Origin of the sequence: Aeromonas sp. PI_26, from assembly GCF_027854445.1 — a bacterium.
In the GTDB taxonomy this organism is placed as follows: domain Bacteria; phylum Pseudomonadota; class Gammaproteobacteria; order Enterobacterales; family Aeromonadaceae; genus Aeromonas; species Aeromonas veronii.
Genome location: NZ_JAJNOE010000020.1, coordinates 1 through 57,671, shown reverse-complemented (window position 1 = coordinate 57,671; position 57,671 = coordinate 1). Strand labels below are relative to the sequence as shown.

49 protein-coding genes (1 of these 49 running past the window's edge) are annotated in these 57,671 nt (G+C 60.5%); 18 read left to right on the top strand and 31 right to left on the bottom strand.

What is annotated here, in order from left to right; translation table 11 throughout:
- Positions 1 to 919: the 5' portion of an efflux RND transporter periplasmic adaptor subunit gene (locus LRL22_RS18105; protein WP_270906020.1), read on the bottom strand. Its footprint begins 239 nt before the window's first position; only the first 919 of its 1,158 coding nucleotides appear in the window; it begins with the start codon at positions 917 to 919; its stop codon lies off the left edge, out of view.
- A gap of 157 nt (positions 920 to 1,076) precedes the next feature.
- Between LRL22_RS18105 and LRL22_RS18100 the strand changes: the two genes are divergently transcribed.
- The 3 genes from LRL22_RS18100 (at position 1,077) to LRL22_RS18090 (ending at position 7,196) form a co-directional block, all read left to right on the top strand.
- On the top strand, positions 1,077 to 1,805 hold the full coding sequence (locus LRL22_RS18100) for a response regulator (protein WP_270906019.1): 729 nt from the start codon (positions 1,077 to 1,079) through the stop codon (positions 1,803 to 1,805).
- Positions 1,802 to 2,887, top strand: coding sequence for an ATP-binding protein (locus LRL22_RS18095; protein WP_270906018.1), 1,086 nt, complete (start codon positions 1,802 to 1,804; stop codon positions 2,885 to 2,887). The genes LRL22_RS18100 and LRL22_RS18095 overlap by 4 nt, the downstream gene beginning before the upstream one ends.
- A 433-nt stretch (positions 2,888 to 3,320) precedes the next feature.
- Positions 3,321 to 7,196, top strand: a complete 3,876-nt coding sequence (locus LRL22_RS18090; protein WP_270906017.1) for a DEAD/DEAH box helicase — start codon at positions 3,321 to 3,323, stop codon at positions 7,194 to 7,196.
- Between the two features lie 139 nt (positions 7,197 to 7,335).
- Here the strand turns inward: LRL22_RS18090 and LRL22_RS18085 are convergent, their stop codons facing one another.
- The gene (locus tag LRL22_RS18085; RefSeq protein WP_216978392.1) at positions 7,336 to 8,229 is read right to left on the bottom strand and encodes a DNA replication terminus site-binding protein; all 894 of its coding nucleotides are present in this window, start codon (positions 8,227 to 8,229) and stop codon (positions 7,336 to 7,338) included.
- Between the two features lie 525 nt (positions 8,230 to 8,754).
- Between LRL22_RS18085 and LRL22_RS18080 the strand changes: the two genes are divergently transcribed.
- The gene (locus LRL22_RS18080) at positions 8,755 to 8,964 is read left to right on the top strand and encodes a DUF1127 domain-containing protein (RefSeq protein ID WP_005337823.1); all 210 of its coding nucleotides are present in this window, start codon (positions 8,755 to 8,757) and stop codon (positions 8,962 to 8,964) included.
- 279 nt (positions 8,965 to 9,243) lie between these two features.
- The gene (gene astE / locus LRL22_RS18075; RefSeq protein ID WP_069526733.1) at positions 9,244 to 10,269 is read left to right on the top strand and encodes a succinylglutamate desuccinylase; all 1,026 of its coding nucleotides are present in this window, start codon (positions 9,244 to 9,246) and stop codon (positions 10,267 to 10,269) included.
- Positions 10,270 to 10,429: 160 nt separating this feature from the next.
- Here astE and LRL22_RS18070 read toward each other — a convergent pair whose 3' ends face one another.
- Together LRL22_RS18070 and gloB are read right to left on the bottom strand one after the other, a co-directional pair.
- Positions 10,430 to 11,983: a lytic transglycosylase gene (locus tag LRL22_RS18070; RefSeq protein WP_058055865.1), complete on the bottom strand. Its 1,554-nt coding sequence runs from the start codon at positions 11,981 to 11,983 to the stop codon at positions 10,430 to 10,432.
- A gap of 70 nt (positions 11,984 to 12,053) precedes the next feature.
- Positions 12,054 to 12,818, bottom strand: coding sequence for a hydroxyacylglutathione hydrolase (gene gloB / locus LRL22_RS18065; protein WP_111899478.1), 765 nt, complete (start codon positions 12,816 to 12,818; stop codon positions 12,054 to 12,056).
- A gap of 72 nt (positions 12,819 to 12,890) precedes the next feature.
- On the opposite strand from gloB, the gene LRL22_RS18060 reads away from it, so the two are divergent.
- A complete protein-coding gene (locus LRL22_RS18060; protein ID WP_270906016.1) occupies positions 12,891 to 13,613 on the top strand; it encodes a methyltransferase domain-containing protein in 723 nt (240 codons plus the stop codon).
- Here LRL22_RS18060 and rnhA read toward each other — a convergent pair.
- Entirely contained in the window at positions 13,601 to 14,065 is a 465-nt protein-coding gene (rnhA, locus tag LRL22_RS18055) for a ribonuclease HI (protein ID WP_193859965.1), read from the bottom strand. The two genes, LRL22_RS18060 and rnhA, sit on opposite strands and share 13 nt — an antisense overlap.
- A gap of 79 nt (positions 14,066 to 14,144) precedes the next feature.
- Between rnhA and dnaQ the strand changes: the two genes are divergently transcribed.
- Both dnaQ and LRL22_RS18045 read left to right on the top strand, forming a co-directional pair.
- A complete protein-coding gene (dnaQ, locus tag LRL22_RS18050) occupies positions 14,145 to 14,879 on the top strand; it encodes a DNA polymerase III subunit epsilon (protein ID WP_047439188.1) in 735 nt (244 codons plus the stop codon).
- Complete coding sequence (locus tag LRL22_RS18045; protein WP_265062529.1) at positions 14,876 to 16,141, top strand: TIGR03503 family protein; 1,266 nt, start codon at positions 14,876 to 14,878, stop codon at positions 16,139 to 16,141. Before dnaQ ends, LRL22_RS18045 begins: the two co-directional genes overlap by 4 nt.
- A gap of 91 nt (positions 16,142 to 16,232) precedes the next feature.
- Here LRL22_RS18045 and LRL22_RS18040 read toward each other — a convergent pair whose 3' ends face one another.
- Positions 16,233 to 17,750 carry an HD domain-containing phosphohydrolase gene (locus tag LRL22_RS18040; protein WP_005361714.1) on the bottom strand — a complete coding sequence of 506 codons (1,518 nt, stop codon included), beginning with the start codon at positions 17,748 to 17,750 and terminating at the stop codon, positions 16,233 to 16,235.
- A 324-nt stretch (positions 17,751 to 18,074) separates the two neighbouring features.
- On the opposite strand from LRL22_RS18040, the gene LRL22_RS18035 reads away from it, so the two are divergent.
- From LRL22_RS18035 to LRL22_RS18015, 5 genes are all read left to right on the top strand, one after another.
- On the top strand, positions 18,075 to 18,878 hold the full coding sequence (locus LRL22_RS18035; RefSeq protein WP_270906015.1) for a siderophore-interacting protein: 804 nt from the start codon (positions 18,075 to 18,077) through the stop codon (positions 18,876 to 18,878).
- Between the two features lie 175 nt (positions 18,879 to 19,053).
- Positions 19,054 to 20,070 (top strand): FecCD family ABC transporter permease, encoded by a 1,017-nt coding sequence (locus tag LRL22_RS18030; protein ID WP_158112364.1) that lies wholly within the window; start codon positions 19,054 to 19,056, stop codon positions 20,068 to 20,070.
- Between the two features lie 7 nt (positions 20,071 to 20,077).
- Positions 20,078 to 21,115, top strand: a complete 1,038-nt coding sequence (locus tag LRL22_RS18025; protein WP_158112363.1) for a FecCD family ABC transporter permease — start codon at positions 20,078 to 20,080, stop codon at positions 21,113 to 21,115.
- On the top strand, positions 21,115 to 21,918 hold the full coding sequence (locus LRL22_RS18020) for an ABC transporter ATP-binding protein (protein WP_270906014.1): 804 nt from the start codon (positions 21,115 to 21,117) through the stop codon (positions 21,916 to 21,918). The genes LRL22_RS18025 and LRL22_RS18020 overlap by 1 nt, the downstream gene beginning before the upstream one ends.
- Positions 21,919 to 22,001: 83 nt before the next feature.
- The gene (locus LRL22_RS18015; protein ID WP_336296656.1) at positions 22,002 to 22,919 is read left to right on the top strand and encodes an iron-siderophore ABC transporter substrate-binding protein; all 918 of its coding nucleotides are present in this window, start codon (positions 22,002 to 22,004) and stop codon (positions 22,917 to 22,919) included.
- 119 nt (positions 22,920 to 23,038) lie between these two features.
- On the opposite strand, the gene LRL22_RS18010 is transcribed toward LRL22_RS18015, so the two are convergent.
- The 4 genes from LRL22_RS18010 to LRL22_RS17995 all read right to left on the bottom strand — a co-directional run bounded on the left by LRL22_RS18010 (position 23,039) and on the right by LRL22_RS17995 (position 28,968).
- On the bottom strand, positions 23,039 to 23,392 hold the full coding sequence (locus LRL22_RS18010; RefSeq protein ID WP_113739181.1) for a copper-binding protein: 354 nt from the start codon (positions 23,390 to 23,392) through the stop codon (positions 23,039 to 23,041).
- Between the two features lie 44 nt (positions 23,393 to 23,436).
- Positions 23,437 to 26,565, bottom strand: a complete 3,129-nt coding sequence (locus LRL22_RS18005; protein ID WP_270906012.1) for an efflux RND transporter permease subunit — start codon at positions 26,563 to 26,565, stop codon at positions 23,437 to 23,439.
- 73 nt (positions 26,566 to 26,638) lie between these two features.
- Positions 26,639 to 28,171 carry an efflux RND transporter periplasmic adaptor subunit gene (locus LRL22_RS18000; RefSeq protein ID WP_270906011.1) on the bottom strand — a complete coding sequence of 511 codons (1,533 nt, stop codon included), beginning with the start codon at positions 28,169 to 28,171 and terminating at the stop codon, positions 26,639 to 26,641.
- Between the two features lie 296 nt (positions 28,172 to 28,467).
- Positions 28,468 to 28,968, bottom strand: a complete 501-nt coding sequence (locus tag LRL22_RS17995) for a hypothetical protein (RefSeq protein ID WP_270906010.1) — start codon at positions 28,966 to 28,968, stop codon at positions 28,468 to 28,470.
- A 391-nt stretch (positions 28,969 to 29,359) separates the two neighbouring features.
- Here LRL22_RS17995 and LRL22_RS17990 point away from each other — a divergent pair, with 391 nt between their 5' ends.
- The 3 genes from LRL22_RS17990 (at position 29,360) to LRL22_RS17980 (ending at position 32,216) form a co-directional block, all read left to right on the top strand.
- A complete protein-coding gene (locus LRL22_RS17990; protein ID WP_164536447.1) occupies positions 29,360 to 30,544 on the top strand; it encodes an OmpP1/FadL family transporter in 1,185 nt (394 codons plus the stop codon).
- Positions 30,545 to 30,828: 284 nt separating this feature from the next.
- Entirely contained in the window at positions 30,829 to 31,134 is a 306-nt protein-coding gene (locus tag LRL22_RS17985) for a hypothetical protein (protein WP_021231217.1), read from the top strand.
- Positions 31,131 to 32,216: an HlyD family secretion protein gene (locus tag LRL22_RS17980; protein ID WP_270906009.1), complete on the top strand. Its 1,086-nt coding sequence runs from the start codon at positions 31,131 to 31,133 to the stop codon at positions 32,214 to 32,216. Before LRL22_RS17985 ends, LRL22_RS17980 begins: the two co-directional genes overlap by 4 nt.
- A 60-nt stretch (positions 32,217 to 32,276) precedes the next feature.
- On the opposite strand, the gene LRL22_RS17975 is transcribed toward LRL22_RS17980, so the two are convergent.
- The 6 genes from LRL22_RS17975 to LRL22_RS17950 form a co-directional block, all read right to left on the bottom strand.
- Positions 32,277 to 35,381 (bottom strand): efflux RND transporter permease subunit, encoded by a 3,105-nt coding sequence (locus LRL22_RS17975; protein WP_270906008.1) that lies wholly within the window; start codon positions 35,379 to 35,381, stop codon positions 32,277 to 32,279.
- Positions 35,382 to 35,390: 9 nt separating this feature from the next.
- Positions 35,391 to 36,590, bottom strand: coding sequence for an efflux RND transporter periplasmic adaptor subunit (locus tag LRL22_RS17970; protein WP_005353223.1), 1,200 nt, complete (start codon positions 36,588 to 36,590; stop codon positions 35,391 to 35,393).
- A gap of 397 nt (positions 36,591 to 36,987) precedes the next feature.
- A complete protein-coding gene (xthA, locus tag LRL22_RS17965; protein WP_005337776.1) occupies positions 36,988 to 37,794 on the bottom strand; it encodes an exodeoxyribonuclease III in 807 nt (268 codons plus the stop codon).
- Positions 37,795 to 37,908: 114 nt separating this feature from the next.
- Positions 37,909 to 38,871, bottom strand: coding sequence for an ion channel (locus LRL22_RS17960; protein WP_064339799.1), 963 nt, complete (start codon positions 38,869 to 38,871; stop codon positions 37,909 to 37,911).
- A gap of 66 nt (positions 38,872 to 38,937) precedes the next feature.
- Positions 38,938 to 40,584, bottom strand: a complete 1,647-nt coding sequence (locus LRL22_RS17955) for a tetratricopeptide repeat-containing response regulator (protein ID WP_042056451.1) — start codon at positions 40,582 to 40,584, stop codon at positions 38,938 to 38,940.
- A 159-nt stretch (positions 40,585 to 40,743) separates the two neighbouring features.
- A complete protein-coding gene (locus LRL22_RS17950; RefSeq protein WP_270906007.1) occupies positions 40,744 to 41,790 on the bottom strand; it encodes an FAD:protein FMN transferase in 1,047 nt (348 codons plus the stop codon).
- A 335-nt stretch (positions 41,791 to 42,125) separates the two neighbouring features.
- Here LRL22_RS17950 and azu point away from each other — a divergent pair, with 335 nt between their 5' ends.
- The gene (gene azu, locus LRL22_RS17945; protein WP_005337768.1) at positions 42,126 to 42,566 is read left to right on the top strand and encodes an azurin; all 441 of its coding nucleotides are present in this window, start codon (positions 42,126 to 42,128) and stop codon (positions 42,564 to 42,566) included.
- A 108-nt stretch (positions 42,567 to 42,674) separates the two neighbouring features.
- On the opposite strand, the gene LRL22_RS17940 is transcribed toward azu, so the two are convergent.
- From LRL22_RS17940 to LRL22_RS17875, 14 genes are all read right to left on the bottom strand, one after another.
- The gene (locus tag LRL22_RS17940) at positions 42,675 to 43,232 is read right to left on the bottom strand and encodes a HutD family protein (RefSeq protein WP_259583670.1); all 558 of its coding nucleotides are present in this window, start codon (positions 43,230 to 43,232) and stop codon (positions 42,675 to 42,677) included.
- Positions 43,233 to 43,317: 85 nt separating this feature from the next.
- Complete coding sequence (locus LRL22_RS17935) at positions 43,318 to 43,977, bottom strand: YceH family protein (RefSeq protein ID WP_270906006.1); 660 nt, start codon at positions 43,975 to 43,977, stop codon at positions 43,318 to 43,320.
- Positions 43,978 to 44,116: 139 nt separating this feature from the next.
- A complete protein-coding gene (locus tag LRL22_RS17930) occupies positions 44,117 to 46,255 on the bottom strand; it encodes a sensor domain-containing diguanylate cyclase (protein ID WP_270906005.1) in 2,139 nt (712 codons plus the stop codon).
- Positions 46,252 to 47,445 carry a sugar ABC transporter substrate-binding protein gene (locus tag LRL22_RS17925; RefSeq protein ID WP_270906004.1) on the bottom strand — a complete coding sequence of 398 codons (1,194 nt, stop codon included), beginning with the start codon at positions 47,443 to 47,445 and terminating at the stop codon, positions 46,252 to 46,254. Before LRL22_RS17925 ends, LRL22_RS17930 begins: the two co-directional genes overlap by 4 nt.
- A gap of 162 nt (positions 47,446 to 47,607) precedes the next feature.
- Positions 47,608 to 47,823 carry a YdcH family protein gene (locus LRL22_RS17920; protein ID WP_005337763.1) on the bottom strand — a complete coding sequence of 72 codons (216 nt, stop codon included), beginning with the start codon at positions 47,821 to 47,823 and terminating at the stop codon, positions 47,608 to 47,610.
- 276 nt (positions 47,824 to 48,099) lie between these two features.
- Positions 48,100 to 48,711 carry a hypothetical protein gene (locus LRL22_RS17915; protein ID WP_005361671.1) on the bottom strand — a complete coding sequence of 204 codons (612 nt, stop codon included), beginning with the start codon at positions 48,709 to 48,711 and terminating at the stop codon, positions 48,100 to 48,102.
- On the bottom strand, positions 48,708 to 50,069 hold the full coding sequence (locus LRL22_RS17910) for an MATE family efflux transporter (RefSeq protein ID WP_005361670.1): 1,362 nt from the start codon (positions 50,067 to 50,069) through the stop codon (positions 48,708 to 48,710). The genes LRL22_RS17915 and LRL22_RS17910 overlap by 4 nt, the downstream gene beginning before the upstream one ends.
- Positions 50,070 to 50,190: 121 nt before the next feature.
- Complete coding sequence (locus LRL22_RS17905; RefSeq protein ID WP_270906003.1) at positions 50,191 to 52,014, bottom strand: SulP family inorganic anion transporter; 1,824 nt, start codon at positions 52,012 to 52,014, stop codon at positions 50,191 to 50,193.
- A gap of 71 nt (positions 52,015 to 52,085) precedes the next feature.
- A complete protein-coding gene (locus LRL22_RS17900) occupies positions 52,086 to 52,676 on the bottom strand; it encodes a nucleotidyltransferase family protein (protein WP_270906002.1) in 591 nt (196 codons plus the stop codon).
- Positions 52,663 to 52,923: a GNAT family N-acetyltransferase gene (locus LRL22_RS17895; protein WP_005337747.1), complete on the bottom strand. Its 261-nt coding sequence runs from the start codon at positions 52,921 to 52,923 to the stop codon at positions 52,663 to 52,665. The genes LRL22_RS17900 and LRL22_RS17895 overlap by 14 nt, the downstream gene beginning before the upstream one ends.
- A gap of 203 nt (positions 52,924 to 53,126) precedes the next feature.
- Complete coding sequence (locus LRL22_RS17890; protein ID WP_270906001.1) at positions 53,127 to 54,311, bottom strand: iron-containing alcohol dehydrogenase; 1,185 nt, start codon at positions 54,309 to 54,311, stop codon at positions 53,127 to 53,129.
- A gap of 18 nt (positions 54,312 to 54,329) precedes the next feature.
- A complete protein-coding gene (locus LRL22_RS17885) occupies positions 54,330 to 54,848 on the bottom strand; it encodes a hypothetical protein (RefSeq protein ID WP_005361659.1) in 519 nt (172 codons plus the stop codon).
- Positions 54,829 to 55,449 carry a TetR/AcrR family transcriptional regulator gene (locus LRL22_RS17880; RefSeq protein ID WP_106842896.1) on the bottom strand — a complete coding sequence of 207 codons (621 nt, stop codon included), beginning with the start codon at positions 55,447 to 55,449 and terminating at the stop codon, positions 54,829 to 54,831. Before LRL22_RS17880 ends, LRL22_RS17885 begins: the two co-directional genes overlap by 20 nt.
- A gap of 11 nt (positions 55,450 to 55,460) precedes the next feature.
- Positions 55,461 to 56,906: a coniferyl aldehyde dehydrogenase gene (locus LRL22_RS17875; protein WP_021230685.1), complete on the bottom strand. Its 1,446-nt coding sequence runs from the start codon at positions 56,904 to 56,906 to the stop codon at positions 55,461 to 55,463.
- A 212-nt stretch (positions 56,907 to 57,118) separates the two neighbouring features.
- Between LRL22_RS17875 and LRL22_RS17870 the strand changes: the two genes are divergently transcribed.
- A complete protein-coding gene (locus tag LRL22_RS17870) occupies positions 57,119 to 57,412 on the top strand; it encodes a hypothetical protein (protein WP_005353197.1) in 294 nt (97 codons plus the stop codon).
- A gap of 92 nt (positions 57,413 to 57,504) precedes the next feature.
- On the opposite strand, the gene LRL22_RS17865 is transcribed toward LRL22_RS17870, so the two are convergent.
- A partial coding sequence (locus LRL22_RS17865; RefSeq protein ID WP_270906044.1) for an integrase core domain-containing protein occupies positions 57,505 to 57,671 on the bottom strand: 167 nt, incomplete at its 5' end.

Below are 57,671 nucleotides of genomic sequence, written 5' to 3'. Positions count from 1 at the left end.
CCGCTTGCTGGGGCACGGTCAGGGCGTTGGCATAGCGGGCTCGGGGGATGCGCGCCTGCACATAGAGGCCGGGCAACAGGCGCCGCTCAGGGTTATCCACCAGCACCCGCAGCAGCACGTCGCCGGTCCCGGCATCGACCTCTATGCCGGAGAAGAGGATGTGCCCCTGCATCCCCAGCGGCGTGCCATTGCTGCCGAGGATCTCCACCGCCAGTTCCGGTGCCGTTGAGCCAGCCTGCTGGCGCAGGGATTCCAGCACCGAGGCCGGTTGACGCACATCGACGTAGACCTGATCAATCTGCTGGATCCGGGCCATGGGTGTGGTATCGGTGGGGGACACCAGAGCCCCTTCACTCACCAGCGCCTGATCGATACGTCCGGCGATGGGGGCCTCCACGCTGGCAAATTGCAGGTTCAGTTGGTGCCGGGCCAGAGTCGCCCTGGCCTGGGCTACATCGGCGGCCGCCTGATCCCGCTGGGAGACCGCATCGTCATAGGTCTGGCGGCTGATGGCGTCGGTGCGCAGCAGCGGCTGCAGGCGGTCAATCTGGATGCGGGCGCGAGCCAGCACGGCCTCGGCCCGTTGCAATGCGGCGGCAGCGCTGTCGACATCGGCCTTGAAGGGGGCCGGGTTTATCTGGAACAGCACTGTGCCTGCGCTGATCTCGGCGCCCTGCTCGAACAGGCGGCGCTGCACGATGCCGCTGATCTGGGCGCGAATGTCGGCGCTGCGCAGTGCCGCCACCCGGGCGGGCAGATCCTCGCTGATGACAAGCTCCCGACCAGTCAGAGTCAGCACCGACACCTGAGGAGGGGCGGGTGCTTCCTGCTCTTGCGGCGCGACATCGCAACCCGCCAACCCGAATGCGGCAATGACGGCGAGCAGGGCGCCCGCATACCGCTGTTTGACAAACATCATCCACTCACCTCGTTAAACCGTCTCTCCGGTGTGATGTGACCGGAGAGTGCATCGAGCGGCCATTATGGCGAGGGGCTATTGCGAATGATTCGAGGCTTTGTGGAGAATCCATGGAGGCGATGATAAAGTTCAACGCCACCTTTTTTCGAGTCCGACTATGTCCCATCTCAATGCTTCCGCCAGCCCGGCGGGCCAGTCACTGGTACTGATTGCAGAGGATGAAGCCGAGATCGCCGACATCCTCGCCGCTTACTTGCAACGTCATGGCTTGCGCTCCCTGCACGCCACCGATGGCCGTGAAGCGCTGGCCATGCATCAGGCATTCAAACCCGATCTCCTGCTGCTGGATGTGCAGATGCCGCAACTGGATGGCTGGCAGGTGCTCAGCGAGATCCGGGCGCGTGGCGACACGCCGGTGATCATGTTGACCGCCCTCGATCAGGATCTCGACAAGCTGATGGGGCTGCGCATGGGGGCGGATGACTATGTGGTCAAACCCTTCAATCCGGCCGAAGTGGTGGCGCGAGTGCAGGCCGTGCTCAGGCGCACCCGAGCCGTAAAGCCTGCCACGGCGAATGTGCTGCGGGTCGGCCAGTTTCAGATCGATCTGGAGAGCCACGAGGCCAGCATTTTCCGCGATGACCAGCAGCAGGTGCTGGAGCTGACCCTGACCGAGTTCAAGTTGCTTGCCTCTTTGATGCGGGCGCCGAAACGGGTGTTCAGTCGCGCCGAACTGCTGACTCACTGCCTGCCGGAGGGGGATACCCAGGAGCGCACTGTGGATAGCCACATCAGCAAGTTGCGCAAAAAACTGGAGACACACGGCATTCAGGGGGTCCCCGCCAGTGTCTGGGGCGTTGGCTATCGCTTCGGGGGCGATGCATGAAATCGGCGCCCGGCCTTCGCAGGCAGATCATCCGCTCTATGGGCTTGATGACGCTTGGCATCATCTCCCTCGCGGTGATCGGCACCTATGTGTTTTATGGTATCGCCGTGGCGTTTGTGCCGGGCAGCATCTCCGAGACCTGGGTGCCCTCCAGAGTCGAGATGTTATGGATCGGCTCCACCATTCTCATTGCATTGGGGATGGCGCTGTACGTGGCGGTGCGCCTCTCTCGTCGCATCCTGACTCCCCTCAACTCGGTGGCAACCAGCCTGCGCGAGGTGGCCGAGGGCAAACTCGATGCCCGTGTGCCGGAGGATGAGCAGGCGATCGGGGAGACGGCGCAACTGGTGCGCGACTTCAACGCCATGGCCGAGCGGCTGCAGAGCATGACCCGCGAGCGGGAGTTCTGGAATGCCGCCATCGCCCACGAATTGCGCACTCCGGTGACCATTTTGCGCGGCCGTTTGCAGGGGCTGGCCGAAGGGGTATTTCCGCCCAGCAGCGAACTCTTCGAGGGGTTGCTGCGTCAGGTGGAGGGGCTCAATCACCTGATCGAGGATTTGCGGGTATTGAGCCTCAACGACAGTGGCCATCTGGAGTTGCAGCGGACCGAGGTCAGGCTGGCCGATGAGCTTGCCGTGGTGCTTGAGGCGTTTGCCTGCCCTCTGGCGGCGAACGGATTTGTGTTGCAGCGGGAGCTCGATAGCGAACTTCATGTCTGCTGCGATCTGTTTCGTATCCGTCAGGCTCTGATGGCGCTGTTGGAAAATGCCCAGAAGCACGCGCTGCCGGGCCTGCTGACCGTGCGGCTGTATCGCTCGGAGAGTTTGTGCGTCCTGAGTGTGGAAGATGAGGGGCCTGGCATCAGCGAGGAGGTCGCCGCCTGTATCTTCGATGCGTTTCGTCGGGGAGATCCGTCACGCTCGCGCAAGAGCGGCGGCAGCGGACTCGGACTCGCCGTGGTCAAGGCGATTGCAGAGGCCCACGGTGGCAGCGCGGTTTGCCAAGCTACCGGAAGGGGAGGGAGCCGATTCGTGCTCTCCTGGCCCATCTCGGCCATGCCCGGTTGCCCTGAAATTTAGCCTGCGGGCGGCAGGTTATGGTGAAGCTATACAGCTGACAGCTGCCCGCACATGGGCGTTCGACAAGCGACCGTTATAAGGTTTTCTACCGCTTGTACCGGGTGAGCAGGAGGGGTGGGGACATGGCTCATTTGGCGCGAAATCATGGTTTTTTGCCGCCAAAAATTGAAACCGTTTTCAGAAATCCTTTTCAACTGTGATCCGCTTCAAAGCTTTTTCGGGCGCCAACCTCTAGCATTGGCTCCACGAATTAGGGGCTAGCGCTCCCGATTTTCCCGCTGTGGGAGGTAACCGGATGATCCGGCTATTTCCTTCGTTACTTTCGACGGTCATCATGGATGGCCGTTTTTTTTTGAGTTATTTCACGGTAAAGGGTCGAGCCGCTGGCGCTTTACCGTTAAAATTCCGCTTTTGCACTTGCCCGTGAGTCTTGATGTCTGCGTCCACCCTCTCTTCGGATAGTTATGCCCTGCTCGCCACCCTGCAATTGCAGCGCGTTGCCAGTACCCGTTTGCTGCAAGAACAACTGGCGATAGGCCATGCCCTGATCGATAAACTGACCCGACTGCAGGATGCGGGGCTGGTCAGATTGCGCGGGGAGCAGCAGTGGAGCCTGACCGCCGAGGGGACGCTGGCGCTGATCCTGGGGGTGCGTGCCGGTCTCTGCCCGGCGCCGGACTGGAGCCGGGTGCCCTCATTGACCGGGCAGGATCTCACCCATGCGGTGGTGCGCGAGCTCTGTCGCGGCAAAGCGGGGGAGATCCCCACCTATTTCTCGGCCAGCGATCTGCTGACCCTGCTCGATACCCCGGACGCTCACCAGTTGCTGGCGGGCTCCAGCCCCGCCTGGCAGCAAATGTTGCTGGAGCACTTCTCGCTGCAACTCTTGCTTGATGCCCCCTATGAAGAGCGCTGGCCGCTGGCTAATGCGCTGGTGCGCTGCGCCCCCGAGGTGCAGGCCCGGGCCAAAGCGTTCGAGGCGGAGTGGCGCTGGCTCTGCGGGGATGGCGAGAGCACATCGCCAACCGGCGAGGACAAGGATGCCGCCCCCGGCTGGCCGGCCCTGCAGGCGCTGGCACAGCAGAACCAGAGCGGCCCGCTTGGCGAGCGGCTGCTCACCGCGCTGGGCCAGTGGCAGGCAACCGATGAGGGTGAAGCGGGCCAGTGGCCCCGTTCATTCAGCGCCCTGCTCTGGCTTGGCTGGTTGCAGCAGGCCGATCCCGTCATCGCCAGCGAACAGCGCAAGAAGTGGCAGCGCAGTCTGACTGGTCATTTCCCCCTGCTTGCCGACCTGCTCAGCCAGTGGGCGGGCGATCGCCACGGTCAGGCGGTCGGCCTGTTTGATACCCTGCAACTGCCGGTGGAGGAGCTCCACTGGGGCTATCTCTGGCTCGATCTCTGCGCGCTGGCCCGTCACGGAGCCCAGAGCCCGCAGGTGGCCATGTTGCACAAGTGGGATCTCTCCCATCTGCTCGATGCCGAACCACATCATCGCCTGATGGCATTTTGTCAGGATCTGCTGCGTATCTTGTTGGGCGAGGCGGCCAAAGGGGCGCCCTTGTGCCAACTGCGCGGCATTGAGGAGAGTACGCAAGAGGGCAGTGATGAGCAGGATGATGACGGGGACGAGGATAAAACCGCGGCCTCTGCCAGCTGGCTCAACTGGTTGCAGGGGCTGGGACGCTCCAGTGGTGTGCGCAAGCCGCAGGAGCGGCTGGTGTGGCTGCTCCATGCCGACGGTCCCGAGCTGGAGTGCAAGATCCAGAAGCTGAGCACCAAGGGGGAGTGGACCGCCGGTCGCCGGGTCGATCCGGCCCTGCTCTCTACCCAGTATGCCGCCATGCTCGATGAGCACGACTGGGCACTGGTTCGCACTCTGCCACGGGTGATGGGACGACTGCCGCGGGATGTCTGGGCGCCGCTGGCCGATCACCCCCGCTTGTTCAACGCCAAGGGGCAGAAGCTGCAACTGGCCATCAGCGCCCCCCTGCTGCAGGTGGTGGCCACCGAGCAGGGGATGAGTGCGCAGCTCTGCCCCGATGCGGCCGCTCGCGGGACCCATATCATGCCGCTGGCGCAGGATCTGTGGCAGCTGATCCTCACCCCGCAGCCGCTGCTCGACCGCTTGCCTGCGCTCGAATCCATCCCGCTGCTGCCCGCCGAGGGGCTGGCCGAGCTGCAACGCACCTTGGACGCTATTCCCGAGCTGCCCTGGCACAGTCAGGTTGCGGGGCTTAGCGGCAACGCCGAACTGGCTCCCTGGCCGGGCATTCCTTCGGTGCAACTGGATTGGCAGGATGGTCAGCTGTCGGTCAAGCTGGTGACCCGCTTTGAGGATCTGCCGCCCCAGCCCCTTGGCAAGGGGGAGGCGATCGTGCGGCAGGGGATCAAGGCGTACCACTACTGGCAGCGGGATCTCGCGGCCGAGAAGGGGCAGGCCCAGCTACTGCGCAATCAATTGCCCATCGGCCTGCCCGGCAGCGAGTGGCTGCTGCAGGGGGAACAGGCGCTGGCGCTGGTCAATGCCCTGCCCGAGCTGGTGGATGCCGGTGTGGTCATTCACTGGCATCAGGACAGCGCCCGCCTCAAGAGCCTCGATGAAGCGGCTCTGAGCCTGCGCATCGAGCGGCGGCAGGACTGGTTCCAGGTCGAAGGGGCACTGGCCCTCGATGAGCACCAGATCCTCGATCTACGCCTTATTTTGCGCCAGATGACCCCGGGGCAGCGCACCGTTCAGCTCGACGAGAAGACCAGCCTGATGCTGAGCGACAAGCTGGTGGAGCGGCTCACCATGCTGGGGGCCATGCTCGATGAAGAGCAGCGCATCAACAACAAGCTGGCCTATCCGCTCACTCGTCTGCTCTCGGTCATTACCACCGAAGGGGATGCAGCATGGCAATCCCTGCAGCAGGAGTGGCAGCAGGAGGTCGATTGCCCGGACGAGCTGCTTACCTCCCTGCGGGACTATCAGAAAGAGGGGGTGCGCTGGATGGCGACCCTGGCCCATCACGGTTTTGGTGCCTGTCTGGCCGATGACATGGGTCTGGGCAAGACACTGCAGGCGCTTATCGTGCTGCGGATGCGCCAGCACCTTGGCCCTGCCCTGGTAGTGGTGCCCAAGTCAGTGGTCACCAACTGGCAGGAGGAGGTGGCCCGTTTCGCCCCCGAGCTGGAGGTGGTGATCTTTGACAATCCCGCCGAGCGCGAGCGCATTATTCGCGATGCCAAAGCGGGGCAGGTGATCATCATCAACTACGGTATGCTCGGCAGTCTGGCGGAGGCGCTCAAGGGGCGTCGCTGGCCCTCCATGGTGCTCGATGAGGCCCAACAGATCAAAAACGCCGGTACCCAGCGCGCCAAGTTGTTGTTCCAGCTGGAAGGGGATTTTCGCCTCGCCCTCTCCGGCACGCCCATCGAGAACCATCTGGGGGAGTTGTGGAGCCTCTTTACCTTTATCAACCCGGGGTTGCTCGGCAGCCTTGGCGAGTTCAAGCGCCGCTTTGGCAAGGCGGTCAAGGATCCCCAGCATATGGCGTTGCTGCGGGCGGTGATCAGCCCCTTCATCCTCCGTCGTCTCAAGCAGGAGGTGTTGACCGAGCTGCCAGACAAGACCGAGATCATTCACCACATCAGCCTCTCCCCCGAAGAGCGTCAGCTCTACGAGGCGACTCGGCGTGAAGTGGTGCAGCAGGTGCAAAGTGCCGATGGTCGTGCCCTGATGCATGTGTTGAGTGGTCTGACCCGGTTGCGCCGGCTTTGCTGTTCGCCGGAGCTGGTGATGCCCGAGTGGTCGCAAACCAGCAGCAAGCTGGATGAGGCGATGGCCCTGCTGGAAGAGGCGATTGACGGTGGTCATCGGGTGCTGGTGTTCAGTCAGTTTGTAGACTTGCTGAGCCTGCTGCGGGCCCGCATCGAGCAGAAATCCTGGGATTACTGCTATCTGGATGGCGGCTGCTCCGCCAAGTCCCGTCAGGACTCCATCCTGCGTTTTCGCCACGAGGAGGTGCCGCTATTCCTCATCAGCCTCAAGGCGGGGGGGACCGGCCTCAACCTCACCCAGGCCGATACCGTGCTGCACCTCGATCCCTGGTGGAACCCGGCGGTGGAAGATCAGGCGAGCGATCGGGCGCACCGGATGGGGCAGACCCAGCCGGTGACCGTTTACCGGCTGGTGTGCGAGCAGACGGTGGAGGAGAAGATTGTCGCCCTGCACGACGAGAAGCGGGCGCTGGCCGATGGGTTGCTGAGCGGCCAGTCCGAGGTGCGCGGGCTGGATGTGGAGAGCCTGCGGGCCCTGCTGATGGGCTGATTGGCGACGCCACCTTTCATACCGCCTATCGATACAGAAAAGGGAGAACATCCAGAGATGTTCTCCCTTTTCTTATTTGGGATGCAGATGCGGGATACTCGTTTATTGCGGCAAGGCGGCCCAGCTATTCCTGATCCAGTCACCCCTGATAGAGATAGAGGTGCAGCCGCTCGATGATGGGCTCGCCGCCAATTTTGCGATCTCGCCGCGCCTGCCGGCTCTTGGGAGGATAGTTGCCCAGATGGGTGACTGCAGGCGGGGTATCGGAGCAGAGCAGCAGAGGCAGGCTCGCCTTGATCTGCTGCTTGCGCGGGGTGCGCTCCAGCCAGAGCAGGTTGATCATCGGGTGAGTCTTGACCGGGCGGCGGATCCGCAGCTCGGCATCGGCGGGCAGACGGCGAATGTCGTACACCTCCTGATCCACCATCTTGCTCCACTCCTCGTTGTTGGAGAGGGCCGGTATGTAGCGGCGGCTGCGCTCCAGCATCTCAAGCACCTGCTCGCGACTGAGGCGATTGATGGTCTGCTTGTCAGCCCAGGTAAAGCCAAGGGATTGCAGCTCCCCCGCCAACAGGGTCAGTTTGCGGTAGACCTGCAGAGTGATCACGCCGGGCAGGGCGGTATGTACCAGCTCGAACTTCTCGTCCCGTCCCCCCGCCTGTTGCACCAGCCCCTTGAAATCGAGCTTGCGCTGATTGATCTCCTCAACCAGAGGCTGGATCAGCGGAGCGGCGGCGGCAGGAAAGCGCAACCAGCCGGGCAGCCGATGAGTTGCCTTGGTGGAGCAGCCGGGGCGGGCGCTGTGGTCCCGATAAGCGGCGAGGGTGGCCGCCAGCGCGGCTTCACCGTTGAGATAGCCCACCTCAATTTGCTCGATCGGGTCGTGTTCTTCCCCCTGTGGCACCGGGGGGAGGGGATAGACATGGGCCTCCTGCAGCTCGAGTTGGCCAAGCAGATCGGCCAGCTGGTTGAGAGAGGCTTCAATGGCGGCCATCTGTTGACGCAGGGCGGCGGTAGGGGTAAAGGTATCCATCGATGATCCTGTGGTCTGACCCGCTGTTGACGACATCAGGTATGACATTGCTGCGGGTAGCAAAACTACTGTATAAATAAACATACCAGCATGCGGTTAGAGTGCCAAGAGGCACTTTGAGGAGGGGGCAATGTGCGCCTCTGAATGGGGATGCGGTGCTGGTTTTATTTATGTTTCATTGTGTTAAATAAGGGTCATCACAAGATCATTAAATTAACAATTTCGTGTAACTCCGCTGTTGCCAGTTGTTCACACCTTGTCCATCCCTGCATATGTAAAGCAGTAAAATGCATATATAGATGGGTGCCATGCAGCACAATATGCTGCGGGCCGTTGATGGTCGAATGGTGATTTAATTATTCTTTATAAATCAAACAATTAAAATTGTATCAGTCAGCTTTTTACTATTAGTTTTCCTAATGTAACGTATCAAAATTCGTCAATTGAGTCGGCCCTGCTCCCTGACTAAGCTTTGCGCATCAAATAAAGCCCTGTGCGTAAACAAATATTCAGAGGAGCCACATCATGGCCAACATGACTTATACCGAAACCGGTTACCAGCATTCCAGCCAATTGAATCTGGTTGCTCGCGTTAAAATGACCGTTCTGACCTGGCTGGAGCGCAGCCGCAGCCGTCGCCAGCTCTCCGAGCTGCCCGAGTACCTGCTCAAAGACATCGGCCTGAACGAAGCTGACCGTTATCAAGAAACCACCAAGCCGTTCTGGCGTGGTTAATCAACCGGGCATGGACGCCTTGTTTTTCTGCTGAGTCGTTTGCTGTTCTGCCCCGTGGCGCCCAGCCGCCAGGTCTGTTGTCTGTTTTATCTCCCCCCGCTTTACGTTGATCCTTTTTCCTCTCCTCTTTATTCCACATCGCTACTGTCATTGCTGTCATCGTTAGATTGTTATCACACTTGTATCGTTAATGTTTGAATTTGTTTAAAAAACGATTTTAAGCCGCGATGCCTTGCGTATAATCCGGCCATAGTATTCCAGAGCGAGAGGGTGAGACGGATGATTCCCCAGCACGATTTTTTGGCCTTGACCCGCAGCCATGAGTGGCAGCTTGAGCCCTTTGAATTTGCCCTGCCCGATGGTGCGCGGGTCAGTGTCTGGGATACCGGCGTGCTCTGTCTGGAGCCTGCCAGTGGCGCGGGCGGCCAGCCGGGAGGGCGCAAGGATATCGTCCTCTCCTGCGGTATTCACGGCAACGAGACCGCTCCCATCGAGATCTGCAACCAGCTGCTGAGTCGTCTGCTCTCTGGCGAGCTGAGCGCCCGCCATCGGGTGCTGTTCCTGTTTGGCAATCCGGCGGCGATGAATCTGGGGCTGCGGGAGGTGGAGGAGAACATGAACCGGCTCTTCTCCGGTGCTCACAGCAAGGGGGAGGGGCTCTGCAATCGGGAGCGGATCCGTGCCATGCGTCTCGAGCAGTATGTGAGCCGCTTCTTTGCCGATCCGGCTCGTCCCCGTTACCACTACGATCTGCACACCGCCATTCGCGGTTCGCGCCACGAGAAGTTTGCCGTCTACCCCTTCCCCCACGAGCGGCCTCACTGCCGCGAGCAGGTGCAGTTCCTCGGCGCCTGCGGGGTGCGTACTATTCTGCTCTCCGCCAGCCCGACCACGACCTTCAGCTACTACAGCTCCCGCCAGCATGGTGCCCACGCCTTTACGGTGGAGCTGGGCAAGGTGCGCCCGTTTGGCGAGAACGACATGACCCGCTTTATCGAAACCCGGCAGGCGCTGCAGGAGCTGGTCACTCAGGATGAGGTGGCACTGGAGCCGTGGCGGGCGGATGATTTCACCCTGTTTGCCATCGATCGGGTGATCACCAAAAAATCGGCGGACTTTCGCTTCCTGTTCGCCAGCGATGTCGACAACTTCACCGAATTCCCCCAAGGGTTCGTGCTGGCCGAGGATGGCGAGCTGCGCTACACGGTCGAGAAGCCGCGTGAGGCGGTGGTCTTCCCCAATGCCAATGTGGCGATCGGTCAGCGCACCGTGCTGATGGTGGTGCCGACAAGGCTCTGGGAATAGCTGTGATAGTTTTGCCTGCAGAGCGGTGATGCATCCGCAGGCGGCGCCAAGCCATTGTTTTAGTCGGCGGCTTAGACACAGCAGCGGTTAGCCGCAGTAATAAAAAACGGGGCCAGTCAGATGACTGGCCCCGTTTTTTATCGGGTTCACGCGGTGAGGCTTAGCTGTTGTTCTTCACAAACAGGGTCAGCTCCTGACCGGGTTTGAGGTAATCCCCTTTATCCAGCTGGTTCCAACGCATCACATCGTTGATAGCCACCTGGAAGCGAGCCGCGATGGAGGAGATGGAGTCGCCACGGCGAACCTGATACACCATCGATTTGTCGCTCTTCTTCCCTTGCTTGGGATAGACCACCAGCTTCATGCCTGGCTTGAGCGCCGACTTGGCATTCAGACCGTTCCACTTGGCGAGCTCTTCGTGGGAGACGCCGTGCGCCTGGCTGATGCTCCACAGGTTGTCACCCGAGCGCACCTTGTAACTGACCTTGGCCTTCTGGCTGCTGCCACGGCTTGCCAGCTGCTGCGGTTTGCTGGCGGAGCTGGCCTTGCTGCTGACCTGACCATGGGTCGGGATCACCAGTTGTTGACCGCGACGCAGGTTGTTGCTGCGCAGATTGTTGGCCAGTTTCAGCTCGCTCACGCTGACGCCGTGATTCTGGGCGATGCGCGACAGAGTATCGCCACTGGTGACCTGATAGGAGCGGGTACGAATACGCTCGCTCTTGGGCAGATCGGCCAGTGCCAGCTCCAGGGTATCGGCATACTCCACCGGTACCAGCAGGCGGTAAGGGCCACGGGGCGACATCACGCCACGGCTCAGGGCCGGATTGACCTCCTTGAGCTGTGACGTGCGCAGACCGGCCAGTTGGGCGGCCACATTCAGATCGATCTGGCTGCCAGTCTCAACCACACGCAGCTTCGGCTCGTTGGCGAGCACCGGCAACTGGATATTGTACTTGTCCGCATTGCTGATCATGTCAGCCATGGCGAGGATCTTGGGCACATACATCCGGGTTTCGCGCGGCAGATCGAGCGACCAGTAGTCGGTCGGCTTGCCTGCGCGCTGATTACGCTGGATGGCGTTGCGCACCCGGCCTTCACCGGCATTGTAGGCGGCCAGCGTTTGCAGCCAGTCACCGTCAAAGAAGCGGTTCAGGTACTCCAGATAGTCGAGCGCCGCATTGGTGGAGGCCAGCACATCGCGCCGTCCATCATACCAGTTGTCGTGGCGCAGACCGAAGTTTCTGCCTGTCGCTGGCACAAACTGCCAGAGTCCGACGGCATTGCTGCGGGAGCGGGCATGAGGATCAAACATGCTTTCGATCATCGGGACAGTAATAAGCTCCATTGGCAGCTCACGCCGTTCAATCTCCTCTACCATCAGATAGAGGTAGGGTTCAGCCCGGCTGGCAATGGTCGCCAGATGCTTATCATTGCGCAACAGCCACTCACGTTGCTGGCGGATGCGCGGGTTGTCCGGAGTTTCCAGTTGCATATCATCGCTGATACGCACCCACAGATTGTCCGTATCTTCCATTTCGTCCAGCTGTTCATCGCCAAACAGGAAATGGGAAGAGTGTTTTTTATGCGCTTTTTTCTTGACCTGGGGGGACTTGATCGGCTCGATTGCCGTTAGCGCCCGGTCATCCTGATGGCTCAGGTTTTGGCAGCCGCTGAGCAACAGCGCTGCCAATAAGGCCGTTCGTACCTTCATCTCGTTCCGGTCATTTTTAGGAAAAACAGCTCGCATCATAAGGGGCAATGGCCCCCTGATCAAGGTTTGTTCAAAAAACGTCCTTCCACTGACGCAGGATGGTGAAGGTATCTACCGGATTTTCCACGCATTTTAGCCCATGTTTTTCAGCAGAAAATTTCACTGAATCCTGTTCGCAGCGCAGAAAAATGTTGAAAGTGCGTTCGTCACCCAGCCGGGTTGGCAGGCTTGGCAGCCCCTGTTGCCGCAGTTTGCTGATCAGCCCGATCTGGCGGCGGATCGCCGGGTTGTCCGGCTCGACCGCATGGGCAAAACGCAGGTTGGAGAGGGTGTACTCGTGGGCACAATAAATGAGTGTCTCATCGGGCAGGGCGGCGAGTCGTTGCAGCGAGTGGTACATCTGCTCCGGCGTCCCTTCAAACAGGCGGCCACAACCGGCCGAGAAGAGGGTATCGCCACAAAAGAGCATGCCGTTGCCGTGGTAGGCGATGTGGCCGCGAGTGTGCCCGGGCACATGGATCACCTCGAGGGCGAGGCCGTGCCAGTTGATCTGATCGCCATCTTCCAGCCACTGACCGTGGTGATCCGGCATCGGGTCAAGTTTGGGGCCATAGAGCCGGGCGTGGGGGAAGTGGGCAAGCAGGTCGGTGACGCCCCCGACATGGTCGTGATGGTGATGGGTCAGCAGGATGGCATCGAGCACCAGCCCCAATGCCTCGAGCCGTTCCAGCACGGGGGCGGCATCGCCCGGATCGACCACCAGGCAGTGATTTTCGTGGCGGATCAACCAGATGTAGTTGTCATTAAAGGCTGGAACTGTGATCACTGGATACATGAGTCTGCTTCTCTTTAGGGAGGGTATCTTATATAACAGGATGGCGTTCGAAACCCCGAGTTGAGCCCTATTATGCAGGTGGCACGTACCGAACAACAAATCGAGATCCCGACCAGCTGGTCTGCATTGCCTATGGGGGACTGGGTGGCGGCCGAGATCCAGGAGCGGCTCGACAACTGGTGCCCCAATCTGTTTGGGTATCATCTGCTGAAAATTGGCGCTCTGAGCGCCGAACTCTCCTGCAAACGCTCCTCCATTCGTCACCAGATCGGTGTCGCCCCCGGCGGGCGGCTGCTCGACATGTATGGCGATCCCCTCGATCTGCCGGTGCGGACCGGCAGCGTCGATGCCTGCCTGCTGGCTCACTGCCTAGATTTCTCTGCCGATCCTCATCAGGTGTTGCGCGAAGCTGAAAGAGTGTTGACCGACGATGGCTGGCTGATCATCAGTGGCTATAACCCCATGAGTCTGGTCGGGATCGGTCACTGTGTGCCGTTCTTGCGGCGCAGAATGCCCTGGTCGGCACGGATGTTCACCCCAGGGCGGGTGACGGACTGGCTGCATCTGCTGGGATGCGAGGTGATGTTCGACGAGCGTTTCGGTTACTCGTTTATGGGTAAACAGAGCTGGCACAGTTGGTGGCGGGAGAGTGTCGGGCGGGATTATTGCAGGGCATTTGCATCGGTATACGTGATTGCGGCCCGTAAACGGCGCTTTCCACTGATCCCGGTGCGGCGGCGCTGGCAACTGCCAAAATCCCTCGCCACACCGGGAATGGCCCGTCAGGGCTGGTAGCCGGTATCCTCGGCCAGCTCCTTGCCGCAGGCCGCCTCGCGGGCCAGTTCGTCACAGCGTTCGTTCTCCGGATGGCCAGAGTGCCCTTTGACCCAGAGCCACTCGATCTGGTGGCGACCCACTTCCGCATCCAGCTCCTTCCAGAGATCGACGTTCTTGACCGGTTGGCGGTTGGCGGTCATCCACCCTTTCTTCTTCCAGCCGATGATCCACTGGGTGATCCCCTGACGGACATACTGGCTGTCGGTGGTGAGGCGCACCTTGCACGGTTCGTTGAGGGTGCGCAGCCCCATGATGGCGGCCATCAGCTCCATCCGGTTATTGGTGGTCAACTTGAATCCGGCGGAAATCTCTTTGCGGTGCTTGCCGTAGACCATCACGGCCCCGTAACCACCCGGGCCCGGATTGCCGAGGCAGGAGCCGTCGGTATAGACATCAATCTGTTTTAACATGAGCAATCAATCTGTTTTAACATGAGGCTTGGGGTAAACTAGCGAGTAAGTAAAGCCGAAGTTTGACATAGATTGGATCATGAACACACCCCAACTAAATCGCCAGATCATTCTGGATACTGAAACCACAGGTATGAATACGGCGGGTGGCCCTGTCTATCTGGGGCACCGCATTATCGAAATCGGCTGTGTGGAGGTGATCAACCGCAAGCTGACCGGTAACCACTATCACGTCTATATCAAGCCTGATCGCCTGGTCGACCCGGAAGCGATCCAGGTGCACGGTATCACCGACGAGTTCCTGCGTGACAAACCGTCGTTCAGCCAGATTGCCGACGAATTCCTTGAGTTCATCCGCGGCGCCGAACTGATCGCTCACAACGCACCGTTTGACGTGAGCTTCATGGACTACGAGTTCAGCAAGCTCGGACTCAACTTCAAGACGGCGGATATCTGCACCATCACTGATACCCTGGCGATGGCGCGGGATCTCTTCCCCGGCAAGCGCAACAACCTGGATGTGCTGTGCGATCGTTACGGTATCGACAACTCCCACCGTACCCTGCACGGGGCTTTGCTCGATGCGGAGATCCTGGCAGACGTCTACCTGCTGATGACCGGCGGCCAGACCAAACTCAATCTGGCCACCGAGAGCAACGAAAACGAAAGCAATCAGGACACCAGTATTCGCCGGCTGGAGAGCAACCGACCCGCCCTCAAGGTGGTGCGTGCCAGTGCCGAGGTTCAGGCCCTGCACGAGGCGAGACTGGATCTGGTACAGAAGAAAGGAGGAAGTTGTCTGTGGCGGCAATGAGCAAGTGGTGTGCCGGTCTGCTGTTGTTGCTCTCGCTGGGGGCAACGGCGACCGAGGTATTTGCCCCTTCCGATATTCCGCTGCTGGATAACCGCTTTCGCATCGATTACGGCGTGAAGGAGATCACCTTCATTATCAAGCGCAAGCCGGGCACCCCATCCGTGATCCTGGTTCGCCCCGATGGCAGCAAGCTTTACGTGGGCAAGGTCAAACCTGCCGATGTGGGTTGGCTGGCGTTGCCGGAGCACGATCTCATTACCCTGCGCAATCCCATGCCGGGCCCCTGGCAGGCGATTGGTGAGGTGGATCCCGACAACCGGGTGCGCATTCTCTCCGATATCCGGCTCGATATCGCCGCCCTGCCGATGCAGCTCTATCAGGGGGAGGTGGTCAAGCTCAAGGCGTGGTTGCTGATCAATGGTCAGCCGCCGAAAGATAAATACTATCTCTCTGACCTTGGCATGACCGTCAAGCTACAATCGTTCAGCGATGCCGATAAGAAAGAGGTCGTGCTGGATCAAGTGCTTGGTCACTATCGCGATGATGGCAAGGGGCTAGATGAGGTACCGGGCGATGGCATCATGACGGCGGAAGTGACGCTGCAGGATATTCCCGGTGGCAAGTACCGCGCCATGTTCAGCACAGGCAATCAGGTGTTTGTCCGTGCCCGTTATCAGGATGTGCTGCTGTACCCCTATCCGTTCAGCTATAACTTGTCGCCGCCTTCGGATGAGCTGGGTGCCAAGCTCTCACTGCTAATCGACCGTGATGAGCTGGATCCCGCCTCCGTGGTGGTCAAGGGGAGTGTGACCAGCAATGTGGGCGGCCTCTACGAGTTCAGCGAGACCGCCAGCGACCCCAAGCTTGATATCGATCTCTCCAACATCAAGGAGGTCGGTCAGCATGAGGTGAAAGCAACCCTCTATGGCACCACTCGCCTCGGCCGTGAGCTGAAAATCGAGTTGCCGGTGAAAATCTTCAATGTCTTCCCGCCACCGCCGCCTCCTGTAGAGGTGGTGTCGGCCGCCGCACCGGCCTCCAGTGCCGAGGCGACCCATGAAGCTCCGGCAGAGGAGGAAATGGGCTGGCTGATCTGGGCATTGGCGGGTGGTGGTGTGCTGCTGGCGGTATTGGGTGGGGTCGGGTTTGTGGTGATACAAAAACGGCGTGCCCTGAAGCGTGCTCTGGCCGCTGCACAGGCCGAGAATCAGCAAGCTGGACAACCTGCTGCCAAGCTGGATCTCAATCTGCCAGAGCAGTAACCCACGTACTTAAGTGGCGTGATGCCAGAGATAAAAAACCGCCCTGATAAGCAGGGCGGTTTTTTAGTTCATAAACAGAACAAGCTGGCTATCAGTGTTCGCCGATATAGACATCCTTGTTCTGCTCGCGGATCTCGAGGAACTTGTCCAGATTGGCCATCATCAGCTCGACCAGCTGGGGGTCGAAATGCTGCCCCTTCTCCTCTTCAATCAGGGCCAGCACCTTGTCCAGCGGCCACGCCTTCTTGTAGCAGCGATCCGAACCCAGAGCATCGAACACGTCAGCCAGCGCCACAATCCGCCCCTCCAGCGGAATATCGGCCCCCTTCAGACCACGGGGATAGCCACTGCCATTCCATTTCTCATGGTGATTGCCAGCGATGGTGGCACCAATCTGAAACAGCGCCAGATCGCTGCCGGAGAGCATATCCTGCCCGAGCTGGGCGTGGGTTTTCATGATCTCCCATTCCTCCGGTGTCAGCTTGCCCGGCTTGTGCAAGATGGCATCGGGAATTCCCACCTTGCCAATGTCATGGAGCGGCGAGGCACGTTTCACCAGCTCGCTCTGCTCTTCGCTCATGCCCATCAGGTGGCAGAACTGTTCGGTATAGAGCGCGACCCGCTTGACGTGCAGCCCTGACTCTTTTGAACGGGTTTCGACCAGTTCGCCGATGCGATAGATGATCTCCCGCTGGTTGTCGGCGATCACCTCATTGAGCCGGATATTCTCCAGCGCCACTATGATGTTTTCGGTAAACAGTGTCAGCAGACTGGTATCGATCTGGCTGAGCTGGCGGGTGGTCTCGATGTGGAACAGCAGGTGGTGGCGAGGATTCTGGCAGTAGAGCACCATCTGGGTGGCGTTATAGACGTTGCTGCGCTTGCTCATGGCCTGGCGCAGGATCTCCGGCGCGTCCGTGAGGAGCATGGCGGGATGGCCGGGGAGCAGGGGCTCCAATACTTGATCCTTCACCTCATAGGCGTATTGCTTGACGTCGTATATCTGGGTTTCCCCCAGATGGAGCAGGGCGCTGAGCTGCTCCTGGGCGCCTTCGACAAACTGGCGCAAGGCCCGTTTCTCAAAGATCCCCTTGGAGGCTTCGATGACTTTTTCCAGCCCCTGACGGTTACTCTCCAGGGTGCGGATATCCCGATAGGATCGCAGGCTGGCCCGCAGCAGGGTGCGCAGCTTCTGGGAGGTGAGCTCGGTTTTATCCTTGTAGTCGTTGATGTCGTAGTTGGTGACCACGTCATCTTCCGGCGCCTGGCCGGGTTGGCCGGTACGCAACACGATGCGTACCATCTTGTTTTGCAGATCTTCACGGACATATTTGACGACATCTAGGCCAGCGTGGTCGACCTCCATCACCACGTCCAGCAGCAACAGGGCAACGTCCGGGGTGGTGGCCAGCAACTCTTTGGCCTGCGCCGCGGAATAGGCATGCAGAAAATCGATGGGGCGATTGTCAAACTCGAATTTGTTCAAGGTGATTTTGGTGATGCGATGCACTTCAGGCTCATCGTCAACAATCATCACCTTCCAGCCCGCTTGCTGTGCGTCGGGGAGGGAGAGATCGTCATCATCAATAATCAGGATCTGGTCATCCATCATACAATCCTGTTTGGCATCCTGTGCTTACATTAACTGCTTCACTAAGGATAGGAAACTTATTGGGAAATAAAATTTGATCTCGAAAAACTATGGTCGAAATAAGCAAATGGAACCCTTTGTGACTGTGGCGTTGTCCGGCTGCTTTCTTTGCCCAATCATGGAGCTAGCGTGCATAAAGCCTATGTCTGGATTGGGGTGTGGACGCCAGTAGTTGGGGGCGTTTGAATTCGATTTGTAGCTATTAGACGAGAAATAATCTTATTTGGTAGTGATTCCTATTTGCGTGTAGCATGGGCGACACACTCAACGAGGAGCCCCATCGTGTCCCCATCTCTGCCTCCCAATCGTCCCCGTCTGCTGACTGTCAAAGCCATTACCCAGATCACCCCCCATTTGCGTCGCATCACCTTTGGTGGCAGCGAGTTGGCTGACTATCCCTTTACCTGCGGTGGGGCCCATATCAAGGTGATGCTGGCCCAGCCCCATCAGGTAGAGCCAGTGCTGCCTGCCATGACCCCGAGCGGCCCGCGCTGGAGTGACCCGGCTGACAAGCCGGTGATCCGCACCTACACCATCCGCGCGTTTCGCCGTGATGAGCAGGAAATTGATATCGACTTCGTGCTGCACGGTGACGCTGGGCCCGCCAGCGCCTTTGCTACCCATGCCAAGCCGGGAGAGAAGGTAATCCTCTCCGGGCCGGGTGGTCCCAACCCCATGCTGCAACCGGCCGATCACTACTGTCTGGTAGGGGATCTCACCGCCTTGCCCGCCATCATGGCGATGTGTGAGGTGATGCCTACCGAGGCCAGAGGGGAAATTGCGATTCTGGTACCGGATCAGGCCGATGCTCAGCCGTTGACACTGCCGGTCGGGGTTCGCTGTCACTGGTTTGTCGGCGAGCCCGAGTCCAGCGGCCTGCTGGAGCATGTGATTGCTCTGCCGCTGGTGCGCGATGGTGGTTTCTTCTGGCTGGGTGGGGAAGAGGCGCTGGTGCTGCCGCTGCGCCGCCATTTTCGCTCCGTGCTCGAGGTGGATCGCCAGTCGCTCTACGCCGTGCCGTACTGGCGCCGGGGCAAGAGTGAAGAGGCCTATCACCAGACCCGTCACGATGTGATGGATAATTAAGCGGATGCGAAAGAATACCTGATTCACACTTGAAAATAAAAATGATTTGCATTTAGTATTGCGCCGTCTGGGTATTCGTCCGGGCGGCGTTTTTATTTCCGTTGACACAAGAGCGCCCTGTTTTCACGTCGGTTTGGCTGCATGTTGTCAGACCCAACGCAAGGAGTCGTAAAGGGTGGTTAAGTACCAGACCCCTCTGTTCTGGCTGGCATTGTTCCTTCTCTGCACGCTGTTTTGCCTCTCGCTCGCCACCGGTGCGGGCGTCTATGGTGCCCGCGAGGTACTCGGCTACCTGATGGGGGATTCCCGCTGGGCTGGTGACGAGAAGCTCGCCATGGTGCTCAATACCTTGCGGATCCCGCGCACCCTCTGTGCCATGGTGGTCGGCGCATCTTTATCTCTGGCTGCCTCCTTGTTGCAGAGCGCGACCCGCAATCCGCTGGCGGAGCCCGGCCTGCTCGGCGTCAACGCCGGGGCCGTCTTTGCGCTGGTGGTGGGGCTCACCTGGTTTGGTGTGGAGTCCGCCTACGGCTATCTGCTTTGGGCCGGACTCGGCGCGCTGCTGGGCAACGTGATTGTGCTGGGGCTCGGCATGATGATTGGCCGCTCCAACCCCCTCAAGCTGATTCTGGTCGGGGTGGCGCTCTCCGCCACCTTCGGCGGTCTCTCCAGCTTTCTGCTGCTCTCCAACAAGATGGTGCTGGAGCAGTACCGCTTCTGGAACCTCGGCTCCCTGTCGGCGGCCAATCTCGATGCCATCGTCGCTGTGCTGCCCTTCGTGCTGGCGGCGTTTGTCATCACCTTGCTGCTCTGTCGCCAGCTGACCCTGATGCAGATGGGGGACAGTCAGGCCCAGGCGCTGGGGATCCGCCCTAACCGGGTGAGGATTGGCGTGCTGCTGGCCGCCACCCTGTTTACCGCCAGTGCCATCGCTATCGCCGGCCCCATCGGCTTTGTCGGCTTTCTGGCCGCCTACTGTGGCCGACTGGTAGAGCCGGTGAAGCTGTCGGTGCAGGTCTGTTTCTCCGCTCTGTTCGGCATGCTGTTTCTGCTGTTGGCCGACATTCTGGCGCGCTGGCTGATCCAGCCGTTCGAGCTGCCCAACGGGGTCATTCTGGCCCTGATCGGTGCACCTGTGCTGATCGCCATCGTTCACCGCGGGGGCTTTCGTACCCTGCTGACCGTCAAGTGAGGGGCTGATGCGTACACCTACCGATATGCTCTGCCTGCGGGCTGGCAACCGCTCTTTGCTGATCCATCTGCCAAGCTGGCGCTGGCTGGCTCTGCTGGCCATGGCGTTGCTGGCGCTGGCTCTGCTGACCCTGAGCGTTGGCGGCGGCAAGCTTGGCTTGGCTGGGGTGGTCAACACCTTGCTGGGGGAGGGGACCCGGCTTGAGCAGCTCACCCTGTTCAAGATCCGGCTGCCGCGCATCCTTGGGGTGGTGGCGGCGGGGGCGGCCATGGGGCTCTCCGGCTGTCTGGTGCAGACGCTGGTGCGCAACCGGCTGGCCACACCCGATATGGTGGGGGTCAACAACGGGGCCTCTCTGGCCATCATCGTCTTCTCCCTCTACCTGACCGTGGGCAGCTGGCCCTGGTGGGCGGCACCTATCGGAGCCATCTTCGCGGCGCTGGTGCTCTATGCCCTCTGCCGCAAACCGGGTGAGCAGGGCTATCTGTTCGTGGTGATCGGCATCGGCCTCTCCGAGCTGTTCGAGGCGCTCGGCCAGTTTGTGATGTCCACCCAGGCTTTGCTGCACCTGAGCTCCCTCTATCTGTGGAATATGGGCAGCTTTATCGCCGTGGGTTACAGCACCATCACCCCCATCGCCATCCTGTTGCTGCTGCTCTGCCCGTGGATCGTCTATCTCTCCCGCTCGCTGGCGGTGCTGCGCTTTGGCCCCGAGATGGCCAGAGGGCTTGGCGTCAACGGCGATCGGGTGCAACTGGGCATTCTGGCGCAGGCCATTGTGGTGGCGGCGCTCGGCACCGCCATCGGCGGCCCCGTGGTCTTTATCGCCATGGCTGCCCCCATTCTTGCCTCCTGGCTGGTGAAAGACCGGGTGGTGCCGCTCTGGCTGGCGGCGCTTAGCGGCGCCCTGCTGCTGCTTGCCAGCGATACCCTGGTCCGGGTGCTGGCCAGCCCCCACGAGGTGGCGACCGGCATCATGACCCGCATTCTCGGCGGCCTGTTGCTGCTGTTTCTTCTCGTTAACGATCGCCAGAGGGCTGACTGATGACGCTCACCGTAAATCGCCTCCACTTCGCCTATCAGCAGACCCCCATTTTGCGGGACATCTCTTTCAGCGTGCCGAGAGGCAAGCTGGTGGGGATCGTCGGCCCCAACGGCTGCGGCAAATCGACCCTGCTCAAGCTGCTATCCGGCCAGATGAACGCCCAACGCGGCGAGATCCTGCTCAAAGGCAAGCCGCTTGCCAGCTACCCCATGAAGGGGTTGGCGCGGGAGCTCGCCTACTTGCCCCAGCGGCCAACCCTGCCTGCCGGCATTCTGGTGGAGCAGTTGGTGCAGTATGGCCGTCACCCTCATCAGGGTTGGTTCAATCAGTGGGGTGAGGAGGATGCCCGCATGGTGCGTATTGCCTGCGAGCGGATGCAGCTTGAAAGCATCTGGCAGCAGAGCGCAGCGTCCCTCTCCGGCGGGCAGGCACAGCGTGCGTGGCTGGCGATGATCCTGGCCCAGGACAGCGACATGGTGCTGCTCGACGAGCCCACCAGCGCCCTCGATATCGGTCACCAGACCGAGGTGATGGAGGCGATCCATCGCATCACCGCCGAGGGCAAAACCGTGCTGCTGGTGATCCACGATCTGGCGATGGCGGCCCGCTACTGTGACGAGTTGATCGCCATCGGCGAGGGGACCATTGCCGCTATGGGCCCGGCCCGGGAGGTGGTGACCAAGGATCTAATCGACCGGCTCTACCAGACCAGTGTCGACATTTTGCATGCCCCCGGCGACGGGGCGCCCATTATCGTGCCCCGTCGCCACGAACATGGCCGCGCCCTACGTTCGGCGAGTTGAGTCATATGGGCCTGCTCTGTGGGCCCACCGAGTGTATCCTCGCGGCCGATTATCCGGGCCGTGCAACGAGAAGGAGTGAGATGATGAAGCGTTTTGCCGCCCTGGCAGCAGCCATCCTGATGCTGGCCGCGCCGCTGGTTCAGGCACAGGAGATGCGTGAAGTGACTGATGCGTTTGGCCAGAAGGTGCAGGTGCCAGTCCAGCCAACGCGGGTGGTGGTGCTGAGCGAGCTCGAACTCGACAGCACCCTGACCCTGGGGCTGACCCCTATCGGCGCCGTCAATGGCCGTGGTCAACCCACCTTGCCCCGCTATTTGCTGAACAAGGCGGGCATGGGTATCCAGGTGATCGGTGATCTCGACAGCCCCAATCTGGAGTCGCTGATTGCGCTGGAGCCCGACCTTATCCTGACCGGCCAGACCCGTCCCGAGCTGCTGACCTTGCTGGGGGAGATCGCGCCGACCGTGGTGACCAGCAAGTGGGGTGAGCCGTGGCAGGATAGCTTCCGCCGCACCGCCCACACCCTTAACCGCGACCAGCAAGGGGATACTTTCTTGCTGCAGTATGCCGAGCGGTTGACTCAGGCCCGCAGCAAGCTGGCCAAGCATCAGGGGGAGAGCATCAGCATAGTGCGCTGGAATCCCAAGGGGCCGAGCTTTATGTATCAGGGCACCTTTGCCAGCAGCGTAGTGGAGTCGATGGGGCTGGTACGCCCAAGCAAGCAGCAGGGCACTGGCGCACCCCACTCACCGGCGCTGAGTCTGGAGTCCCTCAATCTGCTGGATGCCGACTGGCTGGTGGTCGGCACTCTGAGTGCCAGCGGTGATGCGGTGGATGCCATGCGTCAGGCGGAGCAGACCCCGGCGTTCCAGCAGCTGCCGGTGATCAAGGCCAAGCGCTTTAGCGCCGTGGACGGGTCGCTCTGGACCTCCAGCGGCGGCCCGCAGGCGGCCCTCAAGGTGATCGAGGATGTGGAGCAGTTGCTGGCAACCCGCAGCTGAGTGCTATCGCGCGCCAGAGGTTGACCACACGAACAGGTTGATCAAAAGAAGAGGGAGGCTGATGCCTCCCTCTTGCGTTGTCACTGTCTATCGTGACCTTTTCGGCGAGCCAGAGCCGTTTATTGCGGCTGGATGGCTGTCACTGTGAGCTTGCCGCTCTGGCTTTCCGCATGAAAGTGGATGGCATCCCCCACCTTGAGCCCTTTGAGCTGGGCCGGATCTGCCACTCGAAAGACCATGGTCATGGGGGGCATCTTGAGATTCTCGATCGCCTCGTGCTTGATGCCGACTTTGCCGCTCCCCTCATCGAGGCGGGTAATTACCCCCTTGGTCATCACCATTGCGGCCTGTTCGCTCATCTCACCCGTCTGACTCATATCGTGCCCTTCATGGTGCATCATCTCTTCTGCTTGCAGGTTGGTCTGGGTGGCAAGGCCAAGCAGCAATGTCAGGGTCAGCGTCTTGTAGTTCATGATGGTTTCCTCATCGCTCAGTCAATATGGATCGTGAAATCGGGTTATTCGGATTGCGGGTTCGCGCTCTTGCCAAGGCTTCGGCTGCGCCACAGGTAATAGGCCGCTGGCAGCACCAAGAGGGTCAGCACCAGCGCGCTCACCATGCCGCCGATCATGGGGGCGGCGATGCGCTGCATCACCTCGGAGCCGGTGCCATGGCTCCACATGATGGGCAAGAGGCCGGCGATGATGGTGACCACCGTCATCATCTTGGGGCGCAGGCGCAGGGCGGCGCCGTGGATCACCGCCCGATGCAGACCCGTCTTGTCCGGCTTGCCACTGGCCACCAGGTCATCCCAGGCATGGTTGAGGTAGACCAGCATCAAGACGCCGGTCTCTACCGCCACCCCCGCCAGAGCGATAAAGCCTACCCCGACCGCCACCGAGAGGTTGAAGTCGAGCAGCCAGAGGGTCCAGATCCCCCCCACCACCGCCAGCGGTAGGGTGGTGAGAATGAGCAGCACCTCCTGAACGCGGCGAAACGCCAGATAGAGCAGCAGCACGATAATGGCGACCGTCAGCGGCACCACGTAGGCGAGGCGCGCCTTGGCCCGCTCCATGTACTCGTATTGGCCAGACCAGGTGAGGGCGTAGCCTGCCGGCAGCACCAGCTGTTTGTTCACCTCTGCCTTGGCCTCATCGACGAAGGAGCCGATGTCGCGGCCGCGAATGTCGACGTAGACCCAGCCGTTGAGGCGTGCATTCTCGCTGCGCAGCATGGGGGCCTCGTCGCTGATGTAGACCCGGGCCACATCCGCCAGCGCGATGCGTGCGCCACTTGGAGTGACCACCGGCAGCAGCTCCAGGCTGGCTACCGAGTCGCGATAGCTCTGGGGGTAGCGCAGGTTGATGGGGTAGCGCTCGCGCCCCTCGATGGTCTGGCCCACCTCCATGCCGCCCACTGCGGTGGCGAGCACCGCCTGCACATCGGCGATGTTGAGGCCGTAACGGGCTGCTTTGAGCCGGTCGACATCCACCTTCACATAGCGGCCACCGGCCACCCGCTCGGCGTAGACCGATGAGGCGCCCTCCACCTTGCCGACGATCTGTTCCAGCTGCTGGCCGAGTTGCTGGATCACCTTTAGATCCGGCCCCGCTATCTTGATGCCGACCGGGGTCTTGATACCGGTAGCCAGCATGTCGATGCGGGTCTTGATGGGGGGCACCCAGGCGTTGGTGAGGCCGGGGAAGCGGATGAGGGAATCGAGCTCCTCTTTGAGCTTCTCCGGGGTCATACCGGGGCGCCACTGATCGCGGGGCTTGAGCTGGATGCTGGTTTCCATCATCACCAGATCGGCAGGGTCAGTGGCCGATTCGGCGCGCCCCGCCTTGCCGAACACGTTCTGCACCTCGGGCACGGTACGAATGAGCTTGTCGGTCTGCTGCAAAATCTCCCGCGCCTTGCCCACCGAGATATTGGCTGCGGTGGTGGGCATATACATGATGTCCCCCTCATCGAGCGGCGGAATGAACTCGGAGCCAAGGTACTTGAGCGGCCAGAAGCCCGCCACCGTCACTACGGCGGCGACAGCCAGGGTGGTTTTCGGACGGGCCAGCACGGCTTTGAGCAGCGGCACATAGCCCTTGCTTAGCCAGCGGTTCAGCGGATTGGCCTGCTCCGCCAGCACCTTGCCACGGATGAAGTAACCCATGATCACCGGTACCAGCGTGATGGCGAGCCCGGCCGCGGCGGCCATGGCGTAGGTCTTGGTGAAGGCGAGCGGGTGGAACATCCGCCCCTCCTGCGCCTCCAGCGCGAACACCGGCAGGAAGCTGATGGTGATGATGAGCAGGGAGAAGAAGATGGCGGGCCCCACCTCTATGCTCGCCTCTGTGATGATGCGCCAGCGGTTCTTGTCGGTGAGCGCCTCCCGTTCCATGTGTTTGTGGACGTTCTCGATCATCACGATGGCGCCGTCCACCATGGCGCCGATGGCGATGGCGATGCCCCCCAGCGACATGATGTTGGCGTTGATCCCCTGCAGGTGCATGACGATAAAGGCCACCAGAATGGCGATGGGCAGGGTAATGACCACCACCAGTGACGAGCGCAGGTGGAACAGGAAGGCGAGGCAGACCAGCACCACCACGGCGAACTCCTCCAGCAGCTTGCCGGAGAGGTTGTCGATGGCGCGCTGGATAAGGTCGGATCGATCGTAGACGGTGACCACCTCCACCCCTTGTGGCAGACTGCTTTTCAGCTCCGCCAGCCGTGCCTTGACACCGTCTATGGTGTACTGGGCATTCTCGCCGTAGCGCATGACGATAATGCCGCCCACCACTTCCCCTTCGCCGTTGAGCTCGGCGATACCGCGCCGCATCTGGGGACCGGTGACCACATCCGCCACATCCCCCAGCAGCAGCGGGGCGCCGCGTACCGTGGTGCCGAGCGGGATCTGCTTCAGATCCTCAACGCTCTTGAGATAGCCGTTGGAGCGCACCATGTACTCCGCTTCAGCCATCTCGATGACGGAAGCGCCTGTCTCCTGATTGCCCTGTTTGATGGCGGTCTCGATAAGGGAGAGCGGAATGCCGTAGGCGCGCAGCTTGTCCGGATCGACCCGCACCTGATACTGGCGCACCATGCCACCGACGGTGGCGACTTCGGAGACCCCCTCCACCGTCTGCAACTCGTACTTGAGGAACCAGTTTTGCAGCGAGGTGAGCTGGCTGAGGTCATGCTTGCCGGTTTTGTCTACCAGCGCGTACTGGTAGACCCAGCCCACCCCGGTGGCATCGGGGCCGAGCTGGGGGCGGGCGGAGGCGGGCAGGTTGGGGGCCACCTGGCTCAAATACTCTAGCACCCGGGCGCGGGCCCAGTAGAGGTCGGTGTTGTCGTCAAACAGCACATATACGAAGGAGTCGCCGAAGAAGGAGTAGCCGCGCACCGTGGTGGCCCCCGGTACCGCCAGCATGGCGGTGGTGAGCGGGTAGGTGACCTGATCCTCCACCACCTGGGGCGCTTGGCCCGGGTAGGAGGTCTTGATGATCACCTGCACGTCGGAGAGATCCGGCAGGGCATCCACCGGGGTTTGCTTGACCGACCAGAGCCCCCAGGCGGTGAGCATGAGGGTCAATAACAGCACCAGAAAGCGGTTGCCCACCGACCAGCGAATAATCGAGGGGATCATGATTTGGCTCCTTGCTCATGTTGCGCAGAGAGCGGAGCTTGGTTGTCGGCAACGCAGGGAATGATGGATGGGATCATGACTTCTTCTCCATCTCGGGTATCGCCATCTGATGCTGGCTATGGTCCATGCCTTCCATCTTCTCCATCTCATCCGTTCCACGCTTGGCGTCGCCGTCAGTAGCGGGTGCCTTCTCCTGATGGATGGTGGTGATGCGGTACTCATCCCCCTCCTGCATCACCTGCAGATGGAGGGTCTCCCCCTTGACCAGTTTGCTAATGTCGACTCCTTCGGCGACGGTGAACTCCATCTCCATGGCGGGCCACTGCCACTCGGGGATGGGCTGGTGGGAGACCATCAGGGTACGGTTGGCCAGATCGATGCTTTCAACCTCGCCCTGGGTCCACACCTGTGCAGGGCGCACTGCCGTCATACGCTGGAAGTCCGAATCGATGGCCGACTCGGAGTCGAGCAGGAACTGGGCCGAGCTGACTATGTTATCCCCAGCCTCTACCCCTGCCTTGATGGCAACCTTGTCGCCAAACTGGGGGCCGAGGGTGACGGCGACCGACTTGAAGTTGCCATCTCCCAACGCCAGCACCAGCCGATCCTGACTACCGGTGCGGATCACCGCTTCGCTCGGCACCACTAACTGCGGTGCGCCTTTGCCAGTGCGAATGGCCACCTTGGCGAACATATTGGGTTTCAAAAATTCGTCCGGATTGTCAAAGCGCAGCCGCACCTTGAGGGTGCGAGTAGCGGCATCGAGGGTCGGATAGAGGTAATCCACCTTACCTTGCCAACTGCGACCGGGGGCATAGTCGAGAGTCATGGTGACCGGATCGCCCACCTTCAGCTGGGCGGCTTGACGCTCGAACACCTCGGCACTGACCCACACCTGCTTGAGGGTGCTGATGTTAAAGAGCGCCGCAGCGGGCTCCACATACTGGCCTTCTCGCACCTTGAGCTCGGAGACATAACCGCTGCTGGGGGCGTAAATGCTGATGGTTTCGCGCACCTGACGGGTGCGCTTGAGGGCTGAGATTTGATCTGCCGGTACCTGCAGGGACTTGAGCTTGCCCTCGGCGGCGCGCAGCAGCAGGGGGTTGGCGGTGTTGAGGGCCAGCAGGTATTCGTGCTGGGCGTTGACCAGATCCGGTGCGTAGAGCTCGTAAATAAGGCTCCCCTTGCTCACCTGCTGCCCTTCACTCTTGATGGCGAGGGTGCGGATCCAGCCCGCCATGCGGGCGTTGACTGCCTCCAGCCTGTCCTCGTCATACCCGACATAGCCCACCGTCTCGATCTGCTGGTGGATAGGCAGTCGCTCGACCTTAGCCAGTCGCACCCCCAGGTTCTGCTGGATCTCGGGGCTGATGGTGACGGTGCCCGGTGAGCCGCCCTGTTTTTCCTCATAGACGGGGATAAAGTCCATCCCCATGTTGTCCTTGGCGGGGCCATCGCGCTTGTCGCGCGGATCCATGGGGTTGACCCAGTAAAGGGGCGTCTTCTCTTTGGCGCTTGCGCCATCGGAGGTCTGTTTGGCGGCCCAGTAGCCGCCACCAGCTCCAAGGGCAAGTAGCAGGGCCGACATCAGGACGGTCTTGTTCATGACTGGCCTCCGGCGCGGATCTGCATGCAGAAAGTGCAGGAGGATAAGGCGTCCGCGCAGGCGGCAACCTTGGACGGTGAAAAGTGGGCTGGTGACATAATACGTCTTCTCTTCTTTTGCAGGCCGCCGGTCGGGTGAGGTGCAAGGCATCACCAAAGGGGCTGGCGGCAAACGGGGCGCAGCTGTATCAGCGCGCACGGCTCCCTGTTGCTGGCGGGGCCAGTCGTCACAGGGTCAGGCAAGGCAGCAGAAAACGGACAAGCCGAGGCTTGCCGCTGCCGCAAGAGAAGGACTTTCTAGTGGCGTAACACCGACAGCATCAGATGTCGGCGTGGCCAGGAGGGAGGGTGAGTACCGCGCGAGCGCAGGAAGGGATCCCGCAACCAGTTATCAAGCAGTGACGCTGCGACGTTGTTGCCAAGTAGCAGGGGGAAGATCAGCAGGGCGACCAGTACACCCAGCAGAGCCATCGCGCCGAAGGAGGGAGCATTGACGCCGGTCTGCATCTGGCACTCATCGCCCATGGTTGACCCCTCGCCTCCCTGATGGCAGGAGAGGGGCATGACATCGCCCGGGTGATCCATAGCGGGCATTGCATGAGAGATATCGCCATCCGCCATCGCCATGGATGAATCGAACATCACCATCGATTGGGCGCTGCTTGGGGTCGGCTCGGAGGAGAGGGGAGAACCATGCCAGCTGATGCAGAGGGTCAGATTGCAGACGAGCAGCAGCGCCAGCAATAGCCGGGCCAAAGCAACAGAGGGCAATCTTGCAGCAAGCTGGGTGAGTGACAATCCGGGTATCCTTCGGGAGCAGATGGCGGGACTGTAAACCTTGCCACGAGGTGAAGGTCAATGGCGCCAGTGATGTTATAGAGGTGCTGTGTTGGGGGGATATTTAAGCAATGCTTAACCATTGCGTATGCCCAACCCTAATGAAGCATGCCCCTCATCCCGTTAGGATGCCCCCTGTCAGTTACCACGATGACGTGATGGTTCACTCTTTTGCTCCGGCATAAATGACTGCGGCAGGAGTGCTTGCCGACCTTATCCATCCCGTGACGCCATGAGCGAGCAGTATAAAGCCGCAGGTCTCCCGGATGCTGACAATCAAAGAGTCAAACCGTGTTTTTGAGCAGCACACCTTGCCGGGTGCTCACCATGTTCACTATTCAGGAGTATTGAAATGCAGCCACGACTGCTGTCGCTGATGCTTGCCGCTTTGCTGAGTCCATCAGCCATGGCTGGCGGCCTTGCCCTATACGAGACCAGCACTGCCAACAGTGCGCTGGCCAACGCAGGGTCTGCCGCCCGTGCCCAAGGGGCAGATACTATCGCAAGTAACCCGGCCGGTATGACCAAACTGGAAGGTACCCAGTTGCAGGTCAATGGCGGTGTGGTATACGGCGACCTTGAGCTGGATCTGGACAACGGCGGTAACAACGGTGGAAATGCCCTGCAGACCGCGCCGCTCGGCAGCCTCTATCTGACGCATGCCATCGACGATCAATGGGTCGCAGGTATCGGCGTCTTTGGCAGTCACGGTCTGGGTATCGATTATGGCGATGGCTGGGATGGTCGTGGTTATACCCAGTCGGCCAAGCTGACCGGCATCGCCTTTGCTCCGAGTCTGGCGTACCGCATTGATTCAAATTGGTCAGTGGGAGCCAGCCTGATCGCCATGAATGGTTCGCTGGAAGCCTCTGTGGATCTGACGTCCGGGATGGGGGAAGGGCGGGAATTCTCCAACAGTGACTGGGCGTATGGCGCCTCCTTCGGGGTACTTTACGAGCTGGATCAGCACTCCCGTATCGGCTTGAGCTACTTCTCCGAACTGAAGTGGGAGCTGGAAGATCAGCTCTTCCCACGTGCTGATGTGGCAGGTCTAGGGGTCGAGATCATGATTCCGCAGACCATTACGCTAAGTGGCTATCACCAGCTCAACGACCAGTGGGCCTTGCTGGCCAGTGCCAACTGGCAGCAGTGGTCCCGTTTTGGCGATATCGGTGTGGCATCTGCCATGGGCAGCCAAACCATTGATATGAATTACAAGGATACATGGCATGCCAGCCTGGGGGCTCAGTTTGATGTCACCCCTGCACTGCGTTTGAGCAGCGGAATTGGCTATGACAGTAGTGCAGTAAGTGATGAGTTCCGTACTGTGATGCTTCCAGTGGGTTCTGGTTGGCGCTGGGGTCTGGGGGCCAGTTATCAGTTGAGCCCAGCCACCAAGGTGGAAGCCAGCTATACCTTGGCCTGGCTGGGTGATATGCCAGTGGATCAGGACGGGATCGGTCGCCCGCACTTGTCCGGCAGCTACAACAACAGCTACCTGAACTTCTTCAATATCGGTGTGCAACACCAGTTCTGAGTTGTGAGCCTTGCAAGCCTTCACTGATTGGGGGCTTCTCCATCCTGCCCGTCGCGCCGATCCGGCGCGTTATTAGCTGGGTGGCTCGTGAGGTCCACTTGTTTGCTCATCCGTTACTCAAGGAACAACATCAAATGTCATCACAATCAACCTCTGCGTTAGCGCGGTGGCTTTGGCGCCTGACGTTTATATTGGTCACTGTCGCTCTGGTTGTCTTCTTCTCGAAAGGTGCCCACATCTATCCAATTGAGGCGACCAGGTTCAACCATGCTTTGCCAGCCATCATGGTACTGCTTGATTCCGAGATCTTTATGGGGGTGATTACTGTGATCACTCTCTATGTGGTCCTCTATCTGGTCTATCTGCTGTGGCAACTGCATGAGATCGCTGTGCATCGTGCCAAGGTGTCTGAGTCGGTGCATATCACCCTGGTGTTTGCGCTCTCCTTGTGCGGACTGTTTATCGACAAGACCTGGTGGGTGCTTGCCGTCATCATCGCCTTTGCCCGTTGGGATGTGCTGAGCGAGCGGATGAGCCTTATTATCGGCCATGGTATTCGACGTGGTCGTCATGAGGGGGAGGCATCATGAAAGAGATCCTGCTGCCCTATATCCTGATCGTCTGGTTGCTGGTCAAGCTGAACATATTGCCTTGGAACCTAAAAACGGGTTTTTGGAGTACCGCAATTGGCGCGTTATTGGCGCTTGGTTTGTTGACTACCTCTCGCCATTTGGCTCCGGTGGATTTTACTGATTCGGCGACGGTCAAGGCACCTCATGCGGTGTTGGGACCCTTACTAGGCATCAACCAGTTTCATCAGATAGATCAGATTTATGTTGCGCATAATCAGCGCGTTGCGCGTGGTCAGCCCATTTATAGTCTTGCGGATTGGGAGAGTAACGGTAAGTCTCAGGCGTTGAGCTATCAGATTGACGCCCAGCATGCCCAGGTGGCGTCAGAGGTAAGCCAGCAGCGAGCGATCCAGTCACGAATGAACCTCAATCACAAGGAATTGGCTCGGCTGACCCACTTGGGTAATTTTGCCAGTATTCAGAGCCGTGACCAGCTGCAGACCCAAATTGATGGCGATCTGGCGCAACTGAGTGCCAGTGAAGCGAAGGTTCAGGCGATTGAAGCTCAGGTGTTGAATCTAGAGACAGAGCTGGCCTTGCAGGAGCGACGGAATGAAGAGAAGGTGATCAGGGCTCCGTTTGATGGTCAGGTCTCGATAGTCAATATTGCCAGCGGTTCCCGTACCGGCAACATGCACCTATACGACACTTCTCGCAAGTTTCTGGAGTTTCGCATTCCGGATCAGAGTTTTCGCAACATAGCACCAGGCCAGTTTGCCGAGTTTTATGTAGATGCCTATCCCGGGCGCATCTTTCGGGCACGGGTGCACTCAGTACTTACTGGTACGGGGGAGGCCCAGATGAGTGTTGCGCAGGGGGATCAAGATGTACGGCAGCATGTGGGCAACAACATGTCCAGCCATGGCCGGACAGTGGTGCTCGACATGCTGGTGCCGGACGGTGTTGACTTACCAATTGGGGCAACCGGCTCAGCCTGGATTTCGGCACATAAACCCCATCCGCTGCTTGGCTTTATCGACATCATCGGTGCCGCCACCGTACGCCTCAAGGCGATGAAGGCCTATCTGTTTGCGATGTAACGGACCGACATAAAAAAGCCCCTCCGTGAGGGAGGGGCTTGGTGAGCTTTACCGGAATAGTCAGGCCCTTTTTTCCGATCCTCTCATGATGAGGCGGAAGAAGAGCGGGATAAAGAAGATGGCGATAAAGGTAGCCGCCAGCATGCCGCCGATGACCGGCCAGCCGAGGGCGTGACGGCTTGCCGCACCTGCCCCGCTGGAGGTGACCAACGGTACACAGCCGAGGATGAAGGCGAGCGAGGTCATCACGATGGGACGGAAACGCAGGCGCGCCGCCTCCAGTGCCGACTCGATGAGGCTCATCCCCTCTTCGTGCTTCATCACCGCGAACTCCACGATCAGGATGGCGTTCTTGGCGGCAAGGCCGACCAGGGTCACCAGCCCGATCTGGAAGTAGACGTTGTTGGTCAGCCCCACCAGCCAGGTGGCGAGCAGGGCACCGAACAGGGCGAACGGTACCGCGGTGATCACCGCAAACGGCAGGCTCCAGCGTTCATACTGGGCGGCCAGAATGAGGAAGATCATCACGATACCGAAACCAAAGGCCATACCAGCGCTGCCTGCGGCCGCTTTCTCCTGATAGGCGGAGCCGGTCCACTCCAGCTTGGCGTCGTTGCCAAGAGCCTCATTGGAGACCTCTTCCAGCGCGGCGATGGCTTGACCCGAGCTGTAGCCAGGGGCGGGCTGGGCCATGATCTTGGCGGCCTGGAAGATGTTGAAGCGTTCGACCAGTTCGGGGCCGGTGGCATCCCGCACCGTCACCAGACTGCTGAGCGGGATCATCTCTCCCTTGTCGGAGCGGACATAGACGTTGCGGATGTCGCTCTTCTTGGCGCGGTAGTCGGCCTCGGACTGCAACTGCACCCGGTAGGTACGGCCGAACTGGTTGAAGTCGTTGACATAGACCTGGCCGAAGGTGGCCTGCATGGTGTCAAACACCGCGTTGATGGGCAGCCCCAGCGCCTTGGCTTTTTCGCGATCCAGATCCAGATAGACCTGTGGCACGTTGGCGCGGTAGGTGCTGGTGACGCTGGCAAACTCTGGGCGCGCCTTGGCCGCTTCGAGGAAGCGCTGCACTTCGCCGGAGAAGGCCTGGGCGTTGCCGGTGCCACGGTTCTGCAGATAGGCCTCAAGGCCACCTGTGGTGGACATCCCCTGAATGGGAGGCGGGTTGAAGGAGGCGACAAAGCCATCCGCCAGCCCCATCAGGCTCAAGCCCTGGAAGGTCTTGGCCAGCGAGAAGGAGTCCTGTCCTGTTCCCTGACGCTCGCTCCAGTCCTTCAGGGTAATGAAGGTCATGCCGCTGTTGCTGATGATGGCATTGGAGAGAATGTCAAAGCCCGAGAAGGTGATCACATCCTTCACATGGGGGTTGGCCATGGCGATCTTGTCGAACTGATCCGCTACCGCCTGGGTCCGGCTCATCGCGGCGGCATCCGGCAGCATGACGGCGGAGATGAGGTAGCCCTGATCTTCGTTCGGTACCAGTTCGCCCGGCACTTTCAGGAAGAGGCCGTAGATGGAGAGGATCAGCACGGCGATGATGGCAAAGGCGACCCCCACCCGACGGTTCAGGAAGGCCACCCCCCGTACATAGCCGCGGGTCAGCTGGTCAAATTTTTCGTTGAACCAGACGAAGAAGCGGGCCGGTTTGTGGTGTCCCTCTTTCAGCAACACGGCACAGAGGGCCGGGGAGAGAGTCAGAGCCACCAGACCGGAGATGGCGACCGAGACTGCGACCGTGATGGCAAACTGTTTGTACATCACCCCCGTCATGCCGCCCATAAAGGCGACCGGCAGGAACACGGCGCAGAGCACCAGCACGATGGCGACCACCGGACCGGAGACCTCCTGCATGGCGAGGATGGCAGCCTCTTTGGCGGAGCACTTCTTCTCGCTCATGATCCGCTCGACGTTCTCGAGCACCACGATGGCGTCATCTACCACGATACCGATGGCGAGCACCATGCCGAACAGGGTCAGCAGGTTGATGGAGAAGCCGAGCACCAGCATGCCGGCGAAGGTGCCGATCAGCGACACTGGCACCGCGATACAGGGGATCAGGGTGGCGCGGAAGTTCTGCAGGAACAGGTAGACTACCACGAACACCAGCACGATCGCCTCGAACAGGGTGTGTACCACCTCTTCGATGGAGATCTTCACGAACTCGGTGGTGTCGTAGGGGATCTGGTACTCGATATCCTGCGGGAAGCGCTCCTTGAGTCGCTCCATGGTGGCATGTACCGCATCGGCAACCGCGACGGCGTTGGCGCCCGGTTGCAGATAGGTGGCAATACCGATGGCCGGTTTGCCGTTGGCGCGGGCGACCAGGTCATAATCCTTGCCCCCCAGCTCGACCCGGGCGACATCGCGGACCCGGATCTTGGAGCCATCGGGCATGGAGCGGACGATGATGTTCTGGAACTCCTTCACATCCTCAAGGCGCCCCTTGGTCTGCACCGTGTAGGTGAAGTCGATGGGGGCCGTGGTGGGTTGGGCACCGATCTTGCCTGCCGCGAACTGGGTGTTCTGCTCGCGAATGGCGCCGATCACGTCGCTCGGGGTGAGCTCGAGCTGGGCCAGTCGATCCGGCCTGAGCCAGATACGCATGGCGTAGTCGGTACCGCCAAACAAGGTGGTATCACCGATGCCGGGAATCCGCTTGAGCTCGTCGATGATGTTGAGCAGGGCGTAGTTCGACAGATAGGTGGTATCAAACGAGCCGTTCGGTGACTGGAGGGTAACCACCTGCAGGATGGAGGTCGATTTCTTCTTGACCGTCACCCCCTGCTTTTTCACCTCTTCCGGCAGCTGGGCCATGGCGGCCGAGACCCGGTTGTTGACGTTGATGGTGGCCTGATCCGGATCGGTGCCGATCTCGAAGTAGACGTTGAGGTTCATCTGGCCGTTGGAGGCCGACCCCGACTGCATGTAGATCATCCGCTCGACGCCGTTGATCTGCTGCTCCAGCGGCGCTGCCACGGTCTGGGAGATCACTTCCGGGGTTGCGCCCGGATAAAACGCCGTGACCGAGACCACCGGCGGGGTGATCTGGGGATATTGCTCGATGGGGAGCGCACGCATCGCCGCCAACCCGCCCAGCACGATAATGATCGAAATCACGCTGGCGAAGATGGGGCGTTCTATGAAGAACTTGGAAAACATACGGGCTCCTTACTTGGCCGCAGACTGGCTGACCACCTTGCCGGTGATCGCCTTCATCTCGTCGGCAGAGACAGGTTTCACCACGGCGCCGGGGCGGGCCTTCATCAAGCCTTCGACGATATAGCGCTCACCTGCCTGCAGGCCGCTCTCGATCAGCACGCCGGAGTCGACTGCCGCGCCCAGGGTCACCGGACGGGGCACCACCTTGTTGTCGGCATCGACCACCATCACCATGCGGTCAGCCTGGGACTGGACGATGGCGCGCGGCGGCACCACGATGGCATTTTTGCGGGTGCCCAGATCGATGGTCATGCGGACAAACTGGCCGGGAAGCAGTACGCCGTCCTTGTTGTCGAAGATGGCGCGGGCACGGATGGTGCCGGTCTGGGGATCGACCCGGTTGTCGGAGAAGTTGAGCTTGCCCGCCTCCGGGTAGAGGGAGCCATCGGCCAGACGGATATGGGTGCGCCAGGTGGTGGCATCCTTCGCCTCAATCACCCCTTTCTTTACCGAGTTTTCGAAGTTGAGGCGATCCTGCTCCGAGTAGGAGAAGTTGACGTAGAGCGGATCAAACTGGGTGATGGTAGTGAGCAGGCCGTTGTCGCCGCTGGTGGAGATAAGGCTCCCCTCGGACTGGGAGCTCTTGCTCGCCATGCCGTTGATGGGGGCGGTCACCTGGGTGTAGCTGAGGTTGAGCTCCGCCTCTTTCACCTTGGCCTGAGCGGCCTGATGGCTGGCGATGGCCGCTTCGTAGTTGGCGATGGTGTCGTCATAGTCCTTGCGACTGACCACCTGACGCTTGAAGAGGGGAATGATGCGATCCCGATCGGCACGGGCCTTGTTGAGACGGGCCTGCTCCTGAGCCAGGGTGCCCTTGGCCTGCTCCAGCGCCACCTTGTAGGGCTCAGGGTCAATCAAAAACAGCTCCTGACCGGCGGTAACCGGCTGGCCTTCCACATAAGTGCGCTTGAGCAGGATGCCACTGACCCGGGAGCGCACATCGATCTCGCGAAAACCGGCGGTCTCTCCCACCATCTCGGTGGTGAGCGGCACATCGGTCAGCTTGACCTCGGCGACCACCACAGGGACGGCGGGCATGGTCTGAGCCGTTTGGGTCGTCTCGCCGCCACAGGCGCTCAGACCACTGATCAGTGCCAGGGTCAGCAAGCTGCGTTTGTAAACCTCTCTTCCGGCATTGGGCACCTTCATCATCACACTCCTGTTGGATCGATTTCGGCTGCTGCGTTCAGCATGTTTCTCCATATACATCATTAACTTCATGATTAAAAAAACAACTTCTTTATGATTGGAATGGGAGATGATAGGGCGGCAACCTTGAACACAACCTTCTCAAAGTGACAATTAGGGTTGCCGATTGACGAAAAAAGTCTGACTTTTCCGATTTGGGCGGGGGGCTTCGGGGATGTTCATCCCGGGCCCGGGCTCTTCGTAACCGTATCACGCCAGCCACTCCTTGCTGCAAAAAATAAGGTGCCATAAGGCACCTTGTCTGGATGGGTTTTTTACGCCCTTTTATCGCAGGCAACCGCGAGCCGCTTCACAGTTTACGAATTCGTCGCGGCTCATCGGTTAATCTTGCGCCGCATCAGGCGAAGCAGGCCCAGATGGGGGCGTGGTCGGAGGGTTTCTCGATGCCGCGCAGCTCGTAGTCGATACCGGTCTCGGTCACCTTGTCCTTGAGGGCGTCGGAGGCCATGATGAGGTCGATGCGCAGGCCGCGGTTCTCGTCAAAGCCCTTGGAGCGGTAGTCAAACCAGGAGAAACGCTCGCACTCGGTGGGATTGGCGGCGCGGAAGGTGTCGGTCAGGCCGAACCCTTTCAGTCGCTCCATCCATTCGCGCTCGATGGGCAGGAAGGAGCATTTGCCATCCCGCAGCCAGCGCTTGCGGTTTGCCTCGCCGATGCCGATGTCGAGATCGGTGGGGGAGATATTCATATCCCCGATCAGCACCAGCTGGTCGTCCGGGGTGTGGTTGGTCTCGAGGTAGTGCTGCAGATCCTCGTAAAACTTCTGCTTGGCCGGGAACTTGGTCTCGTGATCCTGGCTTTCACCCTGCGGGAAGTAGCCGTTCATCACCTTGATGAGAGAGCCGTCTTCGCGCTCGAAGGTGGCCATGATCATCCGGCGCTGGGCCTCTTCGTCATCGGTGGGGAAGCCTTTCTCCACCTTGACCGGCTTCTGCTTGCTCATGATGGCGACCCCGTAGTGGGCCTTCTGGCCATGAAACTCCACGTGATAGCCCATGGCCTCCACATCGGCCAGCGGGAAGGCTTCATCGTGCACCTTGATCTCCTGCAGGCCGATCACATCGGGCTGGTGCTTGTCGATGATGGCTTGCAGTTGGTGCAAACGGGCGCGCAGGCCGTTGATATTGAAAGAGATGATCTTCATGTCCGGGATGCTCATGTCATTTTTATAAGTGGCTATTGGACTAGGAATCGGCGGTGGATGCAAGTTTGGCCGCGGGCCTGCGCCAGTGGTCGGCCCGCTTGGCAGGGAGAAGCGTCAGCGGGTCATTTTCTTGACAAACACCACCACAAACAGCGCCAGCGTAAAGCTGCCGGTAAAGGCTTCAAAGGCGGCAAAGATCCTGGAGAGGCCGACCGGAGTGAAGTCGCCGTACCCCAATGTGGTGAAGGTGACCACGCTGTAGTAGAGGCATTCGAGCAGGAAGATGGCATTTTGCTCGAGCGGGGCACCGGGTTGGTAGATGAGGTGCTCGCCCTGAAAATGCAGTCCGCAGAAGAAGTAAAAAATGCTGCAGATAAAGATGAGCAGCAACGAGAAGAGCACCACCCGCATCGGGGCCTCGCCATAGCCGCAGAAGAGATCGACCACCCAGGAGGTGAAGCGCTGGGTCGACCAGAACGGCAGTTGCAGGCGGCGCATGGTGAGCTCCTGCTGGATATAGTTGCCGGACATGGTGAAGATCCCCTGTGCCTCGGAGGCTTTGCGCAGATCCCGGTAGGTCTCTTCCGCCTCCTTGAACCAGATGCGCGCCTGTTTGGGATCCCGTTCGCGGCGCCCCTTGCGATCCTGCATCACCCGTTTGCCGGTCTGCATGTTGTCGAGCCGGGTGTTGTGCCAGCGGATGCCGAGCAGGTTGACGTCATCGAGGGTAGCGCACTGGAGGTTGGCATCACTGAGATCGGCTTTCATCAGGCTGCCGCCCTTCATGCGCAGGCCGTAGAGGTGACCACCGCGCAGGTTGGCGCGATAGAGGTTGCACTGCTCCAGCAAAAATCCCTGATCGGACTCCTTGTTGACCAGATTGAGGCCCGCCAGATTGGCCCGTGACAGCTGCAGGCCGTGGCAGAGTCCGCCAGCGCGAACGTACTGTTCAAGCGCCTCGGCGGTGCGGGCTTCCTGATGGGTATGGTGGGGATCATGCCAGTGGCAGAGATCGTGCTCGCCAGCCTCTTCACTGCAGTGGCGGCCATCGGCCACCAGATAACGACACATCGCCATCTTCGTTTCCCTCGCATTGCCGAACTGGTTTCAGCATAGGCGGGGAAAGGGGGGCGCGGCGGCGTCTTAGCTGAACTGGTTGAACTCCTGACGCAGCTTGCGAAAACGCTCCTGCTGGGCCGGGTTGAGGGGGATGCCGTCGAGCACGTCCAGGGTGTCTTTGCACTCGGCACCAAATTCTGGACTCTTGCGGTTTTTCTGCATCAGTTGCAGCAGCACCTGGATCTTGTTGAGAGCCGCACCAGTATTGGCGGGGGCGCGGCGCAGGGCCTCGCGAAAATGACCGAGGGCCTGCTCCAGCTCGCCGCTCTGATAGGCCTTGATTCCTAGGTCGTTGAGCTGCTGGTAGCGCTGACGCCGCTCCAGCACCGTCTTGTCATCCCGGGTTGCCTGAATGCAGGTGGTGAGCAGCCGATCTTCGTCCTCCGCCAGCAGCCCTTGCAGGCTTTCGGCATATTCAAACTCGCCGAGCTGGTAGAGGGCAAGGATGGTCTCGCCAAGCAGGGCGGGGGGCATGGTGGCCGGTTCATCGAGCCAGTTCTGATTGGCGCGATAGAGCATCTTCTTGCCCTTGAGCAGCTCGCCCAGCGCAATCTGCACCCGGGCCTGACAGATCTGCTCGAACACCGGGTAGTTGAACTCCGACATCATCAGCGAATCGCGGATGCGCGACAGGGCAGAATTGACCTGCTTTTGCAGGTTGGCGATGTGGTAGCTGTCGTTGCTGTTGAGGGCGTAGAGGGTCAGGGTCTGGATATAGGCTCCCAGATAGTGGGGAGTGCGGTGAATGGAGTTGCGTGACAGGTCGATCAGCGACATCAGCACATCCTTGGCCTGGGCGTAGTCGTGGCGCTGCAGGCACACCTCAGCCAGCCGGCGGGAGAGTTGCACCGACTGGGGGGAGATATCCACCGCCCGTCTGAGCTCCTGCTGCGCCTGCTCGTCATTGCCAAGGGCCAGCAGGGATTCTGCCAGCCAGAGGTGAGCCTCCACCATCAGCGGGGTATTTTTGAGGGTCGCCTGCAGATGGCTGACCGCCTCTTCGTGGAGCCCCAGGGTGTTGCACGCCTTGCCCAGCGTCAGGCGGGCCCAGCTGTTCTCCTGCCCGGCCAGCAGCTGGCGCATTAAAGAGCGCGCCTCCTGTGCCTGACCCAGCTTGAGGTGGGTATCGGCCTGCAGGCAGCGGCAGTAGTTGGCAAAACGGGGCACCGCATCGGCCCGCTCGGCACAGGCGGTAATGAGCGCTGCCAGATTGTCATCGGCCAGCGCGGTAAAGACGCTGGCCAGCGCATTGCGCCGGGCGAGGGCACGTTTCAAGCGAAACGAGAACTGCTCCTGAGAGAAGGGCTTCATCAGGTATTCGTCGGGCTCGGCTTCCAGCGCGCTCAGCACCATGGCGCGGGAGCTGTCGCCACTCACCATGATCACCACGCTCTGGGGCGGGATCAGGTCTTTGTCGCGCAGGCTCTCGAGCAGCTGGCGGCCATTCTCGCCAACCCCGAGATCGTAATCGATGAGATAGATGTCGAAACTGCCCTTCTGGCAGCGGCGTCGCGCATCCTCGGCGGTATTGGAGTAGGTGATGTTGCTGATACCCAGATTGAGCAGCATCGCCTTCATCATCACCTGAAACGAGCGCTGCTCATTGACCATCAGAATGCGTTGTGGCTTGGCTGGGCTCTTTTTTTCTGGCTCTTGTTCAGGTGTCTGCATCTGTCTGGGTCGAGGCGCTACGGGCTGATGGGAGAAAGTGTGCCACCAAAGCGCCCGAAGAGGCAATTGGCCAAGTTGTCGATTGCGAACCATCTCCGTTTGTCCGCCTTTTGTTCGCGATGAGTGAAAGAAAAAGGCCCTGTTGCCAGGGCCTTGAACTCACTGTTTTTTCTCTGCCAGATAGGGAGCAAATTGAGGCGTGTACTCGGCCTTGAACCCCTGTTCGGTCTTGATGATGAGATAGACCGCCAGCTGGTGCTGCTTGGCAAATGCCAACCCCGCTTCAGGCCCCATCACCATCAGCGCGGTATCGAGGGCATCGGCCTCCAGCGCGGTCGGGGTGATGACGCTGGCGGAGACCAGCTTGTGGGTGACCGGCTGGCCGGTGGCGGGGTCGATGATATGGGAGTAACGCTGGCCATCCAGCTCGTAGTAGTTGCGATAGCTGCCCGCGGTGCTGAGCGCCATGCCGTTGGGGATGACGATATCGGAAAACGCTCCCGGCTGATCGGAGGGTTCGACAATGGCCACTTTCCATGGCGAGCCCTTGCTGTTGTTGCCCTTGCTGCGCACCGCACCGGCCACTTCGATCAGATAGTTGTGTACCCCCTTGCCCTCGAGCAGGGTGGCGATTTCATCCGATGCCGCCCCTTCGCCGAGGGTGGAGAGGTCGAGATAGAGATCCGGGATCGTTTTTTCGAGCAGGAAGTGATCCCCCTGCGGGGTCAGGGTCAGCTTGTCGATGCCCACCTTGTGGCGGGCGGCGGCGATGGCCGCCTCATCGGGTCGCTTGACCGGCCGTTTGTCCGGGCCAAAGCCCCACAGATTGACCAGAGGCCCCACGGTCACATCCAGCTTGCCGTCGGTCAGCTTACCGGCATCAATCCCCTGCTGGACTATGATGGCCATGGCCGGCGGGATGGCAAACGGGGTGTTGGCGGGCCCTTGATTGAAACGGGAGATGAGCGAGCCCGGATCGTAGGTGGAGATCTCCTTGTTCATCCGGGCCAGCAGGCTCTCTACGTCGCTTTTGAGGGAGGGCTCCCCACCGGGATAGCTATCGCTCAGGGTCACCACATAGTAGGTGCCCATGGTCTTGCCCTGAATACGGGTCTGGGCAGGCGGGGTGGGCTGGCAGCCGGCCAGCGCCAGCAGCAGGGTCAGCAGCAGGCCGCGCAGGGCTGCCACAGGGGTTATTGCATTCATCCGGCGCTCTCATCTGGAGAAGGTTCATATCGGGGCGCTAGCTTAGCCAAGGGGCGCCCTTCGGGCGAGCCCTGATAGGGGCAATCGGAGGGAAAAGGGCAGAAAAAATTAAACAGTTTTGAACCTGTGACAGCCGAGCGCCGTATCGTCCATCCGTGAGGGAGAGAGTGGCGAGTAGAGCACCGTCTGGTGACCTGGCCCGCAGCTTTGGCCAAAAGCCATAGCCGATTGAAGACAATTGAGTAAAATGAAGGTCGATTTAGACGGCATCTTTGCGAAGCGTTCACCGCATCCGCCAAGTCGTTGCCATCCATTGCCAATCAAAGGAGAAGATGATGAAAAAGGCGATTACCCTGCTGTTTCTGAGTACCCTGGCTGCCCCCGTGCTGGCGGATGAGTGTGCACTGGTCATCGAAGGCAATGATGCCATGCAGTACAACCTCAAAGAGATGAGCGTGCCGGCCACCTGCAAGGAGGTGACGGTCACCCTGAACCACACCGGCAAGCTGCCTGTAACCGCCATGGGTCACAACTGGGTGCTGGCCAGCACCGCCGACTATCAGACCGTGGCAACTGCCGGGATGAGCGCCGGGGCCGAGAACGGCTATCTGCCCAAGGATGATCCCCGTGTGCTGGCTCACACCAAGTTGATCGGCGGCGGCGAGAGCAGCAGCGTCACCTTCAAGACCGACGGTCTGGCGGGCAAGGATCTCACCTTCTTCTGCTCCTTCCCCGGCCACTTCGCCATGATGAAGGGCTCCTTCAAGGTCAACTAAGGTGCTGACCGGCACGAGCCGGTTGCCTCAATAGAAAAGCCGGGATTACCCGGCTTTTTCATCTCTGCTGTTTGTGTGTGGCATGACTGCACACCGCCGACTTTCGCGTTATTTGGCCTGCAGGGTAAAGAAGGCGATGGCGGTCTTCTTCTGGCATTCGAAGTGAATGCTCTCTTCACCGGTCACCACCAGCGTCTCGTTGATGGCCACCTCTTTGCCCTGCACGGCCAGCTGGCCGCTCAGCAGGTGACAGAGGTAGGTCTTCTCTGGCTCGAGGGTAAGGGTCAGCGGGAAGGGGAGGTTCAGCACCCGCACGTTGGCGCTGATGCGATCCGGATGGTAGATAAGCCCCAGATCGGTCACCTCTTTTTTCAGCAACTCGCAGTGGGTCTCCTCATCGCCGCTAAAGTGCGCCGCCTCGAAGGTGGCGTAGGGGTGGCCGTTGAGCACAAAGCCTGCCCCGCTCACCGGCAGCAAAATGCGCTGATAGCCGGGAAAGTGGGAGAAGGGGCCCGCGCTCTTGATGGGGGCCGAGCTCAGTCGATAGTCAAAGTCGAGTTTGGCAAGGCTGCTCCCCTTGGGGGAGATGAGGATCTGGCTGGTAGTGCCCTGCTGGTTTTTCCAGGGCATCTTCTGGTGGTCAGACTCTTTAATCAGGGTGATCACGGGCACTTCCTCACGATAAAAAAACGCAGGGAGCCGGGGACATCAGCCCCGGCTCCCTGATAGAGATTGGCGATGGTAAAGGCGATCAGCCCTGACCATCCAGCGCAGCCAGCCGCGCTTCCATGGCGGCGAGACGGCTCTTGAGATCGCTCACCTCCTGCTCCAGCTCGCTCAGGCGGTCGGCGGCAGGGGAGGCATAGGCCGCGGTGGGGGCGGCATCCATCATCGCCTGAATATCCACTTCGCCGCTGAACAGGTGGGCGTAGCGGGATTCGCGCTTGCCCGGCTCGCGCGGCAGCTTGACCACGTAGGGGCCACGCTCGATGAGTTGGGTCAGTACCGCATCTACTTCGGTGACATCATCAAAGCTGCAGAGGCGGTTGGTGCGCGAGCGCAGCTCCCCCGGGGTTTGCGGGCCGCGCAGCAGCAATTCGCAGACGATGCCGAGCTCCTGGGCACTGAATTTCAGCTCGCCAAATTCGGTGTTGCAGAACCTGTGCTGGTAGCGGGGCACCCGGGCGTTGAAGCCGGCGGTGTTGACCACCAGCCGCTTGCGGATCAGCTCGTCTACCACGGCGCGGATATCGAGCTCGGAGAGCTCCAGCACCGGCTCGCGGTTGCTCTTCTGGTTGCAGGCGTTGACCAGTGCATTAAGGGAGAGGGGATATTGATCCGGGGTGCAGATCTCTTTTTCAATCAGACAGCCGATGACGCGGGCTTCCAGCGGGCCAAGTACTAACTCCATTTCCTACTCCCTTCCAAATCGAGACATCAAGAGCCCCTATCTTAGTCATGGTCCGCGCCGCGTCTAGCGTTGCGCGCCATTTTTGCGAGCTGATCAGGGCGTTGGCGAAAGGCTCGCCAACGCCACAGACCTCCGCTTTTTATCGCTGCCCCTGATAGAAGCGCGCTTTATTGGCATACATGGCGTCGTCAGCCACCCGGCTCAGCTCCGCCAGCGGGGTCTGGTCGCTGCTGCTCCAGCCGATGGCAAAACGCAGCGGGAAGCTGTGCTCCCCATGCTGCACGATGGCGTGCTGTTGGCTTGCCTCCAACCTGCCTGCCAGCAGCTGGCTGGCGAGGTGATCCGCCTCCGCCAGCAGCACGAACTCGTCGCCGCCGATGCGGAAAATCTTCTCATCCTGACGGCAGAGGGCGCGCAGCTGGCGAGCCATCTGGATCAGCAGGGCGTCGCCCGCCTCGTGCCCATACTGGTCGTTGGTGCGCTTGAGGCCGTTGAGGTCGAGCATGAAGAGGGCGAGGTGACGCTCCGGATGGCGCGCCAGCACCGCCTGATAGTGATGGAAGGCCTCTTCGAACGCCTGCCGGTTGGGCAGCCCGGTGAGGTTGTCAGTGCGTGCGACCCGCGCCAGCTCGTCGGTGAAGAGGCGCCCCTCGATGCCCACCGCCAACTGCTTGGCAAACAGCCGCAAGATGGCCCTGTCTTCGGACTCCAGCCCTTCGGCGCTCACCATCAGATAGCCAAACAGCACGCCACTCTGGCTACCGGGCAGAGTCATGATCTTCCAGAGTGCGTTATCCCACTGGCATTCGGAGTGTTTGACCTCCTCATCCATCAGTTGAGCCAGTTTCTCCTGCAAGGCATCCCGCAAGGGGGCATCGACCCCCTGGGTCAGGGAGTAGTGAGGCTGGCCATCGCGGCGGATCACCAGCCCCCAGCGGTGGCCGGGATAGAGCTGCGAGAGCTGCAGCAGGGCGGAGTTGGCCAGCTCGGCAATATCGATATCCAATTGCTGGTGCAGACCGAACTGCAACCAGGATTGCAGGATATGGCGGCTGCGCTCCTCCCGGCTCAGGGCCGAGCGCAGGGCGGTCGTTTGCGAGGCAACCTCTTGCTCCAGTTCGTCGTTAAAGCCGAGCAGCCGCTGGTTGAAGGCCTCTTTCTCGCTATTGGCCTGCTGCAGCTGTTCATTTTGCTGATAGAGCGCCCGCACCTGATCCGAGATGGTGCTGGCCATCTCTTGCAGCAGCTGGCGCACCTCGTCGTACTCCACAAAGCGCAGCGGCGCCTGCCGTTGCTGGTAGTTGCCCTTGCCATAGCTGCGCACCAGCGCGGCCAGCGAGCGCAGCGGTCGGGTGAGCCAGCGGGTGAGCCAGACGCAGCCGATGGCCACCAGCAGCAACATGACAGCGATGCTGACGGTCAGCAACTGCTGGGATTTATTGAGCTCGCTGACCCTGTCATTGCTGTAGCTGTAGAGGGTGATGGTGGGGGTGATCTCCTGCTCCAGCTGGGGCCAGCCAATGGCCAGGGGCTGCGCCATCTTGCTTGGCTCCCTGTCATCCATGGCGTTGGCGCTCTGGTGAGCCCCTTCGTAGAGACGGTTCTCGCCCTGGGAGATCACCAGATATTCGCTTCCCTTGAGATAGGGTTCCAGCAACTGGGCCATCTGCCGCCAGGGGAGAATGGCCATCACGAAGCCGGAAGGGGTCTGCATCACCCCTGCTCGCTGGTGGTTGCGATAGATGGGGGCTACCAGCGCCAGCCCGCCGCTGCGGTTTTGCTCCATGTCGTCGACCAGCACGGGATCATCGACGGGCAGCAGCAGATGCTTGCCCTGTTTCGCCTCGCGGGTCTTGCCCCAGGCCATCAGTTGCGGCATCAGGTCGCTCGATTCGAGGTGGGAGGCCTGGCCATTGATGTACTCCACCACCAGCCCCTTGTCATCGATGAGGTAGGCCGAGGTGAGCAGGCTGTTGGATTTGACAAAGGTGGCCAGCGCCAGCCGGGCATGGCTGGAGAAGAGAAAGTTGTCGAGGGCCTGATGGAGCACCCGATCCTGGCTGAGCTGATTGAGCTGGGTGCCGATCAGCTCGCTGCGAAAGCGGGCCTCGCGGGTCATGCTGGTGAGGGCCCGCTCCAGCTGCGACTGCTCGCTCTGGGCGATGATCTGGTGCTGGCGGATCAGCAGCACAGTGCTGGCCAGCAGTGCCGGCAGCAAGGCGACGGTGAACAGGATGATGATGAGGGTCGGGCCGAGCCGAAAGGTGCGATGTTTCATGGTGTTTTGACCTGCCGGTACTGCTGATCGGCCAGCTGCTGCATATAGCGGGCGGTGTCGGCGGCACTGATCCCCTCTTTAAAGCGCTCGAACCCTTTCTCCATCGCTTGCCAGGCGATGGACATGGCGCTGTCGGAGGGCATGGGGGTACTGAGGGTGAACTGTTCCAGCAGCACTTTTTCCTGAGGCGTGGGACGGAGGTTGATGGCGGTAAAAGCCTGCTGATTGACCGGCAGCAGCGCCCCCTGATGATAGATGAACTGCTGAATATCCTGACGCTGGATAAAGGCCATCAGTGCTTTGATGACGGGTTGCCGATCCTCATCATCCATCGCCCAGCGGGAGGCTCCCATCACGTAGGCGCCGCTCATGGAGTGCATGGGATGGCTTTGCCAGCGGGGCAGCAGGGCAACGCCCAGCTTATCCCCCATGTTCTTCATCAGATCGTTGAAGGCCCAGTCCCCATTGATGAGGTAGGCGCTCTTGTCCTCATTGAAGCGGGCGAGGGCGGTGTCATAGTCGCACTCGGGATCGACCCACTGTTCGCTGGCGACGGTGCGGTAGGCCTCCAGTGCCTGCACCATGGCAGGGCTGTCGAGGGTGATGTGCCCTTCGGTCACCGGCGAACCGCCAAAGGTGTGTAAAAAGGCGGCGAAGTAGTACATGTCGTGATAGGGCCAGCTGACGGGGTAGACCCCCTTGGCCTTGAGGGCCGGGGTGATAGCAGTCAGTTGCTGCCATTGGGTCACCGGAGTCGAGACCAGCGCCTTGTTGTAAAACAGCATCAGATGGTTGCCCTGCATCATGGGCATGCCCCAGCGTTGCCGATCCAGGGTGACATAACGCAGGGCGCTGGCCATCAGCGCGGGGGAAAACCACTCGGCCGGGAGGGGAGCGAGGGTCATCTGGCGATAGAGGCCGATAAAATCGGAAGGGATCAGCATCAAATCGGGCAGTCCCCTGGCCTGAGCTGCCAGCAGGAGATCCGCCTTGATCTTGCTCGGCTCAATTTGGGTGACCCGCACTCTGTGGTTCCCCTCCTGATTGAAGCGGGCGATCACGTCGTCGATCACGTAACCGGCTTGCTGGGAGTGCCACAGCTCCAGTTCAGGCTCCTGAGCCTGCAGGGGGTGGCTCAATGCGAACAGGCAAAGCAGCAAGAGATGATAAAAAGATCGTTTTCTGCTCATGTTATCATCACCGTTATTCCCTGAATTCCAAGGGAAAAATGTAACAAACTACCGGCAAGATCGATAGGCTCGGGTGTCAACTAATTGACTGAAACAACAAAAAGCCCGGCGCGTGGGCCGGGCTGGGGGATAAATTGCTTATCCGCATATTCTTCGAGGCATCTATTGTGGATGTTGTTTGAGGATGTCGTATATCTCCTCTTTCAGTTTGAGTTTCTGTTTTTTCAGATCTCTCACCTCGGCGCTATAGTCGCTGGCGTGATGCTTTTCCAACTTTCTAATCTCCGCATCCAGGTCGTTGTGCAAGTCAAACTTCTTCTGGAAATGGACATCACTGCTCTTCAGTTTCGAGATGAGTTCTCTGTACTCTGGGAACATGTAATGGAGCCTCCTTGGTTTCGTTTGATTGTGCCTGTAAGACCAAAGCTACCCCTTAGTGCCGAGGATAAATGTGATCCTGATCGGATTTGGGGGCAATGATTTGGAGTATTCGGCGGGATATTTATAACTTGTTGAATCAAAACAAGATAAGTGATTTATCAATCTGAATGGTGAGCCAAACTGTGCGACAAGTCACAACAGGGGCAGTGTTGGCGTGAGGGGGCAGGATCAAAAAAGGGGCCGAGTGGCCCCTTTTTATGGATGCAGGCAACGTTACTCTTTCTCTTCGTCCGCCTGCTCTTTTTTCTTTTTCTTCTCGGGCAGCGGCTTGCCGTCGCGGTGGATTACCTTGCCCGCCTCAAAGCCAATCTGGGCCGCCAGCTCCTCCAGATCCGCCGACTTGGCCTGATCACCGATGGCGTAGCGATAGTTGGCAATGGAGAGCTTTTCGGCCACCGGCGTGCCCGGGACGATAGGCTCGCGCCAGCCCTGGCCGATGTGGGCCACCAGGGTGCCGTTCATCAACAGCTCGCCGACGATCTCCTGGGTCGGATTGCCCTTGCCGTAGGTGAGACCCTGCGGGTGCTTCTTGCCGACCAGCGGTTCGTTGCTGGCGGGGATCAGCTTGGTGCGGATCAGCCACTTGGGTTTCTTGGTGTTGCCCACCGCCTTGCCGGTCTGGTACTCGTTGATCTTGATGGTCTTGATCATCTGGGCCATGAAGTCCTTGGTCAGCGCCTTTTGGGCGTCGCTGGTTTCATCGATGGCGATGGGGGCCACATACCAGGTCTGGGTGGCTTGAGCCTTGGGAGCGGCAGGGGCAGTTTGCGCCATGGCCAGGGGGCTGAGCAGGATGGCAGCCAGCAAGAGTCCTATCTTCTTCATTGTGATTCCGCTTTTGTTTCAACAAGAATTTTGTTTTGCCAGCGACGACTGCGCCAGCGCCAGAACATGGCCAGACCGCGCACCCACTCGTCGCAGGCCAGCGCCAGCCAGATACCGACCAGTCCATAACCCTGCATGATACCGAGGAAATAGGAGAGTGGCACGGCAATTCCCCACATGGAGAGCAACGCCATGTAGAGGGGGAAACGGGCATCCCCGGTGGCCCGCAGGGCGTTGATCACCACCAGATTGAAGGTGCGGCCGGGTTCGAGGATAAGGCTGATAAGAAACAGTTGCGCCACCTGGGTGATGATGTCGGCATCATCGGTAAAGAGGCTGATGATGGTGCGGCCATTGAGGGCCGCAGCCACGGCGATGACGCAGGTAACTGCCAACCCCAGTTTGAGGCTCTTGAGCAGCTGTTGATAGGCGCGATCGAACTGCCTGGCCCCCGCCAGATGGCCGATGATGATCTCGTTGCCAAGGCCGATGGAGAGGCCAAACAGCAGGATAAACAGGCAGATCTGAAAGAAGTAGGATTGGGTCGCCAGCGCCTTGTCACCCAGCAGTCCGACAAAGGCTGTCACCACCATAAACTGCAGCATCCAGGAGAGGTTCTCCCCTGCCGCCGGCAGGCCGATATGGAGCACCTTGCCCAGCATCTCCCGGCTGGGGTGGACGATATCGCGCACCACCAGTCGAATGCCGGTCTTGCGGGCCACTAGCCACACCAGCAGCACCACGCCCACCAGTCGGCCCGCGACCGTGCTGATGGCGACACCGGCGACCCCCAGCTGGGGCAAGCCGAACCAGCCGTAGAGTAGCAGCAGGTTGCCGACGAAGGTGATGAGGTTGACGATGAGGGTCACATACATCGCCTGACGGGTGTGGCCGTGAGCGCGCAGGGTCGCCGCCAGACAGAGGGCTGCCGCTTCCGGCAACAGGCAGAGACCGATGATCTGCAAGTAAAGCGTCCCGTCGCTCATCAGGTTGGCGGGCAGGTTCATCAGCGCCAGCATGGTGCTGGCCCCCGCCATCACGCCGATGGCGGCCACCAGCCCGATCAGCAGGTTGAAGCCGATAGCGGTGTGGATCACCACCCGACTCTTCTCCCGATCGCCCGCCCCCAGATACTGGGTGATCACCACGCTGGTACCGATGCTGACGAAGCTGAACAATGTGATGGCGAGGTCGAACACCTGATTGCCGACCGCCAGCGCGGCCACTCCCTGATAGGAGACGTGACCCACCATGAAGGTGTTGAGGGCACCGGTCAGAAAGTGCAGGGCGAGATCGATAAAGAGCGGCCAGGTCAGCGCAAATAGCGTGCCCGGGCCTGCGTGGGATTGAGATTGCATGGCATGTCCAACAGCTGGGAGGGCACGGGGGAGTGTCCTCTGGGGGCGCATTTAACACCAAGGCCAAGGCCGGTGCAATCCTTGTGCAGGATTGCACCGGCCAGGGGAGCAGGCCAAGGGATCAGGCAGGCGTGGCGCCCGCCTCCTGTTCGCTTGGCAAGGTGAGGCGAGCCGAGTCGGGCAGGGCATCATCCTGTGGCCAATTTGAGCGGATGGCATCTGTGGTGCTTTCCACCACCGCATCATCCTTGAATACCGGCTCGCGATAGCAGCGGGTCAGGCGTAGCGCCTGATACATATCGGGGCAGAGGATGATCCCTTCATCGCCCACCCGCACACCCGCCTGCTTTAGCCAGTGGGTCATCTGGCCGTGGCGACCCGCCATCACCATATGGATGCCGCGCCGTTTCAGCTCCTTGTGCAGCTCCCCCACCATGCTCATCACGCTGATGTCCTGATGGGTGAAGCAGGCAACCGCATCGATCACCAGACACTTGGGGGCTCGGGGATCCTGCACCAGCAGGGCCTGCACCCGCCGCTTGAAATAGGGGGCATTGAAGTAGGTGAGCGGCGAGTTGAAGCGATAGACCAGAATACCTGGGATCGCCTTGGCCTGTTCGTTGTCTCCCAGGGTGCGCACCACCCCCTCGTCATCCATGCCGAGCAACTGGTCGGTGGGGCGCATCACATTGCGCAGGAACTGGAACAAGCCGAGCAAAACCGCGAGTGTGATCCCGGGGATCACCCCCATGGTGAGCACGCTGATAAAGGTGACCAGTGCCAGCCAGAAGGCGGAGCGATCGGAGTGACGCAGCGCCCACAGTCCGCGAAAGTCGGTGAGCGAGAGTGAGGCCATTACCAGCACCACCCCGAGGGCTGCGGTCGGGATGTATTTGAGCGGCGCCGTCAGATAGAAGGTGATGAGGGCGATCACCGCAGCGGCGATGATGGAGACCAACTGGCTCTTGCCGCCGTTGGCGTCGTTGACCGCGGTGCGTGAATCCGCGCCGCTGATGGCAAAGCCTTGCGAGACCGCCGAGGCGAGGTTCGCCATACCGAGGGCCCGAAACTCTTTGTCCGCGTCTATCTCATAACCGTTTTTGGCTGCAAAGCTGCGAGCGGTCAGCATCATGGAGACGAAGCTCACCATGGCCAGGTTAAGCGCAGGCAGCACCAGCTCCCGCATCAGGCCGGGGGGAAATTCCGGCATCTGGAAGGCGGGCAGGCCGGAACCCACCGCCCCCAGGGTGGCGATATCAAACTGGCCGAGATTAAAGCCCCACACCAGCGCAGCGGTCACCACCATGGCCACCATGGAGGAGGGCCATGCCGGTTTGTAGCGCTTGGCCAGCAGCAGGGTGAGCAGAGCCACCAGACTCATGGCCAGGGTCGGCAGATGGGTCTGGGTGATATAGGTGGCCCCGCTGGCGATCCGCTCGATGAGGTAACGTTCGCTGAAGGTGAAGCCGAAGATCTTGGAGAGCTGGCCCACCATGATGGTGATGGCCACACCATTGAGCAGCCCCATCAGGATCGGGCGGGAGAGAAAGTCCGCCAGCACTCCCAGCTTGAAGCGGCTGGCAATCAGGCACCAGAAGCCGGTCATGGCGGTCATGGTCATCACCAGTTGCCAGTGACGGGTGGGGTCGCCTGCGGCCAGCGGCGTCACCACGGCGGCAATGACCGCACAAGTGGCGGCATCAGGGCCGACGATCAGCTGGCGGGAGGTGCCGAACAGGGCGTAGACCAGCATGGGCAGGATGCAGGAGTAGAGGCCGACGATGGCACCCACCCCGGCAAGCTCGGCATAGGCGATGGCGACGGGCAGGGCCACGGCCGCCACCGAGAGTCCGGCGCGAAGATCTGGCATCAACCAGGCGCGCTGGTAATGCAGCAGGGCGGCGAGGCCCGGTAGCCAGCGTTCGAGAGAGAAGAAGTCGCGCATTATTTAACCCATTGAGTTACAACCAGCTTTTCCCCTAGTGTGCCCAAGGTTATCGAAAGATTGCAATCAGGTTATGGCCAGTTTACCTGAAGGTCAGGCCAGATAGCCTGCCAGCGTTTCTTCTTGATGCGCTGGGTAAAAATCTGTTTGTCCTGGCGACATCTGGGGTTGGCACTCACTTGCAGCGACCAGTTGATGGCAAAGCCGTAGGGGGCAAGCCACTCGAACTCGCCATCCTGATTCAGGCGTACACCTATGCAGGTGGGCACCTCGACCCAGTGGCTGAGCGCCTCAAGGCTGCTGGCAAACGGCGCTACCAGCTGACGAGTGTGCATGCGGGCCTGATTGCGCACTTCCCACTGCTGACCTGGCAGCCGCTTTGCCAGCCAGGTTTCATGCGCTGCTTCGGCCAGCCCTTGCGGGTCGCTTTTATCGAGATAGATAAGGTCGATATCGTTGAGCGGGGTGGGCACCGCCTTGTGGTGAAGGTGATCCCAGATGAGGTTGCGGATAAAACCGGCTCCCAGCGCCCAGTCGGGCAGATTGAGCTCGGCGGCGGCTTGCAGGCAGGCCATCCGCTGCGGATCGGCCCGCAGCAGGGCTTCTGTTTTGGCTTGGCATTGCTGTTCGAGGACGGTGTTCAGAGGTTCAGTTGTTGGCATTGCGGCGTAACCAGACATCAATGTAGCGGCAGCTCGGCACTATAGTGAGCCCCTCCGCCTGAGTCCAGTTGAAGAAGGCGCGCGCCAGCTGATCGGCAATCCCCTGCACCCGCAGCTCGGGGGGCACGAAGGTGCTGTAGGCGTCGATGGTCTTGGCATCGAGCCGCCGGTAGCGCAGTCTCGACTCTTTCCCCTCCACCATACAGATGAACTGCTGCTGGTTGGCCTGATGGATGATGTCGCTCATGGTGGGCACCTCTGGCATAAAGTTGGGTCTCTCGGCACAACATAACTGTTAGCCAAGGTATAGAACAGATAATGAGAGCCCGTGGTCAATATCATCCCCCTTTGACAGAGGGCGCATCGATATCGCGATGTAGATCAAGGTGCCCGATGGTGAGTCGGGCACCGCGTTTGTGTCAGCACAAGAGTGTTGGCAAAGGGGAGGGATCAGACCCAGGCTCGCTCCAGCAGGGTGAGTAACTGCTCACGGTCGGCGTCCTTGCGATTGAACAGCAGGGCACCGTCGTTGATCGCCAGATCGCGGATCTCGGTCAGTAGCGAGCGATCGCTTACCCCAGCCTCGCTCATGGTGCGCGGCAGCTTGACCGCTTGCCACAAGGTGTCGCGCAGGGTGCGAATGGCTGTGATGGTCGCCTCCGCCCGCTGATGGGCCGGGGTGGCAGCAAAGCGCTCTGCCCCCACCAGCGGCAACAGCAGCCGGGCCAACTCGCTATCCACCTCGGGGCGGTTGTAGTCGAGCACGGTCGGCAAAAAGAGGTTCATGCACAGCCCGTGGGGTAGATGGCAGCGGGCTCCGAGACTGTGGCCGAGGGCGTGCACCAGCCCCACCATGGAGTTGGAAAAAGCCATGCCAGCCAGCGTGGAGCCTTCCGCCAGTTGCAGCCGCAGCTGTTTGTTTTGCGGGTCGTGGATGATTTGCGGCAGGGCGCTGGCGATCTTCTCCACTGCCATCAGGGCCAGCGCATCGCTCACCGGGTTCTTGGCGGTACCGATAAAGGCCTCGATGGCGTGGGTCATGGCGTCCATGGCGGTGGCTGCGGTGATATTGAGGGGCAGCCCCTGGGTCAGGCGCGGGTCTAACACCGCCAGCTGGGGCAGCAGGAAGGGGGAGGTGAAGGGCACCTTGCGCCCGCTCGCCTCATCCTTGATCACTGCCACCAGGGTCACCTCTGATCCAGTGCCCGCCGTGGTGGGCACCACCGCCAGCGGCTTGAGGGGACGGGTCAGGCAACCGGCGCCCGAGTAGTCGAGCAGATGATCCCCCCCCATGGAAGTGAGAATGTTGACTGCCTTGGCGGTGTCGATGACCGAGCCGCCCCCCAGCGCCACCAGACTGTCGCAGTCGAGCTCGCGATAGCGTTTGGCGATCCGCTCCACCACGGCGGTGGAAGAGTCGGCCGGGATCTCGTCCCAGATGGCAGCGACCGGCAGCTCTCCTTCGGCCAGCACATTGGCCAGCAGGGTGGCAAGGCCGGTGGCATTGACCCCCTTGTCGGTCAGCAGCAGCGGGCGATGGGCCCCGAGGCTGGTCAGCTCGCTGGCCAGCTGCTCCAGCGCCTGTTCACCGGCCAGCAGTTTGACCGGGCAGAAGAAATCGTAATAGCGGCTCATTTCAAGGCTCCTTGCGCGTTAGCCGGTCACCAGACCCAGATAGATGTTGCAGGCCCGGCCGATCTTGTTGGTCGGGGCGGGATAGTGGCGCAGCAGCGGCCGCGCGATAAAGGCGGGCAGGATCAGGGACTGCAACTGCTCAAGCCCCCGCACCAGATGCATGGCAACGGTCAGGTCTCCCTCCACCAGCAGCCGGTTTTCGCCAAATGCCTGATTGACCCCGAGCCGAAAACTCAGGGCGCGAAAGGCGATATTGGGATGCTTGAAGCGCACCCGTAGCGGATGGATGGTGGCATGAGGGGCGACTGGCGCGCCGGGATACCAGCGGCCACCCTGCTTGTGCATGTTCATGGCGTAGCCGATGCCGCCCACTTCGAGGCGGATTGCCAGCCCGTCCGGCAACGGCGCCAATTCACGGCGCACTGCCTCGTCGGTGCGGGCGGCGCGGCAGAGGGTGCGACCCACCACCCAGAGCAGAGTGGTGATCCAGAGGCGGCGGCCAAGGGCTGCCGCAGGTTCAAACATCCGTGTTTGCATGAGGATTGGCTCCTGAGATGGCTGACCAGAAGAGAGCGAACGCACTGGCTTGCCAGTAGTCGTCCTGTCCCAGCTCCGGTTGATCGACAAACAGTGATGCGCAGGCGAGGAACTGGCCCTGACACACCTCCAGCAACAGTGGCGCGGGGGCCTGCATCAGCTCGCCGCTGGCCTGCCCCTTTGCCAGCAGGGCAGGCAGAAAGCGCAGGGCATCGTTCAGGATCTGGCTGCGGGCCGGTCTGGCCAACAGCGGAGAGTGAAAGAAGCCGAGCACAAATTTGAGCTCATTGGGGTTAGCCTGCATCCACTCCATCGCCAGCTGCCAGTAGTGGCGGGTCTGGTCGTACAGCGGCAGGGTGGGATCTGCTTCATGGATGGCGCTCCCCATCCGGGTCTTTACATCCTGATAGAGGGCGAGGATCAGCGCCTCCTTGCTCGGAAAGTGGTGGAACAGAGTGCCGTTGGCCACCCCGGCCGCCTTGGCGATACGGGCGGTGGCGGCCCCCTGCAGGCCATCTTCGGCGCAGAGGGCGAGGGCGGCATCCAGGATCTGGCGGCGCTTGTCGGTCATGGTTTGTGGCTGCGGGATAGCCTGGTTCATGGTCATCTCCATCAGCGCAGGAAGAAGGCCATCATCAGCTTCTGGATCCAGCTGTGGTAGGGGGGATGGATCAGGGAGCCGGTGGTGAACTTGCCGCGGGTCAGCACGGTTTTTGCCTTGGAGAAGGTAAGAAACCCCTCGTGGCCGTGGTAGTGGCCCATGCCGGAGGCGCCGATGCCGCCAAACGGCACATCGTCGGCAGCCACCTGAAACAGGCTCTCGTTGATCGCCATGCCGCCGGAGTGGGTCTCCCGGGTCACTCGCGCCTGCAACTCGGGATCGAAGCTCATCAGATAGAGGGCCAGCGGGCGGGGCCGCTCGGCCACATAGGCGAGCGCCTCCTCCAGGGTGTCGTAGGGGATGAGCGGCAGCAGCGGCCCGAAGATCTCCTGCTGCATTACCTGACACTGACCCGGCACCCCGGTCAGCAGATGGGGCACCAGCAGGCGACGCTGGTCGTCGCGGGCCGGGCTGCCACAGGGATGGAGCTGGGCACCCGCCTGCTCGGCTTCATCGAGCCAGCTGACGAGACGTTGATACTGGCGGTCGTTGATGATGGCGCCGTAGTCGGCGCTATTGAGCCCCTGCGGGTAGAGCTTGCTGAAGTGGCGGCGATAGGCGGCGATAAAGTTATCCACCTCGCTGCGGGGCAGCAGCACATAGTCGGGGGCGACGCAGATCTGCCCGGCGTTGAGGCTCTTGCCGAAGATCATCCGCTCGACCGCGGTGGCGACCGGCATGTCGGGGGCGATGAGACAGGGGCTCTTGCCACCCAGCTCAAGGGTGAGGGGGGTGAGCTGGGGCGCGGCGGCGGCCATCACCAGCTTGCCCACCATGGTGGAGCCGGTAAAGAGCAGGTGATCGAACGGCAGTGAGCTGAACGCTGCCGCCATCTGGGCATCTCCCTCGATGATGGCGATCTCGTTTTCGTCAAACACGCTGGTGAGCATGGTGCGCAGCACGGCGTTGGTATGAGGGGTGAACTCGGAGAGTTTCAGCATCGCCCGGTTGCCCGCCGCGATGGCGGTGATGAGGGGGCCAAGGCTCAGCATCACCGGAAAGTTCCACGGCACGATAATGCCGACCACCCCGAGCGGCTGGAAGTGCACCTCCACTTTGGCGGGGGCCAGCAGCAGGCCGGTGTGACGGCGGTGGGGCTGCATCCAGCGTTTGAGCCGCTTCTGGGTGTAGTTGATCTGCATGATGCAGGGCAGCACATCGGCGATCAGGCTGTCGTAGTGGCTGCGCTGACCATAATCTGCCGCCAGCGCCTTGCACAGCTGTCCCTTGTGGGCGAGCAACGCCTGTTTGAGTTTGGTCAGCTGCGCCCGGCGCTCGGCCAGGGTAGGCATGGGGTGAGCCAGACTCGCCCGCTTGAGCCGCGCCAGCTGATCCGGCAGGGACAATTTGATGGCGAGGATATCCTCAGGAGTGTGTTGAAGCTGCGCCGCACCCATGTTGTTCTCCGCATGAAAAATGACCGACTGATTAGTCGGTCTAAATCTAGCTGTTTGTTACCGGAATGTAAAGCTGGCAAGCTGTCTGCCGTTCACCATGAGCCGGACGCAAGAGAGAACTGTGTGTCTCCCCACACTTTTGTGGTTTGCTCGTTGGTGACTTATCTAATAAGGGGTAGTTTTTGGCTATTAACCTACACGGAGAGAGCACTATGACCAGGGAACTGAACAGCTTGTTGGCCCGGCTTGAAGATGTGGTTGAGCGGATGCCGGATTGCTTCAACACCTACGAATTCGCCCAGAAGCTGGCACTGCAATATCAGCCGGAATTCTTTGCTGCGGGCCACTCTCTGGCCGAGCACGAGGGCAAGGTACTGCGGGTGCTGCACCAGAAGATCGCCGAGGCGCTGGCAGGTAGCGAGATGGTTATTGAAGGGGCTCTGCTCCCCTGCGTCACCCCCTGGGGGGAGAAGGCGACCTCACCGCGCTGGCATCGCAAGCACTGAGGGGCGTAGTCAGGCAGATCACTGCCAGATAGCAGATAACGAATGTCTAGTCCTGAAATAGGTTTACACACTTTCAATTAGCATTTCTCTACTCAAAACCCCCGATGTACCGCATCGGGGGTTCTGTATTTCAACGCATGATGCGGCCGCTCCGCGTTGTAAATATCCACCGCTTCACGCACCATTTCCCGCGCTTGCGTCAAATCCTGTGGGCTTTGCAACAATAACTCTCCTTTCAAAATCCCGTTCACCCGCTCCA

Coding starts and splice junctions, on each gene's coding strand:
- LRL22_RS17870 (WP_005353197.1), top strand. CDS start 57,119: ATGACCAGGGAACTGAACAGCTTGTTGGCCCGGCTTGAAGATGTGGTT.
- gloB (WP_111899478.1), bottom strand. CDS start 12,818: ATGTATCCAGTGATCACAGTTCCAGCCTTTAATGACAACTACATCTGG.
- LRL22_RS17920 (WP_005337763.1), bottom strand. CDS start 47,823: ATGTTCCCAGAGTACAGAGAACTCATCTCGAAACTGAAGAGCAGTGAT.
- LRL22_RS18000 (WP_270906011.1), bottom strand. CDS start 28,171: ATGAACAAGACCGTCCTGATGTCGGCCCTGCTACTTGCCCTTGGAGCT.
- LRL22_RS18025 (WP_158112363.1), top strand. CDS start 20,078: ATGCGTACACCTACCGATATGCTCTGCCTGCGGGCTGGCAACCGCTCT.
- LRL22_RS18090 (WP_270906017.1), top strand. CDS start 3,321: ATGTCTGCGTCCACCCTCTCTTCGGATAGTTATGCCCTGCTCGCCACC.
- LRL22_RS18085 (WP_216978392.1), bottom strand. CDS start 8,229: ATGGATACCTTTACCCCTACCGCCGCCCTGCGTCAACAGATGGCCGCC.
- LRL22_RS17975 (WP_270906008.1), bottom strand. CDS start 35,381: ATGTTTTCCAAGTTCTTCATAGAACGCCCCATCTTCGCCAGCGTGATT.
- LRL22_RS17875 (WP_021230685.1), bottom strand. CDS start 56,906: ATGGGTGCGGCGCAGCTTCAACACACTCCTGAGGATATCCTCGCCATC.
- LRL22_RS18040 (WP_005361714.1), bottom strand. CDS start 17,750: ATGGATGACCAGATCCTGATTATTGATGATGACGATCTCTCCCTCCCC.
- LRL22_RS17900 (WP_270906002.1), bottom strand. CDS start 52,676: ATGCCAACAACTGAACCTCTGAACACCGTCCTCGAACAGCAATGCCAA.
- dnaQ (WP_047439188.1), top strand. CDS start 14,145: ATGAACACACCCCAACTAAATCGCCAGATCATTCTGGATACTGAAACC.
- azu (WP_005337768.1), top strand. CDS start 42,126: ATGAAAAAGGCGATTACCCTGCTGTTTCTGAGTACCCTGGCTGCCCCC.
- rnhA (WP_193859965.1), bottom strand. CDS start 14,065: ATGTTAAAACAGATTGATGTCTATACCGACGGCTCCTGCCTCGGCAAT.
- LRL22_RS17885 (WP_005361659.1), bottom strand. CDS start 54,848: ATGCAAACACGGATGTTTGAACCTGCGGCAGCCCTTGGCCGCCGCCTC.
- xthA (WP_005337776.1), bottom strand. CDS start 37,794: ATGAAGATCATCTCTTTCAATATCAACGGCCTGCGCGCCCGTTTGCAC.
- LRL22_RS18080 (WP_005337823.1), top strand. CDS start 8,755: ATGGCCAACATGACTTATACCGAAACCGGTTACCAGCATTCCAGCCAA.
- LRL22_RS17910 (WP_005361670.1), bottom strand. CDS start 50,069: ATGCAATCTCAATCCCACGCAGGCCCGGGCACGCTATTTGCGCTGACC.
- LRL22_RS18100 (WP_270906019.1), top strand. CDS start 1,077: ATGTCCCATCTCAATGCTTCCGCCAGCCCGGCGGGCCAGTCACTGGTA.
- astE (WP_069526733.1), top strand. CDS start 9,244: ATGATTCCCCAGCACGATTTTTTGGCCTTGACCCGCAGCCATGAGTGG.
- LRL22_RS18020 (WP_270906014.1), top strand. CDS start 21,115: ATGACGCTCACCGTAAATCGCCTCCACTTCGCCTATCAGCAGACCCCC.
- LRL22_RS17925 (WP_270906004.1), bottom strand. CDS start 47,445: ATGAGCAGAAAACGATCTTTTTATCATCTCTTGCTGCTTTGCCTGTTC.
- LRL22_RS17960 (WP_064339799.1), bottom strand. CDS start 38,871: ATGGCGATGTGTCGTTATCTGGTGGCCGATGGCCGCCACTGCAGTGAA.
- LRL22_RS18060 (WP_270906016.1), top strand. CDS start 12,891: ATGCAGGTGGCACGTACCGAACAACAAATCGAGATCCCGACCAGCTGG.
- LRL22_RS17905 (WP_270906003.1), bottom strand. CDS start 52,014: ATGCGCGACTTCTTCTCTCTCGAACGCTGGCTACCGGGCCTCGCCGCC.
- LRL22_RS17930 (WP_270906005.1), bottom strand. CDS start 46,255: ATGAAACATCGCACCTTTCGGCTCGGCCCGACCCTCATCATCATCCTG.
- LRL22_RS17880 (WP_106842896.1), bottom strand. CDS start 55,449: ATGAACCAGGCTATCCCGCAGCCACAAACCATGACCGACAAGCGCCGC.
- LRL22_RS17950 (WP_270906007.1), bottom strand. CDS start 41,790: ATGAATGCAATAACCCCTGTGGCAGCCCTGCGCGGCCTGCTGCTGACC.
- LRL22_RS18005 (WP_270906012.1), bottom strand. CDS start 26,565: ATGATCCCCTCGATTATTCGCTGGTCGGTGGGCAACCGCTTTCTGGTG.
- LRL22_RS17985 (WP_021231217.1), top strand. CDS start 30,829: ATGGTACTGCTTGATTCCGAGATCTTTATGGGGGTGATTACTGTGATC.
- LRL22_RS17970 (WP_005353223.1), bottom strand. CDS start 36,590: ATGAAGGTGCCCAATGCCGGAAGAGAGGTTTACAAACGCAGCTTGCTG.
- LRL22_RS17935 (WP_270906006.1), bottom strand. CDS start 43,977: ATGGAGTTAGTACTTGGCCCGCTGGAAGCCCGCGTCATCGGCTGTCTG.
- LRL22_RS17915 (WP_005361671.1), bottom strand. CDS start 48,711: ATGAAGAAGATAGGACTCTTGCTGGCTGCCATCCTGCTCAGCCCCCTG.
- LRL22_RS17955 (WP_042056451.1), bottom strand. CDS start 40,584: ATGCAGACACCTGAACAAGAGCCAGAAAAAAAGAGCCCAGCCAAGCCA.
- LRL22_RS18045 (WP_265062529.1), top strand. CDS start 14,876: ATGAGCAAGTGGTGTGCCGGTCTGCTGTTGTTGCTCTCGCTGGGGGCA.
- LRL22_RS17890 (WP_270906001.1), bottom strand. CDS start 54,311: ATGAGCCGCTATTACGATTTCTTCTGCCCGGTCAAACTGCTGGCCGGT.
- LRL22_RS18095 (WP_270906018.1), top strand. CDS start 1,802: ATGAAATCGGCGCCCGGCCTTCGCAGGCAGATCATCCGCTCTATGGGC.
- LRL22_RS18070 (WP_058055865.1), bottom strand. CDS start 11,983: ATGAAGGTACGAACGGCCTTATTGGCAGCGCTGTTGCTCAGCGGCTGC.
- LRL22_RS17980 (WP_270906009.1), top strand. CDS start 31,131: ATGAAAGAGATCCTGCTGCCCTATATCCTGATCGTCTGGTTGCTGGTC.
- LRL22_RS17990 (WP_164536447.1), top strand. CDS start 29,360: ATGCAGCCACGACTGCTGTCGCTGATGCTTGCCGCTTTGCTGAGTCCA.
- LRL22_RS18010 (WP_113739181.1), bottom strand. CDS start 23,392: ATGAACTACAAGACGCTGACCCTGACATTGCTGCTTGGCCTTGCCACC.
- LRL22_RS18015 (WP_336296656.1), top strand. CDS start 22,002: ATGAAGCGTTTTGCCGCCCTGGCAGCAGCCATCCTGATGCTGGCCGCG.
- LRL22_RS17895 (WP_005337747.1), bottom strand. CDS start 52,923: ATGAGCGACATCATCCATCAGGCCAACCAGCAGCAGTTCATCTGTATG.